Annotated in this window: 47 protein-coding genes, 1 pseudogene and 1 CRISPR repeat array (2 of these 49 running past the window's edge); of the genes and pseudogenes, 30 read left to right on the top strand and 18 right to left on the bottom strand. The window is 42.7% G+C overall.

Annotated elements, in window-relative coordinates:
- On the bottom strand, positions 1 to 304 hold the 5' portion of the coding sequence (locus tag CRECT_RS12090; protein WP_002944117.1) for a flagellar basal body rod modification protein. The gene continues 401 nt to the left of window position 1, outside the view; the window shows 304 of its 705 coding nt (coding positions 1-304); the start codon lies at positions 302 to 304; the stop codon falls past the left edge of the window.
- Positions 305 to 352: 48 nt separating this feature from the next.
- The gene (fliK, locus tag CRECT_RS12085; protein WP_039887930.1) at positions 353 to 1,828 is read right to left on the bottom strand and encodes a flagellar hook-length control protein FliK; all 1,476 of its coding nucleotides are present in this window, start codon (positions 1,826 to 1,828) and stop codon (positions 353 to 355) included.
- A 118-nt stretch (positions 1,829 to 1,946) separates the two neighbouring features.
- On the opposite strand from fliK, the gene typA reads away from it, so the two are divergent.
- The 4 genes from typA (at position 1,947) to CRECT_RS12065 (ending at position 8,219) form a co-directional block, all read left to right on the top strand.
- The gene (typA, locus tag CRECT_RS12080; RefSeq protein WP_002944071.1) at positions 1,947 to 3,755 is read left to right on the top strand and encodes a translational GTPase TypA; all 1,809 of its coding nucleotides are present in this window, start codon (positions 1,947 to 1,949) and stop codon (positions 3,753 to 3,755) included.
- A 460-nt stretch (positions 3,756 to 4,215) separates the two neighbouring features.
- Entirely contained in the window at positions 4,216 to 4,770 is a 555-nt protein-coding gene (locus CRECT_RS12075; RefSeq protein ID WP_002944192.1) for a LemA family protein, read from the top strand.
- 676 nt (positions 4,771 to 5,446) lie between these two features.
- On the top strand, positions 5,447 to 6,313 hold the full coding sequence (locus tag CRECT_RS12070) for a DUF3137 domain-containing protein (protein WP_002944186.1): 867 nt from the start codon (positions 5,447 to 5,449) through the stop codon (positions 6,311 to 6,313).
- Between the two features lie 1,114 nt (positions 6,314 to 7,427).
- Positions 7,428 to 8,219, top strand: coding sequence for a hypothetical protein (locus CRECT_RS12065; RefSeq protein WP_002944052.1), 792 nt, complete (start codon positions 7,428 to 7,430; stop codon positions 8,217 to 8,219).
- 1,732 nt (positions 8,220 to 9,951) lie between these two features.
- Here the strand turns inward: CRECT_RS12065 and CRECT_RS12060 are convergent.
- The 8 genes from CRECT_RS12060 to CRECT_RS12025 all read right to left on the bottom strand — a co-directional run bounded on the left by CRECT_RS12060 (position 9,952) and on the right by CRECT_RS12025 (position 15,653).
- Positions 9,952 to 10,551, bottom strand: coding sequence for a tetratricopeptide repeat protein (locus tag CRECT_RS12060; RefSeq protein ID WP_002944068.1), 600 nt, complete (start codon positions 10,549 to 10,551; stop codon positions 9,952 to 9,954).
- A gap of 1 nt (position 10,552) precedes the next feature.
- Positions 10,553 to 10,954 carry a hypothetical protein gene (locus CRECT_RS12055; protein ID WP_002944225.1) on the bottom strand — a complete coding sequence of 134 codons (402 nt, stop codon included), beginning with the start codon at positions 10,952 to 10,954 and terminating at the stop codon, positions 10,553 to 10,555.
- A 56-nt stretch (positions 10,955 to 11,010) separates the two neighbouring features.
- Complete coding sequence (locus CRECT_RS12050) at positions 11,011 to 11,154, bottom strand: hypothetical protein (protein ID WP_002944289.1); 144 nt, start codon at positions 11,152 to 11,154, stop codon at positions 11,011 to 11,013.
- 22 nt (positions 11,155 to 11,176) lie between these two features.
- The gene (locus CRECT_RS12045) at positions 11,177 to 12,118 is read right to left on the bottom strand and encodes a DUF4299 family protein (protein WP_002944176.1); all 942 of its coding nucleotides are present in this window, start codon (positions 12,116 to 12,118) and stop codon (positions 11,177 to 11,179) included.
- Positions 12,119 to 12,264: 146 nt separating this feature from the next.
- Positions 12,265 to 13,545: a hypothetical protein gene (locus CRECT_RS12040; protein ID WP_002944030.1), complete on the bottom strand. Its 1,281-nt coding sequence runs from the start codon at positions 13,543 to 13,545 to the stop codon at positions 12,265 to 12,267.
- 8 nt (positions 13,546 to 13,553) lie between these two features.
- Positions 13,554 to 13,817 (bottom strand): HP0495 family protein, encoded by a 264-nt coding sequence (locus tag CRECT_RS12035; RefSeq protein WP_002944182.1) that lies wholly within the window; start codon positions 13,815 to 13,817, stop codon positions 13,554 to 13,556.
- Complete coding sequence (gene moaC, locus CRECT_RS12030; protein ID WP_039887960.1) at positions 13,792 to 14,265, bottom strand: cyclic pyranopterin monophosphate synthase MoaC; 474 nt, start codon at positions 14,263 to 14,265, stop codon at positions 13,792 to 13,794. The genes CRECT_RS12035 and moaC overlap by 26 nt, the downstream gene beginning before the upstream one ends.
- 215 nt (positions 14,266 to 14,480) lie before the next feature.
- The gene (locus CRECT_RS12025) at positions 14,481 to 15,653 is read right to left on the bottom strand and encodes a MalY/PatB family protein (RefSeq protein WP_039887931.1); all 1,173 of its coding nucleotides are present in this window, start codon (positions 15,651 to 15,653) and stop codon (positions 14,481 to 14,483) included.
- Positions 15,654 to 15,798: 145 nt separating this feature from the next.
- On the opposite strand from CRECT_RS12025, the gene CRECT_RS12020 reads away from it, so the two are divergent.
- The 14 genes and pseudogenes from CRECT_RS12020 to CRECT_RS13290 all read left to right on the top strand — a co-directional run.
- The gene (locus CRECT_RS12020; protein ID WP_002944125.1) at positions 15,799 to 16,485 is read left to right on the top strand and encodes a CRISPR-associated endoribonuclease Cas6; all 687 of its coding nucleotides are present in this window, start codon (positions 15,799 to 15,801) and stop codon (positions 16,483 to 16,485) included.
- A gap of 435 nt (positions 16,486 to 16,920) precedes the next feature.
- Positions 16,921 to 18,315, top strand: coding sequence for a TM1802 family CRISPR-associated protein (locus CRECT_RS12015; RefSeq protein ID WP_002944103.1), 1,395 nt, complete (start codon positions 16,921 to 16,923; stop codon positions 18,313 to 18,315).
- A 1-nt stretch (position 18,316) separates the two neighbouring features.
- Complete coding sequence (locus CRECT_RS12010) at positions 18,317 to 18,739, top strand: hypothetical protein (RefSeq protein WP_039887933.1); 423 nt, start codon at positions 18,317 to 18,319, stop codon at positions 18,737 to 18,739.
- Positions 18,732 to 19,607, top strand: a complete 876-nt coding sequence (gene cas7b, locus CRECT_RS12005; protein ID WP_002944233.1) for a type I-B CRISPR-associated protein Cas7/Csh2 — start codon at positions 18,732 to 18,734, stop codon at positions 19,605 to 19,607. Before CRECT_RS12010 ends, cas7b begins: the two co-directional genes overlap by 8 nt.
- Complete coding sequence (gene cas5 / locus CRECT_RS12000; RefSeq protein WP_002944028.1) at positions 19,607 to 20,347, top strand: CRISPR-associated protein Cas5; 741 nt, start codon at positions 19,607 to 19,609, stop codon at positions 20,345 to 20,347. The genes cas7b and cas5 overlap by 1 nt, the downstream gene beginning before the upstream one ends.
- Positions 20,347 to 22,608, top strand: coding sequence for a CRISPR-associated helicase Cas3' (gene cas3, locus CRECT_RS11995; protein WP_002944230.1), 2,262 nt, complete (start codon positions 20,347 to 20,349; stop codon positions 22,606 to 22,608). Before cas5 ends, cas3 begins: the two co-directional genes overlap by 1 nt.
- A complete protein-coding gene (locus CRECT_RS11990) occupies positions 22,608 to 23,108 on the top strand; it encodes a Dna2/Cas4 domain-containing protein (RefSeq protein ID WP_002944056.1) in 501 nt (166 codons plus the stop codon). Before cas3 ends, CRECT_RS11990 begins: the two co-directional genes overlap by 1 nt.
- A 5-nt stretch (positions 23,109 to 23,113) precedes the next feature.
- Complete coding sequence (gene cas2 / locus CRECT_RS11985; protein ID WP_002944223.1) at positions 23,114 to 23,392, top strand: CRISPR-associated endonuclease Cas2; 279 nt, start codon at positions 23,114 to 23,116, stop codon at positions 23,390 to 23,392.
- A 67-nt stretch (positions 23,393 to 23,459) separates the two neighbouring features.
- Positions 23,460 to 24,458, top strand: a complete 999-nt coding sequence (gene cas1, locus CRECT_RS11980; RefSeq protein ID WP_002944249.1) for a CRISPR-associated endonuclease Cas1 — start codon at positions 23,460 to 23,462, stop codon at positions 24,456 to 24,458.
- A gap of 531 nt (positions 24,459 to 24,989) precedes the next feature.
- Positions 24,990 to 28,425: a CRISPR direct-repeat array (repeat unit 30 nt; unit sequence GTTAAAATTTACTCCGTTGGAGTTTGAAAC).
- Positions 28,426 to 28,777: 352 nt separating this feature from the next.
- Positions 28,778 to 30,181: an alanine/glycine:cation symporter family protein gene (locus CRECT_RS11975; RefSeq protein WP_171992759.1), complete on the top strand. Its 1,404-nt coding sequence runs from the start codon at positions 28,778 to 28,780 to the stop codon at positions 30,179 to 30,181.
- Positions 30,182 to 30,326: 145 nt separating this feature from the next.
- Positions 30,327 to 30,569, top strand: coding sequence for a hypothetical protein (locus CRECT_RS11970; protein WP_002944073.1), 243 nt, complete (start codon positions 30,327 to 30,329; stop codon positions 30,567 to 30,569).
- Between the two features lie 421 nt (positions 30,570 to 30,990).
- Positions 30,991 to 31,203 (top strand): hypothetical protein, encoded by a 213-nt coding sequence (locus CRECT_RS11965; protein WP_039887935.1) that lies wholly within the window; start codon positions 30,991 to 30,993, stop codon positions 31,201 to 31,203.
- Positions 31,178 to 34,696: a hypothetical protein gene (locus CRECT_RS11960; RefSeq protein WP_039887937.1), complete on the top strand. Its 3,519-nt coding sequence runs from the start codon at positions 31,178 to 31,180 to the stop codon at positions 34,694 to 34,696. The genes CRECT_RS11965 and CRECT_RS11960 overlap by 26 nt, the downstream gene beginning before the upstream one ends.
- 603 nt (positions 34,697 to 35,299) lie before the next feature.
- A pseudogene (locus CRECT_RS13290) lies at positions 35,300 to 35,688 on the top strand (hypothetical protein); the annotation flags it as partial.
- A 383-nt stretch (positions 35,689 to 36,071) separates the two neighbouring features.
- Here CRECT_RS13290 and CRECT_RS11950 read toward each other — a convergent pair.
- Together CRECT_RS11950 and purM are read right to left on the bottom strand one after the other, a co-directional pair.
- Positions 36,072 to 37,316 (bottom strand): Zn-dependent hydrolase, encoded by a 1,245-nt coding sequence (locus CRECT_RS11950; protein WP_039887939.1) that lies wholly within the window; start codon positions 37,314 to 37,316, stop codon positions 36,072 to 36,074.
- A gap of 539 nt (positions 37,317 to 37,855) precedes the next feature.
- Entirely contained in the window at positions 37,856 to 38,839 is a 984-nt protein-coding gene (gene purM / locus CRECT_RS11945) for a phosphoribosylformylglycinamidine cyclo-ligase (RefSeq protein WP_039887962.1), read from the bottom strand.
- 73 nt (positions 38,840 to 38,912) lie between these two features.
- On the opposite strand from purM, the gene coaE reads away from it, so the two are divergent.
- Positions 38,913 to 39,746, top strand: coding sequence for a dephospho-CoA kinase (coaE, locus tag CRECT_RS11935; protein WP_002944057.1), 834 nt, complete (start codon positions 38,913 to 38,915; stop codon positions 39,744 to 39,746).
- Positions 39,747 to 40,169: 423 nt separating this feature from the next.
- Here coaE and CRECT_RS13030 read toward each other — a convergent pair whose 3' ends face one another.
- Positions 40,170 to 40,301 carry a hypothetical protein gene (locus CRECT_RS13030; RefSeq protein WP_002944272.1) on the bottom strand — a complete coding sequence of 44 codons (132 nt, stop codon included), beginning with the start codon at positions 40,299 to 40,301 and terminating at the stop codon, positions 40,170 to 40,172.
- A gap of 6 nt (positions 40,302 to 40,307) precedes the next feature.
- Positions 40,308 to 40,841, bottom strand: a complete 534-nt coding sequence (locus tag CRECT_RS11930) for a hypothetical protein (protein ID WP_002944185.1) — start codon at positions 40,839 to 40,841, stop codon at positions 40,308 to 40,310.
- 148 nt (positions 40,842 to 40,989) lie between these two features.
- Here CRECT_RS11930 and CRECT_RS11925 point away from each other — a divergent pair, with 148 nt between their 5' ends.
- The 3 genes from CRECT_RS11925 (at position 40,990) to CRECT_RS11915 (ending at position 43,087) form a co-directional block, all read left to right on the top strand.
- A complete protein-coding gene (locus CRECT_RS11925; protein WP_157752366.1) occupies positions 40,990 to 41,154 on the top strand; it encodes a hypothetical protein in 165 nt (54 codons plus the stop codon).
- 117 nt (positions 41,155 to 41,271) lie between these two features.
- Positions 41,272 to 41,409, top strand: a complete 138-nt coding sequence (locus tag CRECT_RS11920; RefSeq protein WP_157752367.1) for a hypothetical protein — start codon at positions 41,272 to 41,274, stop codon at positions 41,407 to 41,409.
- Positions 41,410 to 41,569: 160 nt separating this feature from the next.
- Positions 41,570 to 43,087: a sulfatase-like hydrolase/transferase gene (locus CRECT_RS11915; protein WP_002944159.1), complete on the top strand. Its 1,518-nt coding sequence runs from the start codon at positions 41,570 to 41,572 to the stop codon at positions 43,085 to 43,087.
- A gap of 249 nt (positions 43,088 to 43,336) precedes the next feature.
- Here the strand turns inward: CRECT_RS11915 and CRECT_RS11910 are convergent, their stop codons facing one another.
- From CRECT_RS11910 to CRECT_RS11900, 3 genes are read right to left on the bottom strand one after another with little or no spacing between them, the layout of a single operon-like run.
- The gene (locus CRECT_RS11910; RefSeq protein ID WP_002944110.1) at positions 43,337 to 45,772 is read right to left on the bottom strand and encodes an EAL domain-containing protein; all 2,436 of its coding nucleotides are present in this window, start codon (positions 45,770 to 45,772) and stop codon (positions 43,337 to 43,339) included.
- Entirely contained in the window at positions 45,769 to 46,656 is an 888-nt protein-coding gene (locus CRECT_RS11905) for a cytochrome-c peroxidase (RefSeq protein ID WP_002944180.1), read from the bottom strand. Before CRECT_RS11905 ends, CRECT_RS11910 begins: the two co-directional genes overlap by 4 nt.
- Before the next feature lie 43 nt (positions 46,657 to 46,699).
- Complete coding sequence (locus CRECT_RS11900) at positions 46,700 to 47,419, bottom strand: class I SAM-dependent methyltransferase (RefSeq protein WP_002944175.1); 720 nt, start codon at positions 47,417 to 47,419, stop codon at positions 46,700 to 46,702.
- Positions 47,420 to 47,470: 51 nt separating this feature from the next.
- Between CRECT_RS11900 and CRECT_RS11895 the strand changes: the two genes are divergently transcribed.
- Positions 47,471 to 47,866 carry an acyl-CoA thioesterase gene (locus CRECT_RS11895; RefSeq protein WP_002944243.1) on the top strand — a complete coding sequence of 132 codons (396 nt, stop codon included), beginning with the start codon at positions 47,471 to 47,473 and terminating at the stop codon, positions 47,864 to 47,866.
- A 474-nt stretch (positions 47,867 to 48,340) separates the two neighbouring features.
- Here the strand turns inward: CRECT_RS11895 and CRECT_RS11890 are convergent, their stop codons facing one another.
- Entirely contained in the window at positions 48,341 to 48,715 is a 375-nt protein-coding gene (locus tag CRECT_RS11890; protein ID WP_002944246.1) for a Fur family transcriptional regulator, read from the bottom strand.
- 112 nt (positions 48,716 to 48,827) lie between these two features.
- On the opposite strand from CRECT_RS11890, the gene CRECT_RS11885 reads away from it, so the two are divergent.
- The 7 genes from CRECT_RS11885 to CRECT_RS11855 all read left to right on the top strand — a co-directional run.
- Positions 48,828 to 49,763, top strand: coding sequence for a metal ABC transporter solute-binding protein, Zn/Mn family (locus CRECT_RS11885; protein ID WP_002944041.1), 936 nt, complete (start codon positions 48,828 to 48,830; stop codon positions 49,761 to 49,763).
- Entirely contained in the window at positions 49,764 to 51,329 is a 1,566-nt protein-coding gene (locus CRECT_RS11880; protein ID WP_002944295.1) for a nickel/cobalt transporter, read from the top strand. It begins immediately after the preceding gene.
- Positions 51,326 to 52,081 (top strand): metal ABC transporter ATP-binding protein, encoded by a 756-nt coding sequence (locus CRECT_RS11875; protein ID WP_002944172.1) that lies wholly within the window; start codon positions 51,326 to 51,328, stop codon positions 52,079 to 52,081. The genes CRECT_RS11880 and CRECT_RS11875 overlap by 4 nt, the downstream gene beginning before the upstream one ends.
- A 450-nt stretch (positions 52,082 to 52,531) precedes the next feature.
- Positions 52,532 to 53,329, top strand: a complete 798-nt coding sequence (locus CRECT_RS11870; RefSeq protein ID WP_002944108.1) for a metal ABC transporter permease — start codon at positions 52,532 to 52,534, stop codon at positions 53,327 to 53,329.
- 702 nt (positions 53,330 to 54,031) lie between these two features.
- A complete protein-coding gene (locus tag CRECT_RS11865) occupies positions 54,032 to 55,756 on the top strand; it encodes a ShlB/FhaC/HecB family hemolysin secretion/activation protein (protein ID WP_171992758.1) in 1,725 nt (574 codons plus the stop codon).
- Between the two features lie 11 nt (positions 55,757 to 55,767).
- Entirely contained in the window at positions 55,768 to 57,189 is a 1,422-nt protein-coding gene (locus CRECT_RS11860) for a filamentous hemagglutinin N-terminal domain-containing protein (protein ID WP_002944257.1), read from the top strand.
- Between the two features lie 12 nt (positions 57,190 to 57,201).
- Positions 57,202 to 57,671 carry the 5' portion of a CPCC family cysteine-rich protein gene (locus CRECT_RS11855; protein ID WP_081451653.1) on the top strand. The gene runs 25 nt beyond the window's last position, so 470 of the gene's 495 nt are visible here — the first part of the coding sequence; it begins with the start codon at positions 57,202 to 57,204; its stop codon lies off the right edge, out of view.

Raw genomic sequence — 57,671 nt, 5'->3', positions numbered from 1 at the left:
GCACGCTGACGGCATACATATTGGTGCTGTTTTTTAACTGGTCGGCTAGCTTTTGCATCATTTTATTCGTATTTTCTTGCATTTCAAGCGCGGCTAGCTGGCTGGTTTGAGTTAGCATTTTTTCCGTATCCATCGGGCTTGTCGGGTCTTGATACTGAAGCTCGGTCAAAAGAAGTTTCATAAAAGCGTCCTTGTCTAGCTGGGCGTTTGGGTTGGTGCCTGCGGCCTTTTGCAGGGCGTCCGCCGATTTTTTGGCGGCTTGGTTGTTTACCGTGAAGTTATTTGTTTCTAGTCCGTTTGCCATCTTTTATCCTTTAAATTTTGTATATTTTAAGCAAATTTGATTCCAAATTTACACGTAGCGCGGAACGACCAGCTCTAAACGAGGTGCGATTAGCTCGCCTTGTTCGGCGTCTTCGGCGCTAAATTTGGAGCCTTTGTAGTTTTTTTGCCCTTGCTCTTTTTTTTGCTGATTTTGGTCGCTAAAGTTCATCTCAAGCTCGGTAAAGCCCATATTTACGAGGCTGTTTTTAAACTCGGCCTGATTTTGTAAAAAGAGGTTCATCGTCTGCGTATTTGAGTTGAAATTTATATGCAGATTGTTGCCGCGATTTACCATCATAATCTCGACTTCGCCTAAATTTAGCGGATTTAGCGTGATGTTAAAGCGCATAAACGGCGATTTATAGGCTGCGACTTGCTCTTTTAAATTTGAGCTAAAGTTATCAAACGTCTCGCGCACGGCCCCTAAATTTTTACTTTGAGCCTTGGCGTTTGAGATGATGTCTTTTACCATCGCGTTTAGCTCGCTATTTTCGCTATCGCCGCTTTGCGGTTCGGTTAAAATTTGCTCCCGGGCGCCCTCGCGTTCCGAAAATAATAAATTTTGTAAATTTATCTTTTTTGCGTCTAAATTTAGCCCCGATTTTTCGTTTTTTGCGGAGGTTAAATTTAATTCGCTTTCCGCTTTTGGACTTGGTTTTTGTTTTTTGTCTTTCGAAATCGACTCTTTTTCGCCCGCATTTTCATCTGTATTTTTTGCCGCCTCGCTTAAAATTTTGGCGTTTTGGGCCAAATTTTGCGTATTGTTTTCTACTTTTGCAGCCGCGGTTTCGGGTTTATTTTGCGGCTTTGCCTGCTCTTCTTGCACGGCGGCGAGCAGTTTATTTAGCGTATCTTTGGGACTCTGTTCTTTGGCGTTTATAGTCTCTTCGACTTTGTTTTTTAGCTCGCCTAAGGCCAAATTTTTCTTAGGCGTTACCGGCTCAAAGAAATCTTTTTTTGCCAAATTCGGGAATTTTTCACTTAGCTCGTCGGCCTGAACTTGCGTCACTTCGATATTTTCCAGACCTAAATTTAGCTTATTTGCGATCTCGATGAGCTCGTTTAGATTTTTGGCCCCTCGTAGCTCGTTTAGTATGGTTTCGTTTGAGAGCGCTTTGGCTAGGCGGTTTTCAAAATTTGGAAATTTGCTGATTTTCTCGCCGCCGCTAAGCATCTCTAAAATTTGCAAAAGCTGCATAAAAGTCGCGTTTTCAAACAAATTTTCAGCCGCTTCCTCGCCTAAAATTTCTTTTACGTCCGTGCTTTGGATTGGCGCTTTTGTTTGCTGATTTTGAGTCGTTTGAGCGGATAAATTTACGGCCTTTGCCATCTCTTTTAGATCTTTTTCGCTTAAATTTTCGCCTTTTTTAGCGGCTGCATCTAGCACCATAGAAAGAAACTCGCCATCCTCTTTGCCGCTTTTTTGCGAGCTTTTACCCTGCTTTTTTACGCCGCCTTTGATGCTCGCGTCAAAGGATAAGATATCGTTTTGCGTCATTTGCATAAAAACCCTTTAAATTTAACTTCCGTAAGCTATGCAAGAAGCGTTCCAAAAGAGCTTTATTATTTTTATAAGGAAAATTTGGCTAAAATCAGACCTATTTTAGAAAACGGAGAAAAATTTGGAAAAGATACGAAATATCGCCGTCATAGCCCACGTCGATCACGGCAAGACTACGATGGTGGACGAACTTTTGAAACAATCGGGCACTTTTAGCGAGCACCAAGCCGTCGGCGAACGCGTGATGGATAGCGGCGACATCGAGCGCGAGCGCGGTATCACAATCCTCTCGAAAAACACCGCTATCCGCTATAAAGATACGAAAATCAACATCATCGACACTCCGGGCCACGCCGATTTTGGCGGCGAGGTGGAGCGCGTGCTAAAGATGGTCGACGGCGTTTTGCTGCTCGTAGACGCACAAGAAGGCGTAATGCCACAGACTAAATTCGTCGTGAAAAAGGCGCTTTCGCTCGGCCTTCGTCCGATCGTCGTCGTAAATAAAATCGACAAACCCGCAGCCGATCCCGATCGCGTGATAAACGAGATTTTCGACCTTTTCGTAGCGCTTGAGGCAAACGACGAGCAGCTGGAGTTTCCCGTCGTTTATGCGGCGGCTAGAAACGGCTACGCGAAGCTAAATTTGGCCGACGAAAACGTAAATATGCAGCCGCTTTTCGAGACGATTTTGTCTCACGTTCCGGCTCCTAGCGGCGATATAAACAACCCTTTGCAGCTTCAGGTTTTTACGCTTGACTACGATAACTACGTCGGTAAAATCGGCATCGCACGTATCTTCAACGGTAAAATCTCTAAAAATCAAAATGTGATGCTCGCTAAAGCCGACGGCACGAAAACGACGGGTAGGATTTCAAAACTTATCGGCTTTTTGGGTCTTGAGCGTCGCGACATCGACGAGGCGCAAGTGGGCGATATCGTGGCGATAGCGGGCTTTGAGGCGCTGGACGTCGGCGATAGCGTCGTGGATCCAAACTCTCCGATGCCGCTTGATCCGCTAAAAATCGAGGAGCCTACGCTTAGCGTCGTATTTAGTGTAAACGACAGTCCGCTAGCGGGCACCGAGGGCAAGCATGTAACCTCAAACAAGCTCGACGAGCGGCTATCGGGCGAGATGAAAACAAATATCGCGATGCGCTACGAAAACATCGGCGAGGGTAAATTTAAGGTTAGCGGCCGCGGCGAGCTGCAAATCACGATCCTGGCCGAAAATATGCGCCGCGAGGGCTTTGAGTTTTGTCTCGGACGTCCGGAGGTTATCGTTAAAGAGATCGAGGGCGTGCGCTGCGAGCCGTTTGAGCTGCTAGTGTGCGACGTGCCGGACGAGTTTAGCGGTACCGTGATCGAAAAACTCGGACGCAGAAAGGCCGAGATGGTCTCTATGCACCCGACCGGCGACGGGCAGACGAGGATTGAGTTTGAGATCCCTGCGCGCGGCCTCATCGGCTTTAGAAGCCAGTTCTTGACTGATACGAAAGGCGAGGGCATCATGAACCACAGCTTCCTTGAGTTTCGCCCGCTCATCGGTAGCGTCGAGCACCGCAGCAACGGCGCTTTGGTATCTATGGAAAGCGGCGTGACGCTAGCGTATAGCCTTTGGAACTTGCAAGATCGCGGCATACTTTTCGTCGATCCGCAGACCAAGACCTACGTGGGTATGATCATCGGCGAGCACAGCCGTCCAAACGACCTCGACGTAAATCCGATCAAGGGCAAAAATCTCACCAACGTACGCGCTAGCGGCTCTGACGACGCTATTAAGCTCGTGCCGCCTAGAAAGCTCAGCCTAGAGCGCGCTTTGGAGTGGATCGAGGAGGACGAGCTAGTCGAGGTTACGCCTGCAAACGTGCGCGTGCGCAAACGCTATCTTGACCCGACCATGCGCCGCAGAATGGCAAAAACCAAAGAATAAATTTTACAAATTTAGCCTGCAAATTTGCATTTTTGCGCGGTTTGCGGGCTAAAATTACCGCTTAAATCAAAAAATTTATCTCCGATCGGCCAAGATCATATCGCAGGCTTAAATCCGCTCTTTAAAATTTCTTTGCCGAGCGACGGACAAAATAAACAAAAACGCAGACAAATTTAGCTCTTAATCGCTATCTTTTACTTTGCCTCGTTTGCGTTTTCGTGCCGCCGCTTGTTTTCTTTTGCATTTATGCATCGCGTATTTTCGCTCATCGCTTTAGCAGGCAAAATTTGATCGCTAAAGAAAAATGCCGATAAGCTAAGGCTTGAGAGTGAGCTACAAGACAAATGCGGATAAATTTTAGCCTCCGTTTTTATCCGTCAAACCTTACTTTTCGTCCTCGAAATTTAAAATTTTAGCCCCATTTGGCTATAATCAGCCCCAAAAAATCAAAGGAGCAAAAATGTACATCGTCCTAGGCATCATCGCCGTTCTCGCACTCATCGTTATCTCGGTCTACAACTCGCTGGTAGGCAAGCGCAACCAAGTCTCAAACATCAGATCGGGCGTCGATACGCAGCTAAAAAGGCGCTTTGACCTCATCCCAAACCTCGTCGCCACCGTCAAGCAGTACATCACGCACGAGCGCGAGCTGCTAGAAAACATTTCCGCGCTTAGAAGCGGCATCCAAAAGGCTGCGGGCGACGAACAGAGATTTGCGCTAAACGGCGAGCTGTCAAACCTCATCTCAAAGCTCAACGTCGTCGTCGAGAACTACCCCGAGCTCAAAGCCAACGAAAACGTTATGCACCTGCAAAAGACGCTAAACGAGATCGAGGAGCAGATCTCCGCCGCGCGCCGCGCCTACAACGCCGCCGTGACCGACTACAACAACGCCGTGGAGATGTTTCCCTCAAACATCGTCGCTAGCTGGGCGAGGTTTCATAAGGCGGCATTTTTCGAGGTGCCAAAGGGTCAAGACGATCCGCACGACGTGCATGAGCTCTTTAACCGCTAAATTTGCAGGTATTTCGGCGTGAATTCGAGTTGAAATTTTATAATTTCGATAAAATTTGATGCTAAATTTGCTCAAATTTTAGCCGTTAGCAGCTTTAGAACTAAACATCGTGCAAGTTTGGGTTAAATTTGACGCGGTTTTCGGACTAAATTTAGGCGGGCGAGACCCTGCTCGTTAAAACTCAAACGGCTTTACGACGCTAAATTTACTGCCAAGATAAAGAAAAAGCGCGTGAATTTGAGCTTAAACCCGGAGCGAATTTTAAAACTAAAAGCGGTAAACAGCGAAATTTAACGTAAATTTAAGCACCGCCCCAAACCCTAAAGCTAAATTAAGCGCAAAAGCAAGGCTTAGCAAATCGTTAAATTTGAGCTCGTAAATCGCTTTTTAACGATATGCTTGAATTTAAGGTGAATTCGGACGGATAAAAACGGCACTAAACTGCGAATTTAAGCGTTTGAAGAGAATAAAATGCAAATAAAGCGGCTTAAAGGCAAAAAGCTTAAAAAAGTAAAACGCCGCTCAAGAGGTCGTCGCCACAAGCGAAAATTTTACGGCAAAAGGCTCAAAAAATATGCGCGCTAATAGCCGAGAGGCGAAAAATAAAGTAACCAAAAGAGCGTGCAAACCCTTTAAAAGCAGCTTTTTAAGAAAAATTTAAAAATTAGGAGCGAAAATGGATGATTTGGTCTTGCTAGAGCTTGAGCGGCAAAAGGTTTTACGCTCGCTTTTTAGGCTAAAGCTCACCTGCTTTTTTGTCGCTACGGCGGTGGCTTGGCTGCTTTATCTAGCCGCGCAAAACGCCGCTCTTAGCGCGGGCGCGTTTGTGGCTTGCGGGGCTGCGATGTATTATTTTTTCGAGAGCATTTTTACCGATAGCTTTACCTTTAAATTTAAGCGAAAAGTCGTAAGGAGCATCGTGGAGGATTGCGGTCTCACGTATTATCCGGGCGACTACGTAGAGAGCGATTATCTTTATATGATTTATGATTTTGACATCGATAAATACTCGGGCAACGACCTGATTTTCGGGCAGATAGAGGGCGTGCGGGTCAAATTTAGCGACGTAGAGGCGCTAAGCATCAAAGAGGATATTCGCGGAAACGAGACGCACAGGATACTTTTTGCGGGGCTTTTGTTTGTCGCGGATTTTCCTAAGCGGCTAAAGGGCGTCACACAAATTTGCAGCGGGACGGATGATTTTAAGGACTACGGCGGCAAACGCGCGAGGATGGACGACGCGGAGTTTGAGCGGCTATTTCGCGTCTATACGACCGATCAGATCGAGGCTAGATACGCGCTCACGCCTAGCATGATGGAAAATCTAAAGCTGCTAAAAACGAGATTTCACCGCCCTATAAACATCGTGCTAACCGGGGACAAAATCTGTATAGCGATCCGCACCGGGCGCGATAACTTTGAGCCCGATCTACGCCGTCCGCTTGTGGGCAAGGGGGCGAATAGATTTTACAAAGACGAGATCGGCGGCTTTTTGCGTATCGTCGAGGAGCTGCGGCTAAACCGTAAAATTTGGCTGGATTAGAGCTTGGCGGACGCGAAAATTTAGCGGAAGCGCCTTGCCGCAATTTCGGACTTTGCCGCGTGTTTTGTGCGATTTTGCGCGAGAGGTTTTTGATTTTGCTCGCGCTTTGATTTTAGAGGCGCCGGCGGCTTGAGCTTTGTTTGAGCGTTTTATGGATAAAAGAGCGCGGAATTTGCATAGATTGGGTTATAAATTTGAATATCCGCACGCGCCTGCGGACTTAGCGTAACGACAGGGTTTTAAGCGTCAAATTTGCGTTTGTATCGGACAAATTTTAGGCGGCATAACCCGTATCTTGAAAATGCAAGCAAACGGTCGCGAATTTTATGAGCAAGCGCTAGTCGCTACGCGAATTTAGGAAATTTAACGGCGGCTTGGGGCTTAATTTAGCGTATGAATATGAATCGCATAAATTTGATAAAAATCCGAGCTCGTTAGCAAAATTTATGCTTAAAAACGGCAACTAAGTCGGATCGGTCGGCGACGAAACCGGTGAGCGTTGAGGTATGGCGACTTCAAGCTCGGTAAAAGAAAGGCGCTTTTGACGGCGTCTTGCGCGGGCAAAAGCGTTACGATCGAGCAAAAGGCCGTCCGTGCGAATATTTCCACTACGGGTTTAAGCCAGAGAGATTATGAGCTTAAATCGGCGCAAATCAATTTATCTGTGCGGTAATGCGAATAAATTTGGTGCAGGGACGGGAGCGGAATTTGCGACGAAAGTCTTATTTGTCGCGCAGTATCGTCAAAAAGCGATAAACATAAAGCGGCGATGACATAGCCCGCTCGCTCGTCAAAAACATACGGCAGGAGCGATACGCGGTAAGATATTGCAAAAATCCAAACCGTAAAATTTATGCAAAAACGGCGGAGATAAAACCGCAAGCGGCGCGGATCGCAATGCAAATTTGCCAAAGTCGGTAGCGCAACCTTAAATTTGACGCATTAAAAAATCTCGCTCCGATAAAGCGGGCAAATTTGACGAAAGTCTAAAACCAAGCTAAAATTCGATTTTTGAAAATTTGTATTCGGCGAAATCTTAAGTGCGGGCTAAATTTACGCGAGTAATGCAAATAAACCGAGTGCAAACAACGATAAAAACGCGAAAGGAGACAGGATGAAGGGCGTAGCGATAAGCGAAACTATGATAGTCGGCGACGACGGGAAATACTATAAATTTAGCTTCGAGGAGGTGCGCTCACAGCGCCCGAGCGGCGGCGAACGGGTAGCGTTTAAACCCGACGGAGAATTTGCGCTGGAGGTGTTTATAGTCGTGGATGAGGGCGAAAAACGCGCGACGAAAGACGTCAGAAGCAAGGAGACCAAGCAAGCGCTAAAGGAGAGCGAGGTATTTGAGCGAGCAAGAGTGCTTGGCATAGTCTCCGGTGTCGCGCCGTCGGCGATTAAATTTTATGCGTATTTCATCGCAGGTTACGCGGGACTGGCGCTGCAAATCGCGGATAACCTCGCCGTGATAGCGGGCGCTATGCTGACCTATCTCGCACTCGGCGGCATCGCGAAACTCTCTCGTAGCGACAGCTTGCACGTAAATTTCGGCAAAGCGATGATCGTGATGTTTGTCGGACAAGTTACGGCGACGCTGGCGTCCTATATGGCGAGCATAGAACATCCGCTCGCTAAGCTCGTTGTTGTCGTAACTCTGCTGCTTTTGATCTACGTTGCCGTCGTCTGGTCGAAGGTCTTTTTCGAACTCGCGCGACTAACCAGAAACGGGCTTTTTCGGATCTATGTTTTTACTTTTTTCGCGGGCGAACTACTATGGGCGAGCGGGATTTTAGCGATATTTGGCTTCTTTCTCCTGATTGCTTCGTTTTTCATCTATATCGCGGCTTGGGTGAAGACGGACAAGGTCGGCGAGGCGAAGGACGAGGGACTTTTTATGTATTAAATTCGGGCGCGACGAGTTTGATTTCGCCTCGGCTTAGTTTATTTTGGCTTTGTCCGCTTGTTTGGGAGCGTTATTTTAAGCTCGACTTGGATAAATTTAGCGTGTTACGGCCGATTGCTTTGCGTTCGGCGGTTTATCTTGCGTAGTCGAATTCGGCGCCGTTTTCGCACGGTAAATTTAAATGCGTCCAGGACGGTTTGTACGGGTTAAATTTGAGCCGGGCTTGGGCTTTTAGATTTTGTCTAAAATTTGAAGTATCTTGGATTTGCGGGCTCAAATTTGACTTGCTGCGTAGAAATTTGCTCAAATTTGAGTAGTTTATAAACGGCGATTTTCGGCTTTTGGTGGGTAAAATTTATTCAAGAGGCGATGGTTTTGACGGCGCGGTATCGGCTAGGCTAAATTTAAGACGGCAGCCTTTGTCTCCGTCACCATTGACGATTTGTATCGCCGAGAAATAGGCTAAATTTAAGCGCTTTGCGTAAGGTTTCGCGAAATAAGCGTAAATTTTGGCATAAGTAAATTTATTTTGGGCGAGCCGTGACCAAAAAGTAGTGCTGTTTAGCTAAGATCGCTCGGCGCAGGGCTCATTCATCTTTGCTTTTTTCATAAAGACGCAAATCGGTAAGCTCGCCGAAATAAGCGGAACCGGCTTTGATTGGCCAAGCAGCAAAGCTCGTATCGCAAATCGCGCCGTTACGAGTTTTGGGTTATTGGGCGCCGTATCCGCCGGTATCGGTTGGCTCGTCAAGCTAAAACTTCCCGGCGATCTAAGGCTAAATAAAATAAAACCAAATCCGTCAAATTTGAGCTATCCGGCAGGCGGGAGTCCGACAAAAACAATCCCCGTTGCGGATAAAATCTCTCTAGCCCAAATCCGCTTATAAGCGAAAATTTAAGCTATTTGAGGCCGAGCCTTGCCTATGGATAAAAATGCGACGCAAACCGACCCGTAAGACCTCAAACCGCGCTAGAAGCTAAATTCTAAGTTGAGCGAGAAAATCAAAATGCCGATACGAGATCGGTCTTGCTCATATATAAAACTAAGCAGCGCAAGCAAAAGCCAAACCGAGTCGGAACGCCCGGCGGATAAACCTCGGATCCGAATTCGCCCGAGCCTTAAAATCCGTATCTTGCAGTTTGGGCGCGGGGATGCGCTATTAAAATCGGCTCGCGGCGGGCCGAAGTCATCGCGTGCGGCGCCGCAGAGTCGGTATCGCCGCATCGTAGCCGACGGGTCAAACCGTGGGCGGATAAACCTCGCCGATATCGGCCGGTTTGTTAAAAAGCTTAAAATTTCAAGTCGGGCAGCTCGAACCCGGTTGCGGATGAAAATTTAAGCCAAGCTAACCCGGATGCATTCTAAAAATAAAATTTAATTATACTAAAGGAAATTTTAAGCCGGTCAAGCCAAATCCTGCGCACGGATCGCGAATGAATTCCAAGCCGTGCCGACTCGGCTTTAGCTCATAGATTGAGGATAGGTTTAAGCGGCGGCAAGATAAAATTTAAACCATGCTAGCTCGAACTTGCTTACGGATAAATTCCAAATCTAGCGCATCTTCGCCAAAATACCCGTCCATCATCGGTTTAAACCCGCTTACGGATAAATTTCAAACTCCGTCCGAGCTCGACTCCCGCTCGTGGATAAATTTCAAGCGGGCGACGAGCAAACCAAGGCCAAACGCGCTCAAGCAGCCGCCCGCCTACGAGCGGTTTTTGCACCGCCCGCTTACTGCAACCTCTCTAGCGCCCTTTTGGCGTATTCGTTACCGCCTGCCGCTCCGCGCTTGTAGAGCTCTATGGCTTTGTTCATATCCCTTGCGACGCCGTAGCTGTTCTCGTAGCATATAGCTAGATCGGTTAGAGCGTGCGGGTCGTTGTCGGCAACGGCTTTTTGGATATAGACGAGCGCTTTTTTATAGTCTCTTTTAAAATATATTCCGTTTAGATACATATTTCCTAGTGACGCATCCGCGCTCGTGTCGCCTAGCTGGCTTGCCTTTTCATAAGTCTTTGCGGCTAGCTTATAGTCCGTCATACGGTAGTAGATCCGCGCCATATTGGAGTGGGCGAGGCTGTCGTTTAGCTCCATGCCCTTTTTATACCACCTCACGCCTTCGCCGATATTATTGAATCTCACCTCATTGAGATAGCCTACGAGCGCAGCAGCCCTGCCGTCGCCCGCCTCGGCTTGCGGCTTGATCAATGCCAAGGCCTCTTTATATCTTCCGCTATCGTCCAGCGCTATAAATTTATCATAATCTGCGTTAGATATCCCAAACGCTGCAGTGATCGCAAATGCGCATAGTGTTATTACCGTCTTTTTCATCTTAGTTCTCCAGTATCAGTAGGTCTTTAAATATATGCTTGACGATCTTTATGTCGTCGCCGTCCTCGGAATAGTTGGTGACATAGCCGTCCTTGTCGGTGGTGAAGTAGATATAGCCGTAGGTGCTGAAGTTATTGCCCGTCACCCAGCAGCCGTAGAAGTTGCACGATTTATTTTGCGATAGTAGTACCTGAGGGTCGTATTGCAGATAGTATTTGTTCGACAGCATGCCTATCTCGATCTTTGCCCATCTGTCGATGTATTTTTGCATATCGAGGATATGACGGCCTTTGAGCGCGGTTAGCTCCTTGTTTTCCAGGATGAAATTTGTGGTTAAGCCACCGTGCTTAGCGCATCCGCCTAGCATGATGGCACATAAAAGGGGTAGGAAAAATTTTCGCATTTTTGATCTCCTTCGTGATTTGTTGTGCCTGATTTTATCTAAAGGGGCGGCGCAAGTCAATATTTTGGGATCGGGGTTAAATTTGAGGCCGAATTTGATCTATGTTGCGTCAAATTTAGCTCCGTTTTGGGGTAAAGCGGCGGGCAAATTTCGGCCGTAAATTTAACTCTGCCGCTTAAATTTAACGCAGGGAGGAGCAAATCGCGCCGCTAGCTAAACGGCTTAGTCCGCTAGCCCCTCTTCGCCGCATTTTGCGATTAGCTCGTCAAATTCTGCTTTACTAAACGCGCTTACGACGATATTTTTCGCGTCGATAAATTCGTATTTAACTTTTGGCAAATTTTGGATGAAATTTTCATATTTCAGCGTCGCTAGGATCTCGTATTTTTCCTCATCATCGCCCTCTCCGCCAAATATCGCGACCGACCAGCGCGCGACTTTTTCGTCGCCTAGCATTTGCAAATTTTTATATTCTACGCTAGGCTCATACGGCAGCGCGGTAACGACGCCTTGCGACAGGACGTACTGTCCGATGATCTCGCCGTTATCGTTTCTGCGATAAAACATCTGATTTGCAAAATACGCGTCTATGTTTTGGATATCGGTTACGAATTTGCTAAATTCGCCTGCGGGATCCTTCGCGCCAAGGATGCGAGTCATGATCTTTTTATCAAACGACACTTCGTTTCTTATGCCGTAAATAGTGCTGATTTGCGCCTCTTTTTGCAAATTTTGCTCTATCGCCTCCAGCCCCGCGCGTATATCGTGCTCATAGTTAAAGCTTTCGATATTTTGCGCGCTAAATTTCTCTCCGTCCTCGCTCACGATTTCGCCGTCCATTTTTATGGCTAGGTTTTTTAGATACTCTAGAGCGATTTTCCAGTCCGTGCGGGTGCTTGGCGTGCCGATGCGGACGTTATATGCGCCGTCCTCGTAGCCGATCTCAAAGCCGCGTCCGCTAAGTCCGTCCGTGCCGGCAACGAGGCAGTCAAGCTCGCTTAGCTTCGCGCCGTAAAAGCCATCGGCGTCAAACTCTTCGTCATCCTCGTCCGCGTTAAACTGCGATAAATTCGGCACCAGGCGCAGCGCCTCCTCTACGCTCATCACGGGCGCAAGGCCGACTAGAAACTTCTTTTTATTTTTGACGAAAAAGGTGATGCTCATTTTTGATCCTTTGGAGTTAAATTTGACTTTTGCGGCGTTTTAGCGGAGTCAAATTTGAGCGTAAATTTACCGCGTCAAATTTGCCGCCGTTTGTAGCGGGTAAGAAAACCCGGGCGCAAATTTAACCAAATGCGCCAAAGCTGGGCTCACTCGTCCTTTTTCTCGTCCTCTTTTTTGCTGATCTTTTCTTTGGCGTTTTTTATGAGATTTTCGGCGGCTTTGTAGAGCTTTTCGCCTAGCTCTTTTGATTTTGCTTTGAGATTTTCGCCGATCTCGCTCGCATTTATCGCGCTTAGCTTCTCTTCGGTTCTTTTTTCAAAGTCGCTGATGTCTTTTTTGAGCGCTTCGAGGCGTTCTTTAGCGTTAAAATTTTCTTTAAATTTATCGCCGGCTTGGCCGACTTCGCGCTTTAACTCCTCAAATTTCGCCCCTGCAAGGCTAGCGAATTTATCGATATTTTCGTTAAATTTTAGCTCCTCTAGCTGAAGCTCGATCTGGCGCGAAACGTCGTTTTGCAGGCGTTTAAATTTAGCCAAGTAGCTATCGACGGACTCGTCTAGGATGTCGTTTATCACGGCAGCAGACGGCTCATCCGAGCGCGCCATATCATGTAGCATCGCCACAAATCTCTCCTCTAGCCTCACGAATTCCTTTGCTTTTCCCAGCAAGGTTTGGCCGTCGGGAGCAAATTTTATCTCCTCGATAAACTTCTCGGTCTTTTTGCTAAGCGCCTCTTTTACGCCGCCGATCGCGCCGCCGATTAGCTCTTTGGCAAATGCCTGATCGACGTCGGCTATCTCGCTCGCCGCCTCGCAGACCGTCCTTGCGATCTCCAGGATGCGCTCTTTGCTCGCTTCGCCCTCGTTTATCGCGCTAAGCACGACGTTTTTGGCTATTTGCTCCACCGTGTCCTTTACATCGTCGCCCTTTTCGATCGCGGTTAGAAACGCCGCTTCGGTAGTTTCTTTGAGGATGCCCAGCATTTGCAGCTCGCAGAGCATTTTTTCGTCTATGGCGGTTAAAATTTCCTCTTTATCCGCCAGGTCGCTATTTCTGATGAAATTTTCCATATTTTCAAGTAGCGCGCGAACGTCGTTTTTGATCTCGTCTTTTTGCGCATAAATTTGTCGCTCGATCTGTTCTTTTTCGTAGATTAGGCGGTGGATGTACTGCTCTTTTGCTTCGCTGAGCGCGTCGCCCGCGCTTTGGATGAGGTTGGCGACGTTTTGGCGGTTTAGCAGATCCTCGCTCTTTAGCGCCTCGCAAATTTGCTCGAATTCCTTAGCTAGAGCCGCGTTTGCGTCGTCGCCTTTTGCGCCTTTGACGCTTTTTCTAAACTCGCTTAGCGCAAATTCCCTGATCAAAACGGAAATTTGCGGGTCGTTTTTGTTCTCTTTTATGGTTTGGATGAAGACTAAATTTTGCATGAAAGTCCTTATAGTACGTATTTGCAAACGCGTCTTAGCGCGGAAAAAATTTCTAATCGCTCCTGGTTAGAATTAACCAAAACGCTTAGATTGTAGCTTTTGTATTTGCCCTCTTTGCTAGATTTTGACGGTGTTATCTTGTGCTGCCTTTCGCCTACGATGCCGCGCGCGATAGCTTCGGCATTTTTGCTTTGGAGCAGGATGATTTTGTATTCCCAGAAATTTGGATATGAGATTTCGGGTTCTTTATTTAGATCGCACGTAGTCGCCACTTTTGCCTCCGCTCTTGCTTTCTAGCGCGATGTCTGTTATCTGCATGGTTTTATCTATCGCTTTTATCATATCGTAGATAGTTAGAAGACCGACGCTAACGCCTGTTAGCGCCTCCATCTCGACGCCTGTTTTGCCGTCTATTTTGACGCTAACGGTTAGCTTGTAGGCGCAGATTTCGGTTAGCTCCTCGATGTCGCAGTTTATGCCGCTGATTAGCAGCGGGTGGCACATCGGGATGAGTTCGCTCGTCTTTTTTGCGCCCATTATCGCGCCTACGACGGCGGTTTGCAGGACCGGACCTTTTTTGCCGGTGTTGTTTTTGATCGCGTCAAAGGCTTCGCGCGACATTTTTATGACGCCGCTTGCCACGGCTATGCGCGTAGTTACGCCCTTGTCGCTTACGTCGACCATTTTGGGGCGGTTGTTTTCGTCTATGTGAGTTAGCATTTTCGTCCTTTCGCCTGAAGCGCTAAATTTGCTTAAATTTGAGCTAGGCGGAGTAAATTTATGAGAAGGATTATAACTAAAAAAGCTTAATGAATAAGACAAAAAACGCCTCGGCAGGGGGAGCCGAAGCGTCGTTACAAAAAGGAGGTTTTCTTGTCGGACGCGGAAATCATACCAAAAAGGTCTAAATTTTATCCCAATTTTTCGTAAATATATTATTGCCTGCTTTTCGCGTAGGCTAGGGCGCCTGATTTTAGGCGTTTTAGCCCCTCTAGCACGCGCGATCTTTGCGTGGCGATGTTTAGACGTAGGAAGCATTTTTCCGCACCTCTGTATGCGTTGCCGTCGTTTAGCCAAAGCCCCGCTTTTTGGCGTAAAAATTTATGAAAATCGCTCGCGTCGTCGCAAATTTCGCGGCAGTCAAGCCAGAGTAGATACGTGGCGTCCTGCTCCACAAGCCTGATCTGCGGCAGTTCGTTTTGCAAAAACTCGCTCACGATTTTGCGGTTTTGCCAGACGTATTCGCGCATCTGCTCGAGCCACGCTTCGCCTCGCTCGAACGCCGCGATCGTCGCGATACAAGAAAACGCATTGCCTTCGCCGACCTCATCGTCGTTGATGGCTTTTGCCATTTTGGCGCGCAGTTTGGGATTTGGCACTACGGCGGCGGAGCTTTGCAGGCCGGCGATGTTAAAGGCTTTGGTCGGCGAAACGCAGGTGATCGAGATGTTTTTGCAAGTCTCGCTCGCGCCGATAAACGGCATGTAGCTTTTGCCGGGGCTCGTGATGTCGCAATGAATCTCGTCAGAGATCACCAAAATGCCGTGCTTGGCGCATAGTTCGCCGATTTTGGCTAGCTTCTGGGCGCTCCAAATTTTGCCGACGGGATTGTGCGGGTTGCAAAGGATAAACATCGTAGCTAGCGGGTCGGCGAGCTTTTCTTCGAGGTCGGCAAAGTCTATATCATAGCCGCGCCCGTCGTAGGCTAGCTCGTTTGTAAGCGCGATCCTGCCGTTGTTTTCGATACTGCGGTAAAAGACGTGATAGACGGGGCTTTGGATCACGATTTTATCGCCCATGCTCGTAAATTTGCGCACCGCGGAGCTGATGATCGGGATCACGCCCGTACAAAAAATCAGCCAATTTGGGTCAAATTTGACGTCGTGGCGCCTGCTCCACCACGAGCAGACGGCCTCGCTCCACTCCTGCGGCACGTACGAATAGCCAAAAACTCCGTTATCCAGGCGCTTTTGCAGCGCTTCTAAAATTTCGGGCGCGACCTTAAAATCCATATCCGCCACCCACATCGGCAGCTCGTCTCCGCTCGTTTTCCATTTTGACGAATACGTCCCGTCTCGCTCCACCGGCGCGTCAAAATCGTATTTCATTTGCTCTCCTTGCGTGATTTTTGCGGATATTTTAGCGAATTTGATGGGCAAAATTTGAAATTTCGCCGTATTTTTGCGCAAAACCGATTTTTAATGCAAGATTTTTTATAATTACGTCTAAATTTTACTAAATTTAAGGACGAAAATGCTCACGATAATCTCACGTTTGCCAAGTGCAAATTTAAAAATTTCAAAAGCGCTGCCCCAGCTCATCCAGGGCTACATCTACCGCTATCTGCCAAGTGTCGAGCACGAGGGATATAGGCATGAGCCCAGCGGCAAAATTTTTAAACGAACGAATTTTGATTTTCGTTTAAAGGGCGCAAATTTGCGGATTAGATTTACCTCTTATGAGCCGGAATTTGAAAAAATAATCGCGCTTGCCGTGCTAAAAGACGGGTTAAATTTAGGCGAGCTTTGCTTGTGCGATACGACTGTGGCGGTTAGCGAACACAGAACTACGCAAAGCGAAGCGGTGCTGCAAGGCTGCGTAGCGTGCGCGATAGGCGGGCTTTTGGGGCATAAAATTTATCTGCAGCCGCAAGATTCCAGGCATCTTGAGATGATGAAAACGAACGCTTTGCAAAGATTTGAAACGCTTACCGGGCGCAGATACGAGGGCGAATTTGAGCTAAATTTACTCTGGCAAAATTTGCAAAATCCATTTAATTTTTATTACGGTAACAACCGCTCGCCGGTTCAGGCTTGGCAAGCAAAATGGAAAATTTGCGCGCAGCCCGAGCTAATAAATTTGATCCTTGATGCCGGCGTCGGAAGCGGATGTATGAACTGCGGAGTGGGGTTTGTGGAGGTGGTGGAAGAAAAAGAATAAGGTTGCAATCTTTAAAATAATAATTTCAAATCCCGACGGGAAACCTTATTCTTTTTACGTATTATAGTATATTTTCATCAAGATTAAAAGTTGTGGTAATCTTTAAAATAATATAACTTGACAATATTTTTGTTTTGTACTATAATACGATTAAAAATAAGGAGCTGCTCTTTTGAAAAATAAAAATATTTCCAGTTGTGTTAAAAAGTACATTTTATGTATTTTATTTGTATTCTTTGGTCCTGTTCTAGATATAGAAAAGTTTGATATAAATTGTGGCAGAATAGAGCTTAATGTTTATTGCAGTTAATGACTAAGTCTTTAAAAAAAGATTTTATGGTACTTTTTGATTTTCCTTAGATTTGATATATTTTTAGAAGTATTTAAGTCAAATAGGCGTAGAATTATTTAAAGAATTTTAAGGTAAAACAAGATATGGGATTAGCTCATAAGCTATATAAAATTGGCAGCCTGCTAAGTGACGACGATGTTAAGGCTATGATTAAAAGTTCTAATTTTAAGGATAGTGACCATATAACTTTGGCTATTGATTTTAAAATTGAGAACGGGAGGCTTCTTGGTGCTCCAAAGCTATCGCGAACTTCATTAGACACCATAAAAACATTTTTTACAAAAAAGATAGGTGGAACTAGTAATTCATATTATTTATACCCAAACTACGAGTATCAAAACGAAAAAGATTTATATAAAAAATTCCAAGCCATCTCACATACCTTACAAAATTCAATTGTAGTGTATGCAAATAGTAACAACAAAATTTTGGCAAATTTAGTATTTGAATATCTTGAAAACTATAAAAACGATGAGCTTGGGTTAAAGGACTTTAAGCAAGGCGATTATTTTCTGATTTTACTTATAAATGGCAAAAGTTTTTATGAGCTTATGCCGGAAGTTTTGCAAAATTATCTTAATGAATTTGTAAAGCCTCATATAGAGGACAAAAAAGGAAACGCTTTTTTAAAGGAGCAGATAGATATTGTTACCCAAGAAAAAGAACCTTGCGGGTATGATCCGAATGTCAAGTTTTTTACTATGGATAATTATGATGACAAATTTAAAGAGCAATCCATAAACCGTCTTCCTATGTCAAAAAATACGGCAAAATCGGTCAAAAAAGGCTGGATGTATGCGATAAACAATCTTAAATTTTATTACAAAGGATTAGAATATATAATAATTCCGTCTATGGTAAATTTTGACGAAGATATTTTTAAGGAAATGATAAATTTTCTTGAGAAATCAAATACTTTAAGTGATGAAGCAACTAGGGAAGAAAGCTTTATTAGAAAATTAAATAAGCAAATAGAAAATTTTGAATATATTAATAGCTTTACGCTCGATATATTCTTTACGGAGGTGAATGTTACCAATTTATCTGTTAAAATATTTGCTACTCTTGAAGATGTTTTGCCGAGCAGGATAAGAAAGGTAGCGAATTTGATGCAAGAAGATCATATTACGGATGCTATGAAACGAGTTCAAAGCGAGGATGAGGATATCAGATTTGTATATTTAAAGGATTATTTTAGGGTTACGGAACAGTTTGCTATATCTACAAATAGTATTGCAAATTTGAAAAATAAAATTTTACAAGAAAAAATATATTTAGCAAGATTACTTTTGGGGTATTTAAAAATAAGTTACCTGGAGGTTTTAAAACGTTTTGAACACTTTAGAGAGTTTGACGGTGAAAATAAAAGCAGATTAAAAGACAGTATAAAAGAGTGGATAATGTATCCGAATACTTTTATAGAAAATGAAAACAAGATTTTAAAATTTTTAAAAGATATAAACGCAATAAGGATGTAGAATGGAACTTTTTTCTGAATATTTTGAAAAATTATTGCTTGAGCAATCCGATTATTTTGAGAACGGCTTAATAAAAGGAGCTTATTTGATAGGCGCTTATTCGAAAGGTATTATCGATAGTTCGTATAATCCAAACGGGAAAGTCGTAAAAAAGAACGAGACGTTTAAAAAATGGTTATCGACCAAAAGAATAACGGAATCAAATTTAAAAGCTATTTTTAATAAAGCAAGCTATTTTGAGAGGCTGTTTAGTCTAAATACTCCTAAAAACAATGATTTATCGCAATTAGTTACTACTTATTTTGTATATCCAAAAAATATAAGAGTAGCTCAACAGGAGATTTCTTTCGCTTTTATTAGAGGGTTTAATGATTATGCAAAATTTAAAAAAGAAAATCAAAAACAAGGAGAAGATGATGAGTGATTTAGCAAAACATAGTGAAATTCTGTTTTTATGGGATGCAAAAATGACTAATCCTAACGGCGACATGTTAAACGATAATGCGCCAAGATACGATGAAAGCGATAGAAAAGCCGTTGTTAGCGATGTTAGAGTAAAAAGAACGATCAGGGATGATCTGCAATATAGAAAAGGTAAAACCGTATTTGTAAATAACGCAGAGCAGGTACAATCGGCAGAAACCAGATTTACCGAGTTGAGGAATGCTTTAAATGAAAAAGATGATAAAAAAGTTTTTTTAAGCTGCATTGACAATAGACTTTTTGGCGGAGTGGCACCAAAAAGTAATCTTCAAATTATAGGTACGGTGCAATTTTCTTGGGCTAAATCACTAAACGAAACAGAGACTATTTTATCACAAGGAACCGGTGCTTTCGGTAAAGACAATAGCTTAAATAAGACATTTAGAACCGATAATTATATACCTTATGGGTTGTTTGCTATGTACGGTACTATAAATTCTCTAAATGCTGCTAAATCGAATGCAAGCGAAGAAGATGTTGCCGATATGCTTGATTCTATGTGGCAAGGCACAAAGCTACTAAATACCAGGAGTAAAGTCGGACAAAAACCAAGAATGCTTATAAGAGTTATCTATAAAGATACTTATATGATAGGTCTGCTTGACGAGCTTGTAAAGATAGACAATGAAAACTCTCAACAACTTCGTGCTTTTAGCGAATGTGAATTAAATTTCTCGGCTCTTGCAAGGTCGTTAAAAAATATGAGTCAAAAAATAGAAAAAGTAGTAGTTTTTTATGATGATTCGGCTAAAAAATATCTGGATAATTTTAAAGATCTAAATATAAATTTAGAAGCAAAAGAACTATAATGTTTGCATTTAAAATTTGGGGTAAATTTGCTTGTTTTAGAGATCCTTTGGGGATTAGTCAAAATATCACTTTACCTATCCCGCCAAAGACTACTATTTGCGGTATGTTGGCGGCTTTACTCGGCATAGATAATTATTTAAACGATGATAGATTTGACGACTTTAAATATAGTGTAATCCTAGATGCTCCTATTTTAAAGAAGAGTTTTTCGCAAAATTATATAAACGACTATACGAAATTTACAAAGTCTCATCTAAATAGTTTGCTCAAATTTGATATGCAAAAAATCTCGCTTGGTTTGCGTGACAATAAGGCTCCTCAAAAACCAATAAATAGAGAACTCTTGATTTATCCGAAGTATATAATTTTTATTGATAAATTTAAGCTCGAAGAGGAAGCGATTTATAATCTAAAAAAACGAATTTGCAAATTTTCATTTTATCTTGGCAATAGCGAATTTGCAGGTAATTTCGAATTTATGGAAATAACGAATTATGAAGAGAAAAAATTTGACGAAATAAATATAGATTCATTCGTGCTTCAAGATGATGTAAAAAATATAGATTTTGAAGAAAGTGTTTTATATTCTCCGATTAGTTTTGCGAGCACTTTAACGCCAGAAAGATCTCCTGATTTGGGCGTAAATTTAATATTATCCAACAAGCAAATAAAGGCTAGGGATATTAAGGTTTGGAAGATAGTTTGCGGCGATAAAATTTATCATTGTAGATTTGTATAATGCAAATTTCAAGCTCTTTTAACTCGCACCCTAAAAAATCTTATAATTTTCATGTAAAAAATATAAGCGATAGCTTTGGTGAAAGCGACCATAAAGAGACAGCATCCTTTCACGATATTGCTAAGATTGCACAGAGATTTCAAGATTATATAAATTTAGAAATAGAGAATTTTACCTCAAAAGATGATTTTGAAAAAGCTCGACAAAAGCTAAAAACAACGCATACTCTAGAGAGTGCTTTTATATATTTTTTTACTAGAGTCGATAAAGATATAAATTTTTTAGCTAATTTTTTTACTATTCTAAAACATCATTCCGATTTGCCCGATCTTAAATCTTTCTTTAGCGAACTAGGCAATATAAAAGCAAAGATAAAAGATAAATTTAAAAAGATAAATGAAGTGATTTGTAGATTAAATTTAGAGATAAGGCCTGATGTTAATGAATTTGTCGACTATTTTTTTGATTTAGAGGCCGAGCTGGAAAAATACCAAATTTTAGATAACTACTTTATTTTTAAGAAGCGCTATTCGAGGCTTGTTTTGACTGATAAATTTGAAGCTATTTTTTCTAAGCCTTATAAAAATGTAGAAATTTTAAGTGATGAAAAAATAGATCTTTACCTTAATAAGATGGAATATATTATAGCCTCAAAGCAAAATGGCAGTAAAAACAAATACAGAACAAAAGCAAAAGAACTTATTTTTCAAAATTTTAATCATAATACGCAAAAAGATAAGTTTTTGATTAAAGCGCCCACCGGTATAGGAAAAACGTTTTTGGCTCTAAATTTGGCATTGCAAATAGCTAAAATAAAAGGCGATAAAAGACGTGTTATAACAGCTATACCATTTACCTCTATCATAGATCAAACACATAACGAATATCAAAAGATAATATCCGACCAAAACGTACTAAAATATCACCACCTAACAAGCTATAAAAGTAGTAAAATAGACAAAGAGAAAGATAATGAAGATGAGCAAGAGCAGTTTATGCAAAAAGTATTTTTGGCCGATATTTGGCATGAGAATTTTATCGTTACGACTTTTAATCAATTATTTTACGTATTTTTTTCAAATCACAATAGAGATAATTTAAAACTAGAAACCTTGCGAGATAGCGTTATCATAATAGACGAGATACAAAATATCCCAAGAGTTTTATTGAAGCCGATTTCTGCCGCTTTTAATGAATTTACAAAAAGATACAATATCCACTTTATACTTATGTCTGCGACTATGCCTCATATTGCAGCAGAGCTTGAAAATTTTACCGAGCTTTCAAGCCCCGTTTTATACGAGCGAGATAGGGATAGATATGAGCTCGTTTATAAGCCAAATTTAAACGATTTTGATATCCTAAAAGATGAAATTTTAGCCCATAAAGATCAAAGCGTACTCTGTGTCGTAAATACCATCTCAAAAGCTAAAAAGCTATATGAAGTCATAAAAAACAAAAGCGAGAATAAAGATAGCATCTATCTTTTGACTACGCACCAAATTCCGCTTCACAGAGTTGAGATTATTGACGAAATAAAGGCTAAATTAGGTAATGATAAAAAGATTATTTTGATTGCAACGCAGCTAATCGAAGCCGGAGTCGATCTTAGCTTTGGTATAGGTTTTCGAGAGTTCGCTCCCTTTGGCTCTATTATCCAAGCTGCGGGCAGAGTAAATCGTGAAGGCCTGTCAGACAAGCCTGCAAAAGTTATAGTTTTTGATTATTTAGAAGGCAAATCGTTTCCATATCACGATACGGATCTGCAAGAGGATAAAATAAAAGAAATTTTATCGCAAAATATAAAAGAGAGCGAAATTTATAATGTCTTAGAGAGCTATTTTGAAAGTACAAAAAATGAAACGACTAGCGTAAATTTATTGCAATATGCTAAAAACCTGGAATTTCAAACATTATTTAAAAAGTTTAATGAAAATTTTATGCCTAAGCAGGACTGGAAGGTCTCGCTTTTTGTAGAGCAATATAGTGGGCATTTCAGCGAGTTTTTAGATAATCGGGATAAATTGTTGCAATCAAATGATGATAAATTTAAAATTCTTGCCGAAATTAAAGATTTGGAAAAAGATTTAGGATTATACACGATATCCGTCGGTGAAAATTTACTAGAAGAACTTAAAAAAGATTATAAAACCACTTTAAAAGATTATTTTGGCATACGTATCTTACCGCCAGGCAATTTCTATAATAAATTTGACGGCTTCCTGCCTAAGCTTACGATTGCTGAAGAGGTATTTGACTAATGTTTCACAAAGACCAAATCACCGGCACGCTTGTGAATTATTACGTCACCTGCAAGCGCGAGGCGTGGCTTTACGCGCACCATATCCACGCAGATCAGGAGGATGAAAACGTGCTGATGGGCAAGGCGCTGGCGGACATCAAAGAGAGCGATTTGCAGGACTTTGCATTTTCAAATTTGAAATTCGACAAACTTTCCAAGCAGCGCGGACACTATCTCATCACCGAATACAAAAAGAGCCTAAAAAACGAGCTTGCGGGCAAGATGCAGCTACTTTTTTACGTCTATCTTTTAAAAACGGGTTTAAATTTAAAAGAGGTAAAAGGCAAACTAATCAGCGGTAAAAAGGTGATTTTGGTGGAGGATAGCAGCGAAAATTTCGCTCTGATCGAGCAAATTTTAAGCGAGATAACGTCGCTTGCGAACCTAGAGCGACCGCCAAAATTTACGCAGGGCAAATTTTGCGCAAACTGCGCTTATAGCGGATATTGCGTGAGTTAGATTTGATGTACGCCATTTTATTTTACGACATCGCCGGCGCCGAGCAAAAAGAGAAAAACAACGCAAACCGCATCAGAAAGGCGGTCGAGAAGTTTTTGCCGCGCGTGCAGTTTTCCGTTTTTGAAGGCGAGATTCGCGAGAGCGATTTTAAAAAACTAACCGCAGTTTTGCAAAAAGAGTGCATTGCGCAGCTTGATTCTATCGTGATTTATACTTTTAATTCGCTGAAATACTCCAAGCGTATCGTAATCGGACAGGATAAAAGCGGCGCGCTGTTTAGTTAAATTTGCTCGCGTAAATTTGCCGAGTTTGGCGGCGCTTGAAATCCCAGCTAAATTTTAAGGAAAAAAGATGCAAAAAAGCGACAGGACGCATTTTATTTTAAGCGCAGGCAGGCTTCGTAGGCAAGATAACAATATCTATTTTGATAAATTTGACGATGCAGGCGCGGTCGCCGCTAGTAAAATTTTGCCGATAAATGCGATCGATGAAATTTACGTGCTGGCAAAAGTGCAGATCGATACCTACACTATGGCGTTTCTGGCGGACAACAACGTCCTTTTGCACGTTTTTAGTCCTTATCAGAGCTTTCGCGGTAATTTTTATCCAAATACCTCAAACTCGGTCAATAAAAGCGGCTTCGTGCTGCTAAATCAGGTCCGCGCTTTTGACGATCCGCTTAAGCGCGTCTACATCGCCCGCGAGATCACTCGCGCGCATATCCTAAACGACGCGGCAAACTGTAAAAGACACGGCGTGAAATTTGACGTATCGTCCCACATAGAGGCGCTAAATGCCGCCGCGGACGTACCTGCGATAATGGTGGCGGAAGGGGCGTTTCAAAAGCTCTACTACGAAAAGTGGAACGAGATAATCGCGGATCAAAAAAGCTTTAAATTTACCGTCCGCTCCAAGCGCCCGCCCGCCGATAAAATCAACAGTTTCATAAGCTACGTAAATACGCGTATTTATAACGTCTGCCTCAGCGAAATTTACAAAACCGAGCTTGATCCGCGCATCGGCTTTTTGCACGAGCCAAACTACCGCGCTCTGAGCCTACACCTCGATCTTGCCGAGATTTTTAAGCCGATTTTGGGTGATACGCTGATTTTTAATATGCTAAATAAAAAGGAGATCACGGCAAAGGACTTCCAAACCGACACCGGTCGGATAAAATTTAGCAACGACGCAGTGCAAAAGATAGAGCTAAAAATGATCGCGAGGCTTGGTGAAACGGTTTCGCTGGGCGGGCGCGATCTCACGTGGCGGCAGGTGATCCGCCGCGAGGCTAATCAGATCAAAAAATGTATCTGCGAAGATGCGCCTTATGAGGGATTTAAGTGGGGGTAAATTTGATATTTTGTCTGTAAGAGGCAGCAAGTATCTTGGTTGCATTTTGATGATTTGATTTTAGAGCCTTGACTTCATCAAAATGTGGCATAAAAACCGCTATGCATTTACGGTCAAATTTGACCTATGCGTCTTTGGCTGTTTTGGTGTTTTACTCCCAGCGTTGAGAAAATTCGCATCAAATTTGACTTATGTGTCTTTACCGCGGTATTGGTTTTTGCGCTAAAATGGCGTTTGTGATTTTACTTTGGACGTTTGTGATAAAATATAAAATACACCCTACTTATAAAATTTGCTTTGATCGCTATAGCGGGTTGAATGTTGTTAATTTGCTCTTACCGCAACGGGACATTTGATTTCTAAGTGCCCTTTTTAAATCTAAACTATGTCGATAAAGCTTTTTCTAAGATTTTAGAAATGATGAAATTTAGGGTATTTCGTATCGATACTATTTTGTTTTTTATGCAAATTTAAGGCGTAAAAATATAGACTTTGAGTTTTAATAGCCCTAAAAATGCATATTTTGGTGCTGTTAAAATTTACTCCGTTGGAGTTTGAAACGGATGATTTCTTGCTACTATACCCTGAGTATATGTAGTTAAAATTTACTCCGTTGGAGTTTGAAACACGGAGGTTTCGTCGGCGGCGCTATAAACATAGCAAGTTAAAATTTACTCCGTTGGAGTTTGAAACTTGTATTTTTACTCTACTACCAAAGATAATTATGTTAAAATTTACTCCGTTGGAGTTTGAAACATCATAAATTTCAATGTCTCGTTTAAATTCGCTCAAAGTTAAAATTTACTCCGTTGGAGTTTGAAACAGCGCAAGACGCATAGCAAAAATCACAAATATCGAAAGTTAAAATTTACTCCGTTGGAGTTTGAAACGCTTCTGTTATAAGTCTGTCTAATTTAGATTGTAGGTTAAAATTTACTCCGTTGGAGTTTGAAACAAGCCGAGTAGCGCAATGGTAATGAGGCTAGAGCGAGTTAAAATTTACTCCGTTGGAGTTTGAAACTTTGGCATATATGAATGATAAGGGCGGCAAACCTAGTTAAAATTTACTCCGTTGGAGTTTGAAACGCTTGTCCTCGTCCATCGTCTTTTTTACGTTATGGAGTTAAAATTTACTCCGTTGGAGTTTGAAACCTTTTAGCTTTGGCTGCAGCTGGGTTATTTGCACTCGTTAAAATTTACTCCGTTGGAGTTTGAAACATATGAGGCGCTGGAGACACTACTTTAAGATTATTGTTAAAATTTACTCCGTTGGAGTTTGAAACGAGATAGAAACACAATTAGAGTTGGGTATAAGTCAGTGTTAAAATTTACTCCGTTGGAGTTTGAAACCTTTATCAGACGTACTGCCTAAATTAGATGATTTGTTAAAATTTACTCCGTTGGAGTTTGAAACGGTCAAATTTTGCCTTGAGATACGCCCCGTCTATCAGTTAAAATTTACTCCGTTGGAGTTTGAAACGGTCAAATTTTGCCTTGAGATACGCCCCGTCTATCAGGTTAAAATTTACTCCGTTGGAGTTTGAAACTTCCGTATTCCTCGGCAATAAATAGCTTATAATCAGTTAAAATTTACTCCGTTGGAGTTTGAAACAAAAACGGCGTAACGCCCAAGCCTAAATTTATGTTAAAATTTACTCCGTTGGAGTTTGAAACCGTATTCTTCGCATACTTGATTTTCGGGCATTATGTTAAAATTTACTCCGTTGGAGTTTGAAACCTATGTTTATCTAGAACATTTCTGCCACTCTCTTCATTAGTTAAAATTTACTCCGTTGGAGTTTGAAACCTTAGAGAAATAATAGCCTATCGTATAGGAATAGGGTTAAAATTTACTCCGTTGGAGTTTGAAACTTTACAAACTGATTTATACCGTCGCGGATACCGTGTTAAAATTTACTCCGTTGGAGTTTGAAACAATAAACTTAATGGTGAAACTATAGATGTGCTTACAGTTAAAATTTACTCCGTTGGAGTTTGAAACTTTTACGAATAATTTGCCTTATGCCTTTCGCATAGAGTTAAAATTTACTCCGTTGGAGTTTGAAACCAGACGCTGCCCGAAGAAACGAGAAAAACATACGGTTAAAATTTACTCCGTTGGAGTTTGAAACCACCAAGCCCAATTCACATAGATAAGAAAGTCGGGTTAAAATTTACTCCGTTGGAGTTTGAAACTACGATCGAGGAGATGGGCAAAATTTTAAGAGCGGGTTAAAATTTACTCCGTTGGAGTTTGAAACAACTAATAGCCTTAAAATTTAAAGACGGACAAGAATGGTTAAAATTTACTCCGTTGGAGTTTGAAACTTGTCAAGATCGAGTATGGTTAGCTCGACGCCGGGTTAAAATTTACTCCGTTGGAGTTTGAAACATTTTAAAAGATTTTTCATTTGGGCGCTATAAGGACGTTAAAATTTACTCCGTTGGAGTTTGAAACGGCTTGCCGTCTTTGCCGATTTCGGGTTTGATGAGAGTTAAAATTTACTCCGTTGGAGTTTGAAACTGGGCTTTTGCTTTTTCCACCTTCTCTGCGTCTTGTTAAAATTTACTCCGTTGGAGTTTGAAACGCTATTTCGCTCTCTTCTGTCTCTATTTGACTCAGTTAAAATTTACTCCGTTGGAGTTTGAAACTTGTTCCGCTATAGGTTCTACTTGGAATCCTGGCGGTTAAAATTTACTCCGTTGGAGTTTGAAACAGTCTATCTAAATTCGTTTAAAATTTCCACCTCTAGTTAAAATTTACTCCGTTGGAGTTTGAAACAATAGAAATTCGAATATAAATGTACTAAAGTACAGTTAAAATTTACTCCGTTGGAGTTTGAAACGCATTTTTGCTCCTTAAAATTTGATTTTCTCGGTGTTAAAATTTACTCCGTTGGAGTTTGAAACTCTTTTTTGAATAGTCAATGGTCGAAATTTCAGGCTCCCGTTAAAATTTACTCCGTTGGAGTTTGAAACAACACCATAAGCAACGAAGCGAAAAAAGCCGAGAAGTGTTAAAATTTACTCCGTTGGAGTTTGAAACGATTTACCCTCTTTGATATAGATTTCTTGCTGTGCTTGTTAAAATTTACTCCGTTGGAGTTTGAAACAATCTGATGAGGGGGATTTTCATCTGAATTCTTCTGTTAAAATTTACTCCGTTGGAGTTTGAAACAAACGGCAAGCAAGTCTAAAAAGTCTAAGATTTAGTTAAAATTTACTCCGTTGGAGTTTGAAACTTGGCTTTTAAATTTGGTATGGATTTGACAAACTCGGTTAAAATTTACTCCGTTGGAGTTTGAAACTTTCATTTGATTTCTTAAGATTTTCATTAAGAGCATGTTAAAATTCACTCCGTTGGAGTTTGAAACTATTACAGTTTGCTTTATCAAGCTTCGAATAATAATGTTAAAATTCACTCCGTTGGAGTTTGAAACTTGTATTTCGTCGAGTCCCGCGGCTTTAAGCTCAACGTTAAAATTTACTCCGTTGGAGTTTGAAACCATTTAGGATCATTGGGATTTTTCTTGCAAAATTCATGTTAAAATTTACTCCGTTGGAGTTTGAAACTCCGCCCAAAACTCGCGCAGTTTAGCTTTGATATTGTTAAAATTTACTCCGTTGGAGTTTGAAACCTCCAAACACTCTCTCATCAAAACCAAACGGTTCAAAGTTAAAATTTACTCCGTTGGAGTTTGAAACGCCGCAGCATATCAAGACAATATTTTTCGCCTTTAGGTTAAAATTTACTCCGTTGGAGTTTGAAACAAAATCAAGCCTGAACCAACCTAATATCAAGCGCAGTTAAAATTTACTCCGTTGGAGTTTGAAACAAGAAAAAAGAGCGAGATAAGTGCGTAGTGGTGGGGTTAAAATTTACTCCGTTGGAGTTTGAAACACGCGACGTATTCTACTACCTCAAACTCCGTGTTCTGTGTAAATTTACTCCGTTGGAGCTTTAAGCCCGGTGTCGGTATCCCCGCCAAGCTCATAAAATTCTCGGCAAATTTGCGCAAAACCGCCCATAAAACAAGCTTAAGCTAAATTTTACAAAGCCGCGTATAAAACTTACTCAATCCAAAAAGCCAAACCGCCGTTTAAATTCGTAAAATAGCGTAGAAAAATCACCCAAACCAAAAACACATCGTTCAAATTCAAAATCCGTTACAAAAAACCGCTTGTCTCGCCAAATTTAACCCCGGTAGCTCAAAATTTACACATATTTTTAAGTTCGGTTAAAAAAATTTTATTATTTATTTTAGTTTTATATTTTTTTAAATATACTTGAAAAATTTTAAAAATTTAAAGGCAAATCTATGCTCACCGACCTCGTAAGCTCTATAAATTCGTTCCTTTGGGGGCCGTATTTCCTCATCGCGCTACTTTGCGGCACCGGACTTTACTTCACGATCAGGCTGCGTTTCGTGCAGATCTTTAAGTTTAAAATGGGGCTTCATAGGCTTTTTGGCAACTTCTCTTTGCACGGCAAAGCGGCGGGAAAATCGGGTATGAGCTCGTTTCAGGCCGTCGCTACCGCCGTTGCCGCACAGGTGGGCACGGGCAACCTCGTCGGCGCCACAACGGCGCTTATCATGGGCGGGCCAGGCGCGATATTTTGGATGTGGTGCGCAGCGTTTTTGGGTATGGCGACGAATTTCGCCGAGATCTGCCTCGCGCAAATTTACCGCACCAAGGACGACAGCGGCCATATGATCGGCGGGCCGGCGTTTTATATCAGTCGCGGGCTAAAGAGTCGCTACGCCAAGGTTTTGGCGGCATTTTTTGCGCTGGCGATCATCTTGGCGCTTGGATTTATGGGAAATATGGTGCAAGCCAACTCCATCTCGGACGGCTTTAGGGGCGCGTTTGGCATACCGCAGTGGGCGAGCGGACTGTTTTTAGCCGCGACGTGTGCGCTTATTTTTATCGGCGGCGTCAAAGCCATCGCCAGAGTCGCCGAAAAGATCGTGCCCGTGATGGCGATCCTCTACGTCGTCATCGGCATCGTGATCATCTGCTTTAATCTCGACAAGGTTCCCGGCGTCGTAGCTCTCATTTTCGAAGCGGCGTTTAACCCTTCGGCGGCTTGGGGCGGCGCGACCGGAGCCACGATCGCTACGGCGATGAGATACGGCATCGCACGCGGACTGTTTTCAAACGAAGCCGGTATGGGCTCAACCCCTCACGCACACGCTGCGGCCACCGTAAAGCACCCCGTAGATCAGGCGGTGCTGGGCATTATGAGCGTATTTGTCGATACCTTTATCGTGCTAAATATCACCGTTTTTGTGGTGCTTAGCGCCGACGTGATACATTTTGAAAACGGCAAAGCCGTGCTAACCGGTATCTCACTCGTGCAAGAGGCCTTTTCGACGCATGTTTTGGGGCATGCGGGCGGCTACGGATTCGTAGCGATCTGCTTGTTTTTCTTTGCTTTTACGACGATTTTGGGTTGGTATTACTTCGCCGAGATCAATGTGCGTTACCTTTTTGGCGCCAAATTCGTGCGAATTTTGCAGATATTGGTCGTGGGATTCGTCTTTGCCGGCAGCTTGTTAAAGATAAATTTCGTCTGGGAGCTGGCCGATATGTTTAACGGCCTTATGGTGCTGCCGAACCTGATCGCCATCATCGCGCTTAGCCCCGTCGTGGTTAAGCTCCTAAAGGATCACGAAGAGGGGAAGGAATACGATCCGAGCGAGTATATAAGGAAAGTTTAAGGGGCGGATTGGATTTGCGGCATACGGAGTGCCGATTTGCACCGCAAAATTTATTTTTTAATCGAAGGTGCGATAAAAATTTTCTCAAATTTAAGTCGAATTCGATTCTTGCAAAATCTAAAATTTAACCTCGGCAACGCAAATAATGTTGGCTCAATTAAACTTAAGCGGGTTTTTAGCTGCGACTTGTGTTGCTACTGCGAGCAGATGGGGATACGCTAAACATAGACTAGCTAAATTTAAAGGGATCTTTTTAAGCGTAGCAACGGTAGCGACCGCAGGAAAGCTAAGCAAAGAGAATTTCTTACTTCATCTTAAAGAATGTGTTCTGCTCTACTTCACTGCGTTCGTAGTTTTTAAAGACGTAGCTACGAGCATAGCAAAGTAGAGTTTAGATATAATAACGGTAAAGATAAAAAACAAGCGAAGCGATCACGAAGTGATGTTTCTATAAAAGAGCTCTATCATATTTTTAAAGATGATAAGAGGTCTTGTAAGTAGCAAGACGTAGTCGCAGCTAAAAATCCGCTTAAGTTATCTTGAGCCAAATTCTGATATTTTTAGTTATTTTATTGATTGTTTTTTCTAAAATTTTAGTAATTTTCGCTGTTTTTACAGCTTTGATATCAGATGAAAAAATACCATAGAATTTCTCTAATTTTTTAACTTCACTGCGCCTATTGCTTATAAGAACATAGTCTTCATCGCAACTTAATGCTCCTTATTTTTACTATAGATTTTAAGAATTATTTTCATTTAAATTTGTTACAATCTTCAAACATTTTAATCAAAATTTAATGGAGAATGTTATGAATATAACTCAAACGCATATTTCGGCGCTTTATGTTGCACTTTTCGGTAGAGCTAGCGAAGGCTCAGGCAATAAGTACTGGCAAGATACAGCAAAGACGAATAATCTAAGTGTATCTAATGTTGCAAATTTAATGCTTGCTAGCGACGCATCGAAAGATTTTTTCATTGGCAGCATTGATTCGAATGCGAATTTTATATCCCATATATAAAACCACTTTAAATAAAAGTGCCGATGCCGAAGGTAAGGCATATTGGACGCAGTTGCTTGATAGCGGTGCGAGTAGAGACGTGATAGTCTCAGAGCTGATTAAAGCCGCGTTAAATCCCGTTTATTCAAAAAGCGAGGACAAAGATACCAAGGCCGCATTTAATACCCTGCTTAATAAAATAATAGTTTCGAACGTGGTCTCAGATAGCGTCGAAAACATACCCGGTGGAGATATAAAGTCTGCTCTCAAGGTATTTGAGGAGATAAATAACGCCATAACCGACCTCACTACGAGCGAAGATATAAGGAAGTTAATAGAGTCCAAGCGAGATATTTTAAATATAGACACCTCTAAACTTATCGCATCGCTTCAAGCAAATTCCAGAATAAAAATAGTATCGGAGATAACAGGCAGGAGCGAAGATGAAATCTCGAAAGAACTTGCCCCACAGCCTACTCCCGATCCTAATCCTCAGCCCGATCCCAAACCAGAACCCCAGCCACAACCAAATCCCAAGCCTGCGCCAGATCCTAAACCTCAACCTCAACCAAAGCCCGAACCCCAGCCGGAGCCGCAACCAAACAGCGGTGCAGAGGGGTCGTTAAAACAAATGGTAGATGGCTTTGGATCCACAAACGTCATAGGCTATTCGGCAAAGATAGAAGAAGGCGGCAAGAAGTATTTCGTGAGCATTCTGGCGGCCGATAACAATGGCGTAAATTTAAGCGCGGATCAAAAGATAAATCTATCGGCCAAAGATGGCGTTGTCAAAACCGCAGATGGTAAAATTTTAAAAGCAAATGTCTTTGTCGTGAAAAATTTTCCGCAAAGCGATAGCTTGGAAGTGGATAAGAGCACGGCAATCTTAGGTGCATTTACTAAAGACGGGCACAAATTTAGCGCCAAAGACCAAGAAAGCGGAGTACCTTATAGTCACAGCTTTCAGCCAAAATCCGGCGTCAAATTTAATGATGAGGGCTTTTTCGAGAACTCGCTTGGCTTGGTAGAGGGTACTACCGACGGCGTTAGTGCGGAAAAATCCGGCTTGGGCGCGGGCGGTATGGTCTATAAGCTAGTAAAAGGCAATCAAACCACCTACTACGTGACAAACAAAGAAGCCGTCCCCGAATCAGGCTATCACACCGGTACGGTTGTCATCGAGGGCGCAAAGCCGGGAGATAAGATAAAATTTGCAGACAAAGACGGATCGCTCGAAAAAGCCGAGAATGAAAGCTCGCTAAAACCCAATGTAAAGCAGTTTATCAAAGACGGTGACGATACGATCGTTTATGTAAATGGAAATAGAGCTGGTTTTAGTAACGGCGATGATCTAAAGATAGTGTTTAAAGGTGTTAATATTGATCCTGAGGCAAAAGATGGCGCATTTAACTTGACGCAAAACGTGCTTAGCGAGGGCATAGCGCGGGTTTCGGACGCAGATGGTTTTGTTAAATTATTTAACGATGCGCCTGCGGTAAAGATAGACGGAGTAACTTCTATATACAAAAAAGATGGTAAATTTTATCAAGACGCGCAGGCGAGCAAGCCTTTAGACGTAAGCGCGCTTAACGTCAAAGCGGTCAAATTTGATAGCGGCAATGTTTATACGTTTAAAGCTGCAAAAAAATCGCAAAACAAGGATGCGATAAAGGCTTATAACGAGCAAAATTTGACCGAGAAATCCAAAGAAGGCGACACGCTAAAAACAGCCGATGCGCTTTACGTTTTTCATAATAGCGGCAACATCAAAAGCATAATAAGTGATGATTTTACCTTTGAAAACGGCTCGTTTTTTATAGGCAAGCTAAGCTTGGAACAAGCAAAAAATATCAACAAAGAGGCGTTTTTATCGGGCAAGATAGGTAGAGGGGTATTTCCTAACGACTACTCTACCATAGAAACGCAGGGCGTTAAATTTAACCTCAAAGCAAACGGAGAGGTGAGATCTTTTACGGCAAATTTTGAAAAAGCGAAGGAAATTTTAGCCGGCGGCCTAAAAGATAAGATTTTAGATGGAGCCGTAACGCTAGCAAAAGATAGCGTGCTAACAAACGCCGAGCTTAAAACGTTAGCCGGGAACCGGACTAAATTTGCCGATGGAGCCGTGCATTCGGCGAAACTAAGCGTAGCCGAACTAACGTCGTTAGAGACCGATATCGCTAAAAAAATTGCAAATTCGGCCGTTAGACTAACAGATACGAACCCTCTTAGCAAGGAACAGTTGGTATCGCTAGTGGCTTTTAGCGATAAGCTAAGCAAGGATGCGGTAACTAAAGCGCAAAAGCTAAGCGTAGATGATTTTTACGAGATTTTTGGTAAAAACCTACTCGCTAGCGGCAAGCTCTCAAGCGATAAAATCGCGGACGGTATCCTGGAAATCGCAGACAAGGCTCAAAATTTACAAGAAGCAATCAATGGCAGGCTTTATTATTTTACAGATAAGCTAAAGTCGTTAAAAGTAACCGACGGCAAAATGCTAAAAATCACGGCTTCTAATTTCAAAAAAATCACAGGCGACAAATTTGACGCGGATGACAACATAAGATTAACCGGCGTTAATTCAAGCGATAAGGACGCCGTGCTAAGCGATAAAGTTGATAGCTTTGAAGCCGCGTCGGGTTTAAAGATTGGCGCGGAAGAATACGCTAAATTTGCCGCCAAAATAGCCGGAGATGGCAAACTAAATGTAGAAGATAGCGCCGAAAATATCTTAAAATTTATAGACGGCTCTGAGCTAACAAAACTTGGTAGCCTTTCGTTTAAAGATAAAAATTTCGTGCTGGATGCAAGCGCTGTTAGTAAGCTGGCGGCCTTAAATCTGCCGCTAAAAGTAGGATACGGCTCGCAAATTTCATTAAAAGAGACTGTGGCAAATTTGACGGCCGATAACTACAAACTCTTAAAAAACTTCTCCGCGCTAGCCTTTAAAGGTTCGTCCGTGAAAAAACTAATAGATATAAAAGGCGATGAGACGCTCGAGATCGACAAAAATCTTTACAGTTCATTTAAATTTACTTCAGATGATAATATAAAAGTAACCAACGTTAGCGGAAACATTACCGCCAGCGACGCAAATGAAACCTTTGTCTTACAAAAAGACGCACAGGATAGTCTTCGCCTCAGCTCCTTTTCTCAAAACGACAAGCTTGACTTCTCGTCTGTAGCACCCGGCGTAAAGGCTATCGGCAGTCTAAACGTAGCTTCTAACGCGCAAATGCAGCTGCAAAACGGAAAAATTTACTACATTAGCGATATAGGCACGGGCTTTGCGTCCGGTTTTGCCAAGATATTCGGTGCAGGCAAGGCGTTTTCTACCAAAGCCGCAGGCGGCGAAAAGTCTGTCATTTTGGCCAAAACTGACAGAGGTTTTGATATATATAGTGTCGAAAACAACGGCGACGATGAGATAACTCAAGACGAGGTAAAATATCTAGGTGGAGTGAATGCCCAAAGCGGATTTCATCTAGGAGATGGCAATCTGGTTTTAGCATAAAATTTAAAAAGCGTTACCGTTGCGGGATTTGCTAGGCAAACCGCAGCGGGCCAAATTTGTTCGATATAGTTAAGTCGGACCCAAAGATAAAACCGCATACGGATAAGCTCAGACTGTGAAAAAACGAGACGGTGCGGCTGGCGGATAAATTTAACAGAGCATAACGATAAACAGCGATGACAAAGCCGATAAATTTGACCGGGCGGCAGCTTGGTTTTATTGTCCGGTCGCTTGCAAAAAGGGCACAAGATATTGCATCAAGCGGTTTTATGCTCTTTTGCTTTACCGGATTCGCATTACGAGGCTGCAAATCTAAAAAATAAATGGCTAAAAATCCGCTTAAGTTCCGTTGGGTCAAATAAATTTTGCTTACGTAGCGTTTTTAGTGGCAATGAAATTTACCCGAATTTTAGCACATCTGCAAGATAAATCTCGAATATGCAAATTCGCTTAAACTTTACGAGTTTGCGGTGCGAAGTTTTTATTTGGAGGTAAATCAATAGTATATAAATTTGGGCTCAAGATAAGTTAAAAACTTTCAAAGGAGTTTTCTCAAAGAGAGTGCGTCTTATCAGTAGCAAACGAAGTGAAGCTAAGCACAAGAGTGAATTAGATGAGAGTGTTATTTATTCTGATTGTTGGAAAACTTATGACGGATTGGTTGATTATACAGCTTTAGCTCATTATAGAGTAAAGCATTCAAAGAATGAATTTGTTAACGGTAAAAACCACATAAACAGCATTGAGAATTTCTGGGGATATGCTAAACATAGATTATCTAAATTTAAAGAAATCTTCTCAAGCGTAGCGACGGTAGCGACCGCAGGGAAGCTAAGCAAAGAGAATTTCCTACTTCATCTTAAAGAATGTGTTCTGCTTGCAGTTACGAGCGTAGCGAAGTAGAGTTTAGATATAATAACAGTAAAGATACAAAAACTTTCTATCATATTTTATTAAAGATGATAAGGGGTCTTGTAAGTAGCAAGACGTAGTCGCAGCTAAAAATCCGCTTAACTTATCTTGAGCTTAAATTTGTCCAATATTCGCCTTGCAACTTAGTAAAATTTGTGGTGCTTCCAATGCTTATGCCGTGAATCAAATTTAATTCCTATCGTCGCGTCCACAGTCGGCAAATTTTCATCAAGATATGCTTCCCGTCATTGTCAAATTTAATATCTCACGTCAAATTTGCCGCCTTGCCAAACGCTTGTTTATAGCTCTAATTCGGCGATCAAGGAGTGCGAGCCGTTAGCTAGTATGCGCCGCAAACAAAATTTACGACGCACTCAATACTTGCGCCGTAAATCAAGCGGTATAAATGAATTTAGCCCGATAATCGCAGTCTTATGAAGTGCCGATCAAATTTGAGCCGAATTTAAACCCTTTCCGCCGCTTCTAAAACCACACTTTTTAGCAAATTTACGCCGTTAGCGATATCGCTCCAGCTGGAAAATTCCGCCGGATTATGACTGATGCCGTCTTTAGACGGGATGAAGATCATCGCCGTAGGACAAAGTGCGCTCATATGCATCGCGTCGTGCCCCGCACCGCTTGGCATGATTTCAAAGCTAAGCCCGAGCGTCGCGGCTTTTTGGGCGATGAGCTTGATGAGGCGGCCGTCCAGCGCGCACGGCTCGTCGAAGGCTAGCTGCTTGATCTCGCATTTGACGCCGCGCCCCTCTTCGATGCGCGAGATTTCGGCCAGGATCTGCTCGTAGGCCGCTTCACGGGTGTGCAGGTCGATACCGCGCAGGTCGATTAGCAGCGTCGTCTCGCCTGGCACGACGTTCATAACGCCCGGTTTTACCGTGCAGTTGCCTGCGGTCGCTACCACGCCGTTTGACGCGTTTTCGCGCGCGACGCTCTCGACGGCCAGTACTATCTGCGCCGCTGCGCAAAGCGCGTCGTGACGGTACTTCATCGCGGTCGTGCCGGAGTGCTGAGCCTGTCCCTGCACGCGCACGCTAAATCTGTGCGGCGCGGCGATAGCGCTCACCACGCCGATTTGGATGTTTTCGTTGTCCAGCAGCGGCCCTTGCTCGATGTGCAGCTCGAAAAAGCTCTCGTAGTTCGGCGTCAAATTTTTAGCCTTTTCGATATTTGCCGGATCGATGCCAAACTCCGCAAAAATCTCGCCGATAGCGCGCCCTTGAAAGTCGCGCACGTCTTTTAGCTTTTCATAACCCAGCTTGCCGCACATAACCTTACTGCCAAGCGTGGCGATGTTAAATCTGCTTGATTCCTCGCACTCAAAGACGACTAGCTCGAGCGGTCTGCGCGTTTGCACGCCCTCATCGTTTAGCGATCTGATGAGCTCCAGTCCGCCTAAAACGCCTAGGATACCGTCAAATTCGCCGCCGTTTATCACGGTGTCCAGATGCGAGCCAAACGCTACCGCCGGCAGTCGGGGCTCGGTGCCTTCGCGCCTGGCGAAGATATTTCCGATCGCGTCTATGCGCACTTTTAGCCCCGCTTCCTTACAGCGCGCGATAAATAGCTCTCTGGCGGCCTTGTCTTCTCGCGTGTAGGCTAGGCGGCTCATCCCGGCGCCAAAACTCGCGTCGTTTATGGCGTTTATCTCGCTAAAAAGCGCCTTAAGTCTATCTAAATTTATACTCATCGCCTCTCCTTTAGGTTTAAAATTTACCAAATTTTAGCCAAGAAGTATTAAATTTGTGCTTTAATATTTTTATTTAATGTAATATTTAATTTTTAAAGTTTGTTTTTTGATTTTATTGTTATGCAGACACTACTTGCGGAGTAAAACGGGTATGATTTTGTATTTGTCTTGGCGTATCGCTTTTGATTAAATTTATGCCAGACGATCCAGGATTGCAAACTAACGCTTGAGTTTTACATACTAACAAACGCTAACGTTAGTGCTATCCAAATTTAGCGGAAAATTCGGGCTTGAAGATATATTTTGCAAACGAGCCGAATCAGAATTTAACGGTGTAAAATATTAAATTTCACTAACGAATCCGCTTAATCGGAGCTTTAAATTTACGGCAAGCGGAGCAAGCAAATTTAAGTTGCAAACCGAGTTTAAAATTTGGCGAGAATTTTTGAAAACTATACGGCATACAGCACAAATTTGCCGCCTTAAATAAATCTTTAGCTCATAACGTATTTGCGGCGAGCCAAAGTTAAATTACCGGTTTAAACCAGCTGCGCTCCCTCGCCTTTTACAACCTCGCCGATAACGTAGCCGTCGGTATTTGCCAGCACGAAGTCCGCGTTTTCTTTCGGCGCTACGACGATCATACCAACGCCCATATTAAACGTCCTCATCATCTCTGCCGGCTTCACTTTTTGCGCGATGATTTTAAAGATCTCAGGCGTGCGGATCGCGGCATGCTCGATCTTTGCACCCAGCCCCTCGGGGAATACGCGCGGCAGGTTTTCCACTATGCCTCCGCCCGTGATGTGCGCGAGCGCGTGGATCTTGTCTTTTAAATTTAAAAAGTCTCCGACGTAAATCCTGGTCGGCTCCAAAAGCACGTCGATGAGTGCGCGACCGTCCACTTTGTCGTCAAATTTTAGCCCCAGCTCGGCGATCACTTTGCGCGCGAGCGAGAAGCCGTTTGAGTGCAGGCCGCTGCTAGTAAGCGCGATAAGTACGTCGCCCTCGCGGACAAATTTAGAGCGGTCGATCTCGTCCTCTTCGGCGATACCCACGGCAAAGCCCGCTAGGTCGAAGTCGCCCTTTTCATACATCGAGGGCATCTCCGCCGTCTCGCCGCCGATAAGCGCGCAGCGCGCGAGTTTGCAGCCTTCGGCGATGCTTTTTACTACCTCTTTGGCATCCGCAATCTCGAGCTTCGCCGTCGCGTAGTAGTCGAGGAAAAATAGCGGCTCGGCGAAGTTGCAGATGAGATCATTCACGCACATCGCGACGAGATCCTGGCCGACGCCCTCAAATTTGCGCGCGTCGATCGCGAGTCGCAGCTTTGTGCCTACGCCGTCGGTAGCGCCTAGGATCGCGGGCTTTTTGTAGCCTGCAGGTAGCCTTACTGCGCCGCTAAACGAGCCGATACCGCCCAAAACGTGCGGAGTTTGCGTCGCTTTGACGAACGGTTTTATCGCGTTTACGAAGTCATTTCCCGCGTCTATATCGACGCCCGCGTCTTTGTAGCTTATCATTTTTGCCCTTTGTTGAAATTTGGTTAATTTTAGCCAAAACTTGCTAAAATCGGAGTAAAAAATCGGAGGCGAAATGCCGAAATTTAAACACGCTATCGTCATCACGGGTAGCATCGGTAGCGGCAAGAGTGCGGTTTGCGAGCTACTTGCCGAGCGCGGATTTGAGATCATCGATGCTGACCGGATCTCGCATTGCATCCTTGATCGCTGCGCCGCGCAGGTGGCTGAAATTTTCGGTGCGCAATACGTCGTGCAAAAAGACGCACAGACTGAAAATTCGAGCTTGCATGCAGGATTTAGCGATGAGAGGTGTGTAGATTTAGCCTCCGGCTATAAATTTAAAGACGAGACCGTTTTGATCGGCGATAGCGGTGCGAAAGATGGCAAAAATTCTATCGATACGACGCATGCGGATTTAAAATTTGATGCGCGTCACGGCGAAGAAATTTTAGAAGAAATTTTACCGGGTTCTCGCGCATCTGTAGATCGCAAAAAGCTAGGCGAGCTGGTGTTTAAGAATCCTGCGGAGCTTGCAAAGCTAGAAGCGCTGTTGCATCCAAAGATAACGGCTGAAATTTTATCGCAGGCGCGGGCTTTAGAGGCGAAAGAAAAGATTTTTTTTGTCGATATTCCACTGTTTTTCGAGGGCAAGAGATATGAGTTTTTCGATAAAGTGGCGGTCGTTTATGCGCCTAAAGATACGCTAATCGCGCGCGTGATGAAGCGAAACGGGCTTAGCTGCGACGCTGCAAAACGTCGCGTAGAGCTGCAAGCGGATATCGAGCAAAAGCGCGCTATGGCGGACTTTGTGATAGACAATAGCGGGGATTTGGAATATTTAAAAGAGCAAACGCGGGAGTTTTTGGAGAAAATTTCGGCAAATAGTTTCAAAGACGCTAAACTTTAGTAATCTATTTAAATTTCGACGGATCAAATTTTGATAAATTTTTCAAATTTTATTTACGAGGAACGGTCGCTTACAAATTTTGGTCTTACTAAAATTTGACTTTTGGAGTGCGGAAGTCGATTTATTTCGGTGGTTGCCTATTAAGCTCGGCCGTCTCGTCGCGTATGATCGAACCGCGCGCCGTTTTGCTATCGCTTATCGATTTTATACGCTTGCGGTATGGCGCATTTTAAACGAGTGCTAAATTTGCACCAAAATGCGCTGCGCTTAAGCGGCAAAATTTGTATCTAAAAAGCAAAAATCCCAAGTTAATACGCTCGCTCAAAATGCTCAAATTTAAAATACGGCAAAATTTAAGTCGCCTTGTTTAAAATCTACGAGCATTATTTTATAAATCGCGCGTTGCAAGCCCTTTTGGTTTAATTAGCAAAATTTGACTTTACCGAGTGGCGGTAAAGCGATTTTGGCGATAAATTTATGCAAATTTACCGAGCTCTTTGCCGGCTCGAAACCGCAGTAGCCATCAAATTCGACTATCGCATCGTATTTTTGCATCGCTTTTTAGGCCGCCTTTTTTACGCCGCCGTTAAATTTAGCGCCCTTAAATTTTAGTTCGCCGCAAAATTTCTTGCCGAATTTTGCTTCCACGATTAGCACCAGCACAAAAAATATCTTTTCGTCGTTTATAAAGGCGATTTGGCGCAGGGTTTGGCTTGCGTCCTTAAATTTAACGCCGTTTTCTCGCAGCGTTTGGCAAAACTCGGCCTCGTCAAAGCCCAGTTTTTGCGAGATTTCGGTGATCGTGTAGGGCTCGAGCGAGGCGATGATGCGGTCCATATTGCAACTGCTCGGGTTTTTGCGGCGAGTAACGACATCGATAAACTCATTTGCGAGCTTGACCAGCTTTTTCTTGCGATTTATGACGTGCAAAAGAGCTGCGAGCGCGACGATAAAGCCGGCAAATTTATGCGCCCCCATCCAAAGCTCGCCGTATTTGCCCAGGGCAAAATTCGCTCCTGAAAACGCGAGCAAACTAAGCCCCAAAATAAGTGCGCAGATGAGGCAAAATTTATAAACGATCTCAAATTTAAACATAAAATCCCCTAAATGCATTTTTGCAATTATACAGCTTTAAAGATAAACCGCATTTTAAGGATAAATTTACTCTTTTTATCTACATACAATATTTTTGGGTGAATTTATTTTGGATAGATCTTGTTTGAATTTTTCAAAAGGAGCGAAAATGCGCGAATACAAGAAGTATCGGGGGCTCGTTGCGTTCTTTGCTATCGCTTTTGGGATGCTGGGCTATTGCGAGATTTGTCGCAAAGCGCCGTTTATTACGAGTTTTGCCGATAAAACGACAAAATCACAGTTAAGCAAGATCAAATTTACGCGAGACGGTTAAGTGGTAAAATTTGCTTATTTCGGTAAAATTCGCCTGCGCCGACGGACTTTAAATTTGACGCGATTACGGTCAAAATGCATGGAATTTGTTAAATTTAACGACGTCAAAAGGAGATTTATGAGCGAGCTTTATATTTTTGTTTATGAGCTTTGCGCCCTGATAAACGAAAATCTAAAAAAGAATTTTTATTTTCAAGCGGGTTTATTTTTAGTCGTCGTTTTTCTGGGCTTTTTAGCGTTTTGGCTTCAGGACTAGTCAAATTCGGTGAAAAATTACTATTAAATTATCCAAAAATAAAACAAATTTTTGAGCTACTAAACTTCGGCAAATTTAATTTTTGATAATATTGTATGCTTTATTTTGAAAATAACTAAATTTGCGTCGCTAACGATTGGCGATTATTTTTGGAGAAAAATTGAATTATATTTCTATCGTTTTATTTATCGTTTCTATTTTTTTAATTAAATTTTTACGTCTCAGAGTCGTTATAGGCATAGCAAGCGTGCTTAGTTTTGTGTATATCGTATTTTTGATTTGCGAATTTTCGTTGCAAATTTTTACCGGCAACACTTTTACGCCATTTACTATAAATTTGTTAAAAATAAGTATCGAGGGCGCTTCTATTGAGCCTTTTGCTAAAGACATCGCGATTGGTATTTGCACGGTTGCGTGTTCTGCGCTATTTTGTGTGATAATTTATAAAAGATCATCTACCGCGGCAAAAAATTTGCCTCGCAATAAAAACAGAGTCAGAATCGGAGCCGTGTTTTTTGCCGTTTGTTTTACGGCGGCATTTGTTCTAAATCCGCTAACGCGTTCGGCTTGGGAGGTAAAAAACGCTTTTTATCCAAGCGTAAAAAGGTTAAAACAAGATATCTATCCGCTCATCGCCTTGCCTAAATTTAATGCGCCCAAAAAGAGAAAAAATATAGTTTATATTTATTTAGAAAGCCTTAATAGCGGCTATATGGACGAAAAGCTTTTTCCTGATCTGATGCCTAATATCAACGCATTATCTTCGCGCTTGGAATTTGACAACATTCACCAAAATCCCGGCGCAGCTATAACGATAGAGGGATTTTTTGCAAGCAATTGCGCGATGCCTTATATTTATAATTTCGACGATCAAAACAAAAATATTTTTTATAAAAATATAACGTGCGCTAGCGATATTTTGCATGAGCTTGGCTACCATACGTATTTTATGAAAGGGGCTTCTTTAAAATTTCAAAAGACCGACGAATATTTTAAAGCGCACCATTTTGACGAGATGAAGGGACTTGCGGATATCGATATAAAAGCAAATAAAACCGTATGGGACGGCGGATGGGGAGTAAATGACGACGATATGTTTGATATCGCGTGGGAAGATTTTACCAGGTTGAGTAAAAGCGGTCAGCCGTTTTTGCAATCTATGATCACGCTCTCCACCCACGCACCCGACGGCATAATACCAAAAGCTTGCGAAAATATGGAGTATAATTTTCAAGGTAACAGCGTTCGGATGCTGCGTGCGGTTAAGTGCACCGATATGCTAGTCGGTAATTTTATTAAAAAAATACGCTCCAGCGAATTTGCAAAAGATACGCTTATCGTGATTCAAAACGATCACGTGGTGCCTTATATACAAAGCTCGAAAGAAACTTATGATGCGCTTATACATAGCTCTAAGGGCGGCGGAATGCTATTTATGATGATAGATGATGATTTTGAGGGGGTAAAAATCATAAATTCTATGGGTTTCAGCCTGGATACCTTTGTTGCCGTTTTAGGCTATCTTGGCATAACAAACGAGCTAAATTTGGGACGTAGCGTGATCGGTTCAAAATCTCTTTACGGTAGCGATATGAGAATTTATTCAAAAGCCGCAGCTTTATTAAGACACCTAAAATATGACGAGATAAAACAAAGGCGCTCGCAGCAAAATTTATAAATTTACAGCGCCAATGAGCTTAAATTCGATACCGATTTCACGAGTAAATCGCACAAGTTTTGTTAAATTTAACGGCGCGAATTTAATCGATAAAATCATCAAAAATATAATACCCGCAATATCCGATAATCGCAAAACATATCATAATAGTCGCAAACCACACCATCTCTACGCTTTTCGCATAAAATAAAAAAGCTAGCGCAAGTATCAAAATCCAATGCATATGCGCTTTATCCTCTATGTGTAAATTTACTCCTCGATATTGCTCGGCGAGGTCGGTTTGCCCAGCAAAAATCCTTGAGCGTATTTGATGCCGAATTTCTTTATTTCGGCGAGGATTTCTTCTGAGCTCACAAACTCCGCCACGACGTTGTAGCCTTGTCTTCCGGCAAAGTCGATGATGGTTTGCAACAGATAGCGGGCGTTTTTGTCAAACGGCAATTTTTTGATGATCGAGCCGTCGATCTTGATCGTGTCGATATCAAGCTCCAAGATGCGGTAGTAGTTCGAGTAGCCGCTGCCGAAATCATCGATCGAAATTTTACAGTCGTAGGCGCGGATTTTGTTGATGAAATCATTTACTATCTTATAGTCATCCACGCCCTCGCTCTCTAATATCTCAAAATACACGTGCTCGGGGTTCGAGCAGACGCGTAGTTTTTTCTCGATGAGATCTCTGATGCTCTCGTTTGCGATATCGCTACTGGAAAGATTCATCGAAAAGCTCGTATTCGTAAATTTTTCCACGAGCCTAAATACGTGCTCGACGACTTTTTTCGTGATGTCGTTATAAAGCGAAATTTTCTTTGCTATGTCTAAAAACTCGCCCGGGTAGCGGATCTTGCCGTTTTCGTCGATGAGGCGCACGAGTACTTCGTAGTATTTGATGCGCGTCCCTTCGCCCGATACGTCGTAAATAGGCTGACACTCGACGATCACGGTGTCGTTATATAGGGCGTTTTCGATGGTTCGCGACATAATTTGGTTGTGATAGTACTGCTGCTCGATGTGGCTGTTTTCGGTATAAAACTGTGCTACCTCTTCTTTTTGCTTAGCCTCGTGGTGAGCTAGCATGGCCTGGGTTAGACGGTTTGTTTGAGGTGTGTCTTGAGGCATGCTGACGCCGATCGTGATTTTTATATTCGGGATAAATTCTTTTACGCCGTCAACCGTGATATAAAGGTCGTTTGCCTTGAAATAATCCATAAATCTATGTACGTCGCGATCTACTTCCTCGCCGCCGTACCAGATACAAAACTCGTCAAACTGCACCCTGTAAATGTCGGCATCCATCTTATAAGTATCTATGCAAAGCTTAAGCGTGGCGGCAAAAGAGGCGATGATGGCATCCACGGTTTTGGTTTTATAAAAGAAGCGAAAATCCATAAAATTATTTATATTTATATAGATGATCATACCGCTTACGCCTTGCTCCATCCTTTGCGTCAGAGCAAAATAACTGCCAAGCCCCGTTAGCTTGTCCGTCAGCGCTTCGTTTTGCAGCTCTTTGTTTTTATTTTCGAGCTCTTTGGTCATCGCGATCTCTTTGGTTCTATCAAATTTGATCGACATATAGCCGTCTTTGTCGCCGTTTTCGTTAAAAAGCGGCGAAAAAATGACCTGCTCGCGGATGAGCTCGCCGCTTTTTGTCTTGCTGATTAGATCGTCGGCTCGCCAAATTTGATTGTTCTCTATCGTTTCTATCATATCTTGATAAAATTCTTTCGGGTGCATATTGGATTTGATGAGATTTATATTTTTGTCTTTTAGTTCTTTAAACTCATATCCGAAATTTCGCTCGAAGATTTTATTTACGTATTTTATTTTCTTGTCCAGATCGGTAAAGGTTATAGCGTTAAAGCTGTGATTTACGGCTTGCTCGAAGCGGTTTAACAGCCTGATGTTGCTCTTGGCTCTAGCGTAAGAAAGATAGATAAATACCAATGCTAGCGCAAATAGCACAAACACCAGCGCCATCGTTCCTCGTAAATTCGACGAGGCTTTTTTGATATATTGCTCGTTTTTTTCTTTTATGTTATAGAGTTTTTTGTAAATTTCAAGAGCCTCTATGCGGTGGAAAATCTCTTGCGCTTGCTCGTAGCAACCAAGCAGCTTTTGCGCGCTAGCTAAAAATCCCGCATCGCTTTTGCTTAGCTTGGGTTCTTTTAAATGCTCGTTTAAAAGCCTTCCGGGTGCAGCCAGATCGGTGTTTAGATCGTATCTAAACATCAAAATTTGCGGCATCAGCTCGTTAAAATGAAGCCCTTCTAAAGCCTCGAATTTTAAAATTATCTCGTTATAAACGAGCTTCGCCATTATCGTCACAGAGTTAAATTTATCCGTTAGTTCGGCCTTTTCTTTAAGCGCCTCTTCCAATTCGCCGAAAGTTTTTTTGTTTAGCGCGAGTTTTTCAAACGATATGAGATTGTTTGCATTAAGCTTATTAAGACCTTTTTTAAACTCCGCCGTATAGTGCATAACCGCGTCGTAGTCGGCCTCTAAAAGGCTTTTTTCGAGCAAGAAATTTACCTCGTCGTTAGCGTCTATCATCTTTTCGATCGTGCCTTTCCACCCGTAGGCGGTGGCTAGGTCTTTAGTGGCTTTGTAGATCATCGCAGTGCCGAAAAATGCGATACAAACGATAACAAGAAATAAAATTTTATGAAAAATTATCTTGTGTTTCATTTTAAAATTTCCGGTTTTTCGCCGCTTAAAGTCAGCAAAAATTTATAAAGCGCTTGCGTTTGCTCGTCGCTTAGATTGTAGTTTATGCGCTTTTTGGCGACGAATTTGATCGCTTCTTTAAGGTCCGCAATCTCACCGCTATAAAGATAAGGCGCGGTTTTTTCGATATTTCGCAAACTAGGCACTTTGTAGCGTCCCGCTTGACTGCCCTCGCCGCTATCGAATTTGAGCTCGTAGTAGAGGTTTGCGCCCAGATTTACGCCGCTATGGCAGTTTATGCAGCCGATTTTTTTAAAGAGTTCAAACCCGTGTTTTTCGTCCTCGTTTAGCGCGTTTGCGTCGCCTTCGATAAATTTGTCGAATTTGGCGTTTGGCGTGACAAGAGCTTTTTCAAAATTTACCAGAGCGTCGGTGATGTTTTCAAAGGTCGCGTCCTCGCCGTAAATCTCAAGGAATTTTTGCTTATAGACGGGGTTTTGATTTACCTTTCGGGTTAAAAATTTAGGCTCGCTACCGAGCTGATTTTCGCCCGTTAGACTCCGTTTTACCTGCTCCTCTAAGTCTTTAATCTCGCCGTTTTTAAAAAAAATAAAATTTAATGCCGAATTTAGCGCCGTGGGCGGGCTGACCTGAGAGCCGACGGAGATTTTTACGTTTTTTTTACTCGTGCCGCTTAGGTTCCAGTAAAGGTTGTGGCACTTTTCGCACGATAGCGTTCCGCTCGGGCTTAGCTCCGTGTCGAAAAACAGCTCTTTACCAAGAAGCGCTTTTTGTTCGTCAAATTTGGGCGGGGTAATGGGCGCTAAAACGTGAGAGGCGGCGAAAGAGTGAACGCAAAAAAATAACAAAATGCACGAAACTACCTGCAAAAACGCTCGCGGCAACTAAAATCCTTTTTAAATTTTAAATAAATCAAGCGATTATAGCCTAAAAAACCAAAAGCTTCATTGAAGAGACGATTTTTTCCGTTACGAAGCCCTCGCGCGCGATGCTTTCCAGTCGCTTTCTGACTGCGCTTTCTTCCTGTGCGAAATTTGAAATTTGCAAATGCCAAAGCGCGTTTTGCGTCATCTCCTCGATCGTGCGTTTTTGCTCTTTGGATTCTTCTAGCACGCAGGAGTTAAATGCGATATTTTTACGGCGCAAGTAATCCTCGAAAAGTCCCGCTTTTGCCTTAAAATCTCGCTTTTCAAATTCATCGTAAAGCATATCTAAGACGTTTGAATTTCGCGGCTTATTCCACCAAAGATAGACCCTTTGTTTTCCTAAATTTATAAATTTTTCAAAGTCTTCCTCGTCCGAAATCGCAGGGCTCATCGTGCTAAAAGCTATGTCGTAAACGCGGTTTGGATTAAAGTTTTTAAAATCGCTTTGCACGGCGGTTAAATTTGAGACGCCAAATTTGGCCGCGTCTTTGAGCATGATTTTTAGCATCTCGTCTGAAATATCCATACCTGTTACCTCGCGGCAAATGCCGGCTAGTAGCAGCGTATGCACGCCCGTGCCGCAGCCGATGTCGGCTAGGCTCTTGGCGTCAAATTTAACGCCAAACTCCGCGATCTTGGCGTAGAGCCGTGTTTGAAATTCGCTCGGCGCACCCGTAAATCGCGGGTAACTCGCCGCTTTTTTATCCCACATTTCTTTCATTTTGTCTGCCTTTAAATTTTTGCTACAATTTTAGCGTTTTTAGGAGAAAAAATGAAATTTTTTTACTACGAATTTACTGTAGACGAGGACGCCATCGACGTAAATCGTCACGCAAACAACGCTCACTACGTCATTTGGATGCAAGAAGCCGCTAGCGCGCACTCTAGCGCAGCAGGCGATCTTATCGAAGCAAATCTCGCGCAAAACCGCACGTGGATAGTGCGCAGGCACGAGATAGATTATCTGGGGCAGCTATTTTTGGGCGATAAGGTGCGTATAAAAACCTGGACGCAGCCCGAAAAAAAGAGCTGCTCGAAGCGCTTTTACGAGTTTAGTAAGGACGGCGTCCTGGTCGCGAGTGCGGTGACGACTTACGTATTTTTTGACCTCGCGCGCGGCCGTCCGATCGCGATACCGCCGGAGATTGCGAAGCTTTATGAGGATTAAATTTTAGTATTTTTGATTTTGGCTTTTTACTTTTTTCCGTGTCAAATTTGCCGCTACCTTTACTTGTATCAAATTTATGCGCGCTTGCGTCTACGCTCACCGCTAAGCTCGCCGCGGTTTTACTTTTACTCGCGTCGAATTTTGACCGCATCGCTCATCGTAAGCTTGCTGTGTTTTGCCTTTACCTGCGTCAAATTTATGCCGCATATGGAAACTAGACTTTAAATTTTCGCGAGGGATTTGGCGAGTAAAATTTGCGGTTAAATTTGAGCAAATTTATTTTGCAAACGCGAGAAAGGCGAATTTGACGCTGTAATGCAGGCGAGATTTGCGAAAAAGTGCGCGCATTTAAAGAAAAAATTTAACTCCAAATCGGCTTAAATTTGTCCATTGGCCCTTAAATTTTCAAATAAAACCGAATTTGCCGATCCGAATTTTACTATCGAATTTGCAAGTAAATTACGCGCCGAGTTCTCAAAAGCAGTCGTCGCAAACGCCCTTAACTACGACGCTTTTTACGTGATTTTGTTTTAGGCGCGGCATATCGATATTAGTCATCTTGTGGCAGACGTCGCAGACGAAATACGCCTTTGCCCCGCTTTCAAGCTCGTAGAAATTTTTGCGGTTATTTTCGCTTTTTAGCACGATGCCCTTAGCCTCAAAAAGGTCCATACAGCGGTAAAATGTGGTTTTGTTCGCGTCGATTTGGGCTAAAATTTCATCATAACTAAGCGGTGCGGCGGCGGCGTGTAAAATGTGTAAAATCTCGAGTCTAAGCGGAGTGATTTTGATATCATTTTTCGTTAAAAGCTCCTCAAAACCGGCTTTTTCTTCCAAATTTTCGCTCATATTTTTCCTCCGCGTTAAGAATTTTAGGGTATTATACCCTGAGTAAAATTAATTTGCAACTAAGTTGCTTTTGATATAATTTCGCCCAAATTTTAACACGGAAAGGATAAAAATGAGAAAAATTTTCGCGTTTTTATGTTTGGGCTTAGTCGCGCTATACGCCAAAGGGCAAGTTAGCGTCAGTATTTTACCGCAGGAGTATTTCGTCAAGCAAATCGCGGGCGACGCGGTCGAGGTAAACGTGATGGTGGGCAAAGGAGCCGATCCGCACACGTACGAACCAAAGCCGAAACAAATGACCGCGCTTGAAAAAAGCGACCTTTATTTTGCTATCGGGATCGAGTTTGAGGAGGCTTGGCTGCCGAAATTTCAAAAATCTTATCCAAATCTCAAAATCGTAAAAACCGACGCGGGCGTAGAAAAGATCAAATTTGAAGGCCACCACGAACACGCAGATCACGATCATCATGACGCCAAACACGAACACGCAGATCACGACGCTCACCACGAGCATAAACACGAGCACGCCAGTCGCGATCACCACGATCACGAGCATCACCACGGCGAATTTGACCCGCACATCTGGCTGGATCCTGTTTCCGTAAAGGTTCAAGCTAAAAATATCGCCGCCGCGCTAAGCGAAAAATATCCCGAGAACAAGGCGCTTTTCGAGACAAATTTGGCTAAATTTGAAGCTAAGCTTGATGAGCTTGACGGATTTATCAAAAATACTCTAGCAAACGTCAAAAACCGCGAATTTATCGTATATCACCCGTCTTGGGGCTACTTTGCCAAGCGCTACGATCTAGAGCAAATCGCGATCGAAGTAGAGGGCAAGGAGCCAAAACCGGCCCAGCTAAAAGAGCTCATCGAGGAAGCCAAAGAGCACGGCGTGAAGGTCATTTTCGTCGCTCCGCAGTTTTCTAAAAAAGCCGCGCAAACCATCGCCAAAGAAAGCGGCGCTAGCGTCGTAGAGATCGATCAACTGCCGCTTGATTGGGACGCCGAGCTACGCAAAACGGCGCAAATTCTTTCAAAGAGTCTGTAAATGAAATTTGGACGCATATTCGCCGTTTTCGCGCTTTTTGCGTCCTTTTTCAGTTTCGCGCACGCCTGTGCGCTCTGCTCTCTTTACACCCCGACCGCGCATGCGACGGTCAAATTTGACGTTCAAGGCGAGATGATCAAAGCAGCCGTCATAACCTGGACGTTTTCTGAAAATTTCACCGAGCTGACGCTACAAAGCTACGACGAAAACGCCGACAAAGCGCTTAGCAAAAACGAGGCGTGGAAGGTGCAAAAATCCATCCTCGACTACGTCGTGCCGCGCGGTTATCTCACAAACGTGAGCTTTTACGACGGTATGGACGAGACTAAAATCCTTCACGCTAAAACGCTTTCTCAACGGGTGTATTTGGATGAGGGCAGGCTAAATTTCGAGTACATTTTAGAGCTAAATTTAGAGGCTAAGGATGACCGCGTCATCGTTTTTGAGATATTTGACCATGAGGGTTTTTTTAAATTTAAAATAAGTTCGGATGAGCACTTTGCCTTAGATAACGGCATTTACGTTATGCCAAACGTAAATTTATACACGGTATTTTTCCAGATGAGCGCTAGAGCTCCGAAACCCGTCCCGCAAAAGCCCGAGCTTAGCTCGTTTATTAAGGCGCAAAATAAGCAAAATTTAGAGCAAATCGACGCGGCGGATAAGGCTAAATTTGACTCGGTTTCAGGAATGAGCCTACAGTTTTTGGAGCGCCTAAAAGAGCTCATTAAGATAAACAGCGCCGAGCTAAACGCGCTAAATTTCGCCTTGCTGGCCGCGGTTAGCTTCTTTTACGGCTTTTTGCACGCAGCAGGTCCCGGGCATGCTAAGATGCTGACGGCCAGCTACTTCGTCGCAAACGGCGGCAGCTACTCGCGCGCGCTGGTTTTTGCGATGAAAGTCGGGTTCGCGCACGTGGCGGGAGCATTTTTGCTCGTGCTTTTTAGCTACGTTTTTTTAAACGCGTTTTTGACGAACAAGGTTAGCGATATCGCGGGCGCGATGACGAAAATATCAGCCGTAACGATCGTTTGCGTGAGTCTTTATATGATCTATGCTAAGCTCAAAAAAATGGCTCTAAAGCCTAAATTTAGCTTTGCTGCCGTGTCCGTTTCAGGCAAAAATGGCGCAAATGGGGCGAGTAAAGTTTTTGGTTCAAATTTAGCCTCAGCGTCAAATTTGAGCGCGAATTTCGTCAAATTTGGTCCCGTCGCTCACGAGAACGAGTGCGGCTGCGCAGCCTGTAAGGCCTCTAACGAAGCTCCAAAAACCGCCAGCGAGTGGCTCGTGGTGCTAGCAGGATCGCTAGTGCCGTGTCCGGGTACGTTGCTGGTTTTCGTGCTGGCTTTTAGCCTAAACAGCTATGCGGCCGGGCTTGCTAGCGGCGTGTTTATGGGACTTGGCATGGGTGCAGTGATATTTCTAGCAGCCGTTTGCGGCTTTAAACTAAAGGGCGCGGTGAGATTTCGTGCGCTGCGGACTTGCTGCGAGTTTGCTGCGCTCTTGGTTATGCTCGGGCTTGGTGTTTTTATGTTTTATATTTCGGGTAAGGTGAGCGTTTTATGAGCGACATTTCGGTGCGAAATTTAAGCTTTGGCTACGATGAAAACCTCGTGTTTGAAAGCATAAATTTAGAATACGACTGTAAGGATTTTCTAGCGATCATAGGCCCCAACGGCGGCGGCAAAAGCACGCTTTTAAAGCTGATGTTAGGCCTAAACAAGCCAAGCGGCGGGACGATCGAGGTGTTTGGCCAGGAGCCCGCTAGCGTGAGCAAGGCCGTGGGCTACGTCCCGCAAAATATCCCGATAAATCAGAGCTTCCCGATGCGCGTGCTCGAGGTCGTTTTGATGGGGCGGATAGATAAAAAGCTGTTTGGATTTTACGGCAAGGACGACAAGATAGAGGCCGAGGCGGCGCTCGAGCGCGTCGGGATGGGTGAATTTACGCGGCGCAAGATCGGCGAGCTAAGCGGCGGACAGCGCCAACGCGTCTATATCGCGCGCGCGCTTTGCGCAAAGGCTAAAATTTTGATGCTAGACGAACCGACCGCCAGTATCGACACGAAAGGCCAGGCGGGCGTTTATAAACTGCTAAAGCAGATCAACGCTGAAGGCACGGGCGTCGTGCTCATCAGCCACGACGTAAATTTGACGCTAAATTTCGCCACCAAGGTCGCCTACGTCAATCACGATCTTTTCATGCACGAGATCTCGCACGGCTCGAAGCAGGATTTTATCGAGCATTTGGCGAGAGATCATAGGCATTTTTGCGATGTGGAGGTGGCGTTGAAAGAATGTGGCTGCGGACATCGTTAGGCGATTTGCGGCTTGTCTTTTTCCTTTATACTTCGTTAGAAATTTCGCCGAAGCTCGGTTACATACTATATGTATGCGCCCTCGCTCGGCTCATTTCCGCCTCGTCTAAAGAAAAAATACTGCGCCTTAACTTTTTATGTTTAAATTTGCAAATTTGACTTGCCGAGACCCGCATCATGAAAACGTAAAATTTTAAAACATGTGGCGCAACAGCACCAAATTTAACCTGCACGAAGTGCAGCAACATCTCACGTGCAGTGGGGTAGGTGGGGGTTTGGGGGCGGAAGGGGCGACGCTTCGTAAGTAGAAACCCCTTCCGCCTCCCAAGAAAAAGAAAAACTAAAAATTTTTAGAGAATCTTAAATTTAACCCAACCAAATTTAGCACCTTAAAGGCGCAGGTCTCGGCAAGCAACACCAAAAACGCCGAAAAAAGTAAAAAAGGAAACAAATGCTAGAAGCTCTTAGCTTAAATTTTATGCAAAACGCCCTGCTGGCGGGCATCCTCGTTAGCATAGCTTGCGGCGTGATCGGCACGCTCACGGTCATAAACCGCATGGTTTTCATCGCGGGTGGCATCGCTCACGGCGCATACGGCGGGCTTGGCATCGCGTTTTATTTTTCGCTCGAACCGCTGCTTGGCGCGAGTCTGTTTTCGCTGTTTTTGGCGCTACTCATCGCCACCATCACGCTCAAAGATAAAAGCAAGATGGACTCGGTTATCGGCGCGCTGTGGGCGTTTGGTATGGCGTTTGGCATCATCCTAACCGACCTAGCGCCCGGCTACAACGTCGATCTCATGAGCTATCTTTTTGGCTCGATTTTAGCCGTGCCGCAGGGCGATCTTGTTTTTATGGCGGTCGCAAATTGCGTCATACTCGCATCCGTCGCGCTATTTTACAGGCAGTTTGAGGCGCTTAGCTTTGACGCGGAGTTTGCGAGGCTGCGCGGGGTGAAGACGACGCTACTATACTACGCGCTAACATGCATGATGGCGCTAAGCGTCGTGATGACGATACGCGCGGTCGGGCTCATACTGGTTATCGCGCTGCTCACGATCCCGCCCTATATCGCGGGTGCGATATCAAGCCGTCTGGGCACGATGATGCTAAATGCCGCGCTCATCTCGGCCGCATTTTGCGTGAGCGGGCTGTGGCTGAGCTTTGAGGCGAATTTAACCAGCGGCGCAAGCATCATCCTCATCGCTTCGGTTTGTTTTTTTATATTTACGGCTGTAAAAAGGCGGTAGATTCGGCGTTTTGGGTCAAATTTGATTCGCTACCTTGCGGCGTAAATTTGTTTAAATTTGAGCGCTTGGATTTTGTTTAATTTGCGAGTGGACCGAATTTAGTGTCGAATTTAAGCCGAGTTTGTCACGGAAGTCAAATCTGCGCCCCAAAATCAAGCGCCGAATCGTCGTAGCCTTATTCTGCGCAAAGATTATCAAATCCTAACCGGCTGCGAGATTTCGTTTTTGCCGCGTTTGCCGAGTAAAAACTCGAGCGTTACCGATACGATCCCCCTCTTTTTTTAAATTTGAGCTTGTAGTTGCCGCAAAAGAGAGTAAAAAAAGGGGGGGGGATTAACCGCTAATATCCTGCGGCGATGCATTAGTCGGTTCTAGCTCGCCGTCTATGACGCCCTGGACCGCGCCGATAAAATCTCGCTCTAAGGCGCCTTCATAAACAGTGAGCAGGCGTCCGATACGTCCGCAAAATCACCGCTAATGCGCACCTCGTATTCGCTGTCCGCGCTAGAATTTAAAAACGGCGCATTGCCTGCGCTTACCTCGGCAATAATGATAAGAGTCCTTGTAAGCGGCAATGTAAGTCGCAGCTAAAAAATCCGATTAAGTTTAATTGAACTATATATTTTATTAATTATTAATTAGTAGTCTTGACTTATTATTGATATTGATATATAATTTCATTATATATAGGGGTAATAGATAGTGAGAATATTTATATTATTTTTTATAATTATTGTACCAACAACGCTTTTGTCAAATGCACTTCAAAAGATTGAGCGAATTCATCAAAAAGAGCAGCGGTTAGAGCAAGAGCGCTTAAAGTCTATCGAGAAAAAACGCAAAGATTCTAGTTTAAATTTGCAATCTTACGAATCCGAGCATATCGCCGATAAGATAATAGAAAATGAATCTCCCTGCGTAATAATTAATGATATTACGCTAGAGCCTAAGATAGATGAATTTGAAGCATATTTGCTTGATACTTTAAGTCTTGCAGATTTTTCAAAAGGCAAATGTATTGGCGAAAAAAGTATAAGTATTATTTTAAATTTGCTCAACAATAAAATTATTAAGCAAGGCTACATCACAACTAATGTCAAATTTTCAAACATTGATCCTGAAAATAATACTATGAAACTAAATCTAAATTTAGGCAAAATCAATAAAATATCAATAAATAATACAAATAATCTAAAAAATAAACTTTCTCTTTTTGGTGCTTTTGGAAAAAATAAAAATCAAGAAATATTAAATTTAAGAGACATAGAACAGGCGCTAGAAAATATCAATGGCGTTTCTTTATACACCCCGAAAATATACCTTAAGCCTGCAACAAAGGAGAATTTTACAGACATTTATATCGATAAAAAAGAACTGCCGTCTGTAACTTTTCAAATTTCAATTGATAATTCAGGTAGCAATGAAACCGGAAAATATCAAGGTGATGCCTCTATCGGATTTTCCAATATTTTTGGTTTTAATGAATCTCTTTTTATCTCGCAAGCCAAAAATATATCACAAGCAGATAAAACAAGCTCTTTATATGATCAAGATTTTAAAAGAGGAAAAACATACAATGGCTATTATAGCTTGACTATACCTTTTGGATATTTTTTATTAGAATACACAGAAAATAGATACACCTATAATCAGCCGTTGGCAGGAAGTATTAGAACTTATATGTATAGCGGGAAAAATACCAGCAGAAATTTTGCTTTGAATTATACTTATTTTAGAAATCAAATATCTAAAAATAGCCTATATTTTAAGTTATGGCAAAGAAATAGTAAAAATTTTATAGAAAAATACGAACTAGATAATCAAAGAAGGAGAATGGCGGGCTATATTTTTGGCTTAAAATCTTACTTTATTTTAAACAATGCAGCTTTTAAATTTGATTTGTCTTATAAGAGAGGAACCGGGATGCTAGGTTCATTAAAAGCACCTGAAGAAGATTTTAATCAAGGCACTAGCAGAATGAAAATCTTTTCTTTAAATGCCGGAATGGAAACAAAAATAAGCAAACTCCCCATAACTTACGATGTCAACTTGTATGCAAGATGGAATAAGACCCCTTTGATAATAAGAGATTATCTTTTAATCGGTGGAAAATATAGTGTAAGAGGATTTGACGGCAAGTCAAATTTGGGCGGAGAAAAGGGATATTATTTAAGAAATAATCTAACTTATCAATATTTTTTAGATCATAATGTTTATTTAGCGCTAGATATAGGAAAAGTATCGGGAGGTGACGCAAAATATATCACGAATAAAACTATCGCAGGATATGGCATAGGGCTCAGGGGAGGTTTTAAACCGCATTGTGATTTATCGTATGATGTTTTTACGGGATTTCCATTATATAAACCCGATAATTTTCATACTGATAAAGTTTCTTTTAATTTTAATCTAAACTACAAATTTTAAAAGGATAATAAATGAGGCATTATTCGTTCAGCAAAATTTTTTGTTTGCTTTTAGTATTTTTTATATCAGGTTCTTTTGGATACGATGAAGTTATTCCGGATAGAAATGCGCCTATAAATCATCGGCCGAAAATCACTCATTCTCATAAAGGCAATACGATAGTTAATATTTCTGCTCCAAATGAGAATGGAATATCCTTTAACGAATATCTTAGGTTTGATATTCCTAAAGATGGCGTAGTTCTAAATAATTCAAGTAAAAAATCTAGAACATCAAACGGAGAACTGATTAGAGGAAATAGAAATCTTATTAATGGGTCTGCCGATTTAATTGTTAATAAAATTAATTCTAATAGACCTAGTTTTTTAAATGGAAATCTTGAGATAGCCGGCAAAAGGGCGGATCTGATAATGGCTAATCCAAGCGGTATAACAATCGATGGATTAAATATTATAAATGCCAGATCTACCACAATAACAACGGCCAACCCTATATTTGACGGCAAGAATATTAATGCTCTTGAACTAACCAAGCAGAGCAAGAGCGTAAATATAGTCGGCGCAGGCTTTAACGATATGCAAAGCGACTATACCAAAATAATTGCAAATGTAATTAAGATTAACGCCGATGTTTGGGCTAAGCATATAAAGCTAAATGCCGGAGTAGCGGACAAAAAGGGACATATACGAGAAAAAAACGAGCCTCTGGTAACCATCGATAGCTCATATATAGGAGGAATGTTTAAAGGGGCTATAGTTTTAATCGGTAATGAAGATGGAGTTGGATCCAACAATAAACGATTTATTCACGCCGATAAATTTTCCATTCAAGCAAAAAAAAGAATTATTACTGCCGATACTTCGAATTTAAATAATCATTCGGATAATATTTTAGGTTATAAACAACCTGATTTTGAAGTATTTTCCAATGAAAATAGAAGCGAATGCAAATGTTGTCACACAGGTGTCCTCGGTGGCGGTGGCGGCGGTGGCGGCAAAGGCGGTGGAAGTAAAGGCGGCGGTTCGGGCGGTTGGACCGGAAATCGACCGGGAGTCGTTGAAAGCGGCGGTTCAAGCCGACCTGGTATGGGCAATAATATCGGTGTTGGATTTAAAGAATTTGGTGGAGATAGAGATATTAGTATGGATTTTCTAAGAAAAGCAAGTCTGCCAAAACATTTTAAGGATCATAACAAGAATTTTGGCTTTGCTACCCAAGAAGAATATTTAGAGGCTGCTAGATATTTTTTCAGCAAACCTCCCACTCCGACGATGCAATCTTTTACAACGCAAGAAGGAACATATTTTCAGTTTGATACTGCTACTAATGAATTTGGTATAATAAATCAGTATGGAGGTATCTCTACATATTATATACCGGATGACAAGCTGGATTATTGGTTGGGTGAAATAAAAAAATATGCACCACAATGAAAGGGGTATAAGATGATCAGATGTCCTTGCTGCGGATACTTAACTATGGAAATAAATGCGAATGACGGATTTTGCATAGATATATGTCCTGTTTGTTTTTGGCAATTTGATAATATTTCAAATAGTGATCCCGATAGATCGAGGGGGCCAAATTCGGTATCCTTAAATCAAGCTAAAGAAAACTATAAAAAGATGGGAGCGATAGAAGAAAGACTCTTGGATTGCGTTCGTCCTCCTACTAAAGAGGAATTTGCGGATAAACGGATAAAATGTCCTTGCTGCGGATATCTAACCATAGTAGATAAAGAGGATAAGAATTTAATACAAGATGTTTGTCCCGTTTGTTTTTGGCAATACAATACTGAGGCTATAAACAACCCTGATAAAATAATAGAGCCCAATGTGGTATCTTTAAATGAGGCTAAGAAAAACTATAAAGAGTATAAAGCTTCAAGTAAGTTAGGCTCTATAAATGCCAGAGA

Origin of the sequence: Campylobacter rectus (assembly GCF_004803795.1) — a bacterium.
Lineage (GTDB): Bacteria > Campylobacterota > Campylobacteria > Campylobacterales > Campylobacteraceae > Campylobacter_A > Campylobacter_A rectus.
Note: the sequence above shows the minus strand (reverse complement) of the source record. Positions and strands in the feature narration are given on the sequence as shown.

Coding starts and splice junctions, on each gene's coding strand:
- CRECT_RS11960 (WP_039887937.1), top strand. CDS start 31,178: ATGCGAATTTTATATCCCATATATAAAACCACTTTAAATAAAAGTGCC.
- CRECT_RS11870 (WP_002944108.1), top strand. CDS start 52,532: ATGCTAGAAGCTCTTAGCTTAAATTTTATGCAAAACGCCCTGCTGGCG.
- moaC (WP_039887960.1), bottom strand. CDS start 14,265: ATGCTAACTCACATAGACGAAAACAACCGCCCCAAAATGGTCGACGTA.
- CRECT_RS11910 (WP_002944110.1), bottom strand. CDS start 45,772: ATGAAACACAAGATAATTTTTCATAAAATTTTATTTCTTGTTATCGTT.
- cas3 (WP_002944230.1), top strand. CDS start 20,347: ATGCAAATTTCAAGCTCTTTTAACTCGCACCCTAAAAAATCTTATAAT.
- CRECT_RS11965 (WP_039887935.1), top strand. CDS start 30,991: ATGAATATAACTCAAACGCATATTTCGGCGCTTTATGTTGCACTTTTC.
- CRECT_RS11925 (WP_157752366.1), top strand. CDS start 40,990: ATGCGCGAATACAAGAAGTATCGGGGGCTCGTTGCGTTCTTTGCTATC.
- purM (WP_039887962.1), bottom strand. CDS start 38,839: ATGATAAGCTACAAAGACGCGGGCGTCGATATAGACGCGGGAAATGAC.
- CRECT_RS11990 (WP_002944056.1), top strand. CDS start 22,608: ATGTTTCACAAAGACCAAATCACCGGCACGCTTGTGAATTATTACGTC.
- CRECT_RS12040 (WP_002944030.1), bottom strand. CDS start 13,545: ATGCAAAATTTAGTCTTCATCCAAACCATAAAAGAGAACAAAAACGAC.
- CRECT_RS12010 (WP_039887933.1), top strand. CDS start 18,317: ATGGAACTTTTTTCTGAATATTTTGAAAAATTATTGCTTGAGCAATCC.
- CRECT_RS11895 (WP_002944243.1), top strand. CDS start 47,471: ATGAAATTTTTTTACTACGAATTTACTGTAGACGAGGACGCCATCGAC.
- fliK (WP_039887930.1), bottom strand. CDS start 1,828: ATGCAAATGACGCAAAACGATATCTTATCCTTTGACGCGAGCATCAAA.
- CRECT_RS11880 (WP_002944295.1), top strand. CDS start 49,764: ATGAAATTTGGACGCATATTCGCCGTTTTCGCGCTTTTTGCGTCCTTT.
- CRECT_RS12065 (WP_002944052.1), top strand. CDS start 7,428: ATGAAGGGCGTAGCGATAAGCGAAACTATGATAGTCGGCGACGACGGG.
- CRECT_RS12070 (WP_002944186.1), top strand. CDS start 5,447: ATGGATGATTTGGTCTTGCTAGAGCTTGAGCGGCAAAAGGTTTTACGC.
- CRECT_RS12055 (WP_002944225.1), bottom strand. CDS start 10,954: ATGCGAAAATTTTTCCTACCCCTTTTATGTGCCATCATGCTAGGCGGA.
- CRECT_RS11950 (WP_039887939.1), bottom strand. CDS start 37,316: ATGAGTATAAATTTAGATAGACTTAAGGCGCTTTTTAGCGAGATAAAC.
- cas7b (WP_002944233.1), top strand. CDS start 18,732: ATGAGTGATTTAGCAAAACATAGTGAAATTCTGTTTTTATGGGATGCA.
- CRECT_RS12015 (WP_002944103.1), top strand. CDS start 16,921: ATGGGATTAGCTCATAAGCTATATAAAATTGGCAGCCTGCTAAGTGAC.
- cas5 (WP_002944028.1), top strand. CDS start 19,607: ATGTTTGCATTTAAAATTTGGGGTAAATTTGCTTGTTTTAGAGATCCT.
- CRECT_RS12020 (WP_002944125.1), top strand. CDS start 15,799: ATGCTCACGATAATCTCACGTTTGCCAAGTGCAAATTTAAAAATTTCA.
- CRECT_RS11975 (WP_171992759.1), top strand. CDS start 28,778: ATGCTCACCGACCTCGTAAGCTCTATAAATTCGTTCCTTTGGGGGCCG.
- CRECT_RS11920 (WP_157752367.1), top strand. CDS start 41,272: ATGAGCGAGCTTTATATTTTTGTTTATGAGCTTTGCGCCCTGATAAAC.
- CRECT_RS12025 (WP_039887931.1), bottom strand. CDS start 15,653: ATGAAATACGATTTTGACGCGCCGGTGGAGCGAGACGGGACGTATTCG.
- CRECT_RS11860 (WP_002944257.1), top strand. CDS start 55,768: ATGAGGCATTATTCGTTCAGCAAAATTTTTTGTTTGCTTTTAGTATTT.
- CRECT_RS13030 (WP_002944272.1), bottom strand. CDS start 40,301: ATGCAAAAATACGATGCGATAGTCGAATTTGATGGCTACTGCGGTTTC.
- coaE (WP_002944057.1), top strand. CDS start 38,913: ATGCCGAAATTTAAACACGCTATCGTCATCACGGGTAGCATCGGTAGC.
- CRECT_RS11890 (WP_002944246.1), bottom strand. CDS start 48,715: ATGAGCGAAAATTTGGAAGAAAAAGCCGGTTTTGAGGAGCTTTTAACG.
- CRECT_RS12075 (WP_002944192.1), top strand. CDS start 4,216: ATGTACATCGTCCTAGGCATCATCGCCGTTCTCGCACTCATCGTTATC.
- CRECT_RS11875 (WP_002944172.1), top strand. CDS start 51,326: ATGAGCGACATTTCGGTGCGAAATTTAAGCTTTGGCTACGATGAAAAC.
- CRECT_RS11900 (WP_002944175.1), bottom strand. CDS start 47,419: ATGAAAGAAATGTGGGATAAAAAAGCGGCGAGTTACCCGCGATTTACG.
- CRECT_RS11885 (WP_002944041.1), top strand. CDS start 48,828: ATGAGAAAAATTTTCGCGTTTTTATGTTTGGGCTTAGTCGCGCTATAC.
- CRECT_RS11970 (WP_002944073.1), top strand. CDS start 30,327: ATGTTGGCTCAATTAAACTTAAGCGGGTTTTTAGCTGCGACTTGTGTT.
- CRECT_RS12045 (WP_002944176.1), bottom strand. CDS start 12,118: ATGAGCATCACCTTTTTCGTCAAAAATAAAAAGAAGTTTCTAGTCGGC.
- CRECT_RS12060 (WP_002944068.1), bottom strand. CDS start 10,551: ATGAAAAAGACGGTAATAACACTATGCGCATTTGCGATCACTGCAGCG.
- cas2 (WP_002944223.1), top strand. CDS start 23,114: ATGTACGCCATTTTATTTTACGACATCGCCGGCGCCGAGCAAAAAGAG.
- cas1 (WP_002944249.1), top strand. CDS start 23,460: ATGCAAAAAAGCGACAGGACGCATTTTATTTTAAGCGCAGGCAGGCTT.
- CRECT_RS11930 (WP_002944185.1), bottom strand. CDS start 40,841: ATGTTTAAATTTGAGATCGTTTATAAATTTTGCCTCATCTGCGCACTT.